The 55,033-nt window shown below is 68.1% G+C and carries 58 protein-coding genes and 2 pseudogenes (1 of these 60 cut by a window edge); 40 read left to right on the top strand and 20 right to left on the bottom strand.

Annotation, left to right across the window (positions count from 1 at the left end):
- The 6 genes from H2037_RS10970 to H2037_RS10945 form a co-directional block, all read left to right on the top strand.
- On the top strand, window positions 1–569 hold the 3' end of the coding sequence (locus tag H2037_RS10970; protein WP_292121565.1) for a UdgX family uracil-DNA binding protein. Its footprint begins 886 nt before the window's first position; the window shows 569 of its 1,455 coding nt (coding positions 887–1,455); its start codon lies beyond the left edge, outside the window; the stop codon is at window positions 567–569.
- A gap of 226 nt (window positions 570–795) precedes the next feature.
- Entirely contained in the window at window positions 796–1,914 is a 1,119-nt protein-coding gene (locus tag H2037_RS10965) for an ABC transporter permease (protein ID WP_292121563.1), read from the top strand.
- Entirely contained in the window at window positions 1,911–2,723 is an 813-nt protein-coding gene (locus tag H2037_RS10960; protein WP_292121561.1) for an ABC transporter ATP-binding protein, read from the top strand. The genes H2037_RS10965 and H2037_RS10960 overlap by 4 nt, the downstream gene beginning before the upstream one ends.
- Window positions 2,724–2,736: 13 nt before the next feature.
- A complete protein-coding gene (locus H2037_RS10955) occupies window positions 2,737–3,675 on the top strand; it encodes an MlaD family protein (protein ID WP_292121558.1) in 939 nt (312 codons plus the stop codon).
- Window positions 3,672–4,322 (top strand): ABC-type transport auxiliary lipoprotein family protein, encoded by a 651-nt coding sequence (locus H2037_RS10950; RefSeq protein WP_292121554.1) that lies wholly within the window; start codon window positions 3,672–3,674, stop codon window positions 4,320–4,322. The genes H2037_RS10955 and H2037_RS10950 overlap by 4 nt, the downstream gene beginning before the upstream one ends.
- 18 nt (window positions 4,323–4,340) lie before the next feature.
- A complete protein-coding gene (locus tag H2037_RS10945) occupies window positions 4,341–4,982 on the top strand; it encodes a glutathione S-transferase C-terminal domain-containing protein (protein WP_292121550.1) in 642 nt (213 codons plus the stop codon).
- Window positions 4,983–5,028: 46 nt separating this feature from the next.
- Here the strand turns inward: H2037_RS10945 and H2037_RS10940 are convergent, their stop codons facing one another.
- The 4 genes from H2037_RS10940 to H2037_RS10925 form a co-directional block, all read right to left on the bottom strand.
- On the bottom strand, window positions 5,029–5,544 hold the full coding sequence (locus H2037_RS10940) for a DUF4136 domain-containing protein (RefSeq protein ID WP_292121546.1): 516 nt from the start codon (window positions 5,542–5,544) through the stop codon (window positions 5,029–5,031).
- Between the two features lie 221 nt (window positions 5,545–5,765).
- Window positions 5,766–6,698, bottom strand: coding sequence for a hypothetical protein (locus tag H2037_RS10935; RefSeq protein WP_292121545.1), 933 nt, complete (start codon window positions 6,696–6,698; stop codon window positions 5,766–5,768).
- Between the two features lie 171 nt (window positions 6,699–6,869).
- Window positions 6,870–7,526, bottom strand: a complete 657-nt coding sequence (locus H2037_RS10930) for a 3-oxoacid CoA-transferase subunit B (RefSeq protein WP_292121542.1) — start codon at window positions 7,524–7,526, stop codon at window positions 6,870–6,872.
- Window positions 7,526–8,230, bottom strand: coding sequence for a CoA transferase subunit A (locus H2037_RS10925; RefSeq protein WP_292121539.1), 705 nt, complete (start codon window positions 8,228–8,230; stop codon window positions 7,526–7,528). Before H2037_RS10925 ends, H2037_RS10930 begins: the two co-directional genes overlap by 1 nt.
- A 149-nt stretch (window positions 8,231–8,379) precedes the next feature.
- Between H2037_RS10925 and H2037_RS10920 the strand changes: the two genes are divergently transcribed.
- The 10 genes from H2037_RS10920 to H2037_RS10875 all read left to right on the top strand — a co-directional run bounded on the left by H2037_RS10920 (window position 8,380) and on the right by H2037_RS10875 (window position 18,637).
- Complete coding sequence (locus H2037_RS10920) at window positions 8,380–9,405, top strand: cyclopropane-fatty-acyl-phospholipid synthase family protein (protein ID WP_292121536.1); 1,026 nt, start codon at window positions 8,380–8,382, stop codon at window positions 9,403–9,405.
- Window positions 9,406–9,415: 10 nt separating this feature from the next.
- The gene (locus tag H2037_RS10915; RefSeq protein ID WP_292121533.1) at window positions 9,416–9,829 is read left to right on the top strand and encodes a DUF2177 family protein; all 414 of its coding nucleotides are present in this window, start codon (window positions 9,416–9,418) and stop codon (window positions 9,827–9,829) included.
- A gap of 99 nt (window positions 9,830–9,928) precedes the next feature.
- A complete protein-coding gene (locus H2037_RS10910; RefSeq protein WP_292121530.1) occupies window positions 9,929–10,840 on the top strand; it encodes a DUF459 domain-containing protein in 912 nt (303 codons plus the stop codon).
- 2 nt (window positions 10,841–10,842) lie between these two features.
- Complete coding sequence (locus H2037_RS10905) at window positions 10,843–12,102, top strand: GDSL-type esterase/lipase family protein (RefSeq protein WP_292121526.1); 1,260 nt, start codon at window positions 10,843–10,845, stop codon at window positions 12,100–12,102.
- Window positions 12,102–13,505 carry an MBOAT family protein gene (locus H2037_RS10900; RefSeq protein ID WP_292121523.1) on the top strand — a complete coding sequence of 468 codons (1,404 nt, stop codon included), beginning with the start codon at window positions 12,102–12,104 and terminating at the stop codon, window positions 13,503–13,505. Before H2037_RS10905 ends, H2037_RS10900 begins: the two co-directional genes overlap by 1 nt.
- 12 nt (window positions 13,506–13,517) lie before the next feature.
- Window positions 13,518–14,021, top strand: a complete 504-nt coding sequence (locus H2037_RS10895; RefSeq protein ID WP_292121520.1) for a hypothetical protein — start codon at window positions 13,518–13,520, stop codon at window positions 14,019–14,021.
- A gap of 26 nt (window positions 14,022–14,047) precedes the next feature.
- Window positions 14,048–15,295 (top strand): UDP-galactopyranose mutase, encoded by a 1,248-nt coding sequence (gene glf, locus H2037_RS10890; protein ID WP_292121518.1) that lies wholly within the window; start codon window positions 14,048–14,050, stop codon window positions 15,293–15,295.
- The gene (locus H2037_RS10885; protein WP_292121514.1) at window positions 15,292–16,197 is read left to right on the top strand and encodes a glycosyltransferase family 2 protein; all 906 of its coding nucleotides are present in this window, start codon (window positions 15,292–15,294) and stop codon (window positions 16,195–16,197) included. The genes glf and H2037_RS10885 overlap by 4 nt, the downstream gene beginning before the upstream one ends.
- Complete coding sequence (locus H2037_RS10880; RefSeq protein WP_292121511.1) at window positions 16,185–17,426, top strand: O-antigen ligase family protein; 1,242 nt, start codon at window positions 16,185–16,187, stop codon at window positions 17,424–17,426. Before H2037_RS10885 ends, H2037_RS10880 begins: the two co-directional genes overlap by 13 nt.
- Window positions 17,423–18,637 (top strand): glycosyltransferase, encoded by a 1,215-nt coding sequence (locus tag H2037_RS10875; RefSeq protein WP_292121508.1) that lies wholly within the window; start codon window positions 17,423–17,425, stop codon window positions 18,635–18,637. The genes H2037_RS10880 and H2037_RS10875 overlap by 4 nt, the downstream gene beginning before the upstream one ends.
- On the opposite strand, the gene H2037_RS10870 is transcribed toward H2037_RS10875, so the two are convergent.
- The 3 genes from H2037_RS10870 to H2037_RS10860 all read right to left on the bottom strand — a co-directional run bounded on the left by H2037_RS10870 (window position 18,577) and on the right by H2037_RS10860 (window position 21,338).
- The gene (locus H2037_RS10870; protein ID WP_292121506.1) at window positions 18,577–19,665 is read right to left on the bottom strand and encodes a glycosyltransferase family 1 protein; all 1,089 of its coding nucleotides are present in this window, start codon (window positions 19,663–19,665) and stop codon (window positions 18,577–18,579) included. The genes H2037_RS10875 and H2037_RS10870 overlap by 61 nt on opposite strands.
- Window positions 19,658–20,770, bottom strand: coding sequence for a glycosyltransferase family 4 protein (locus H2037_RS10865; RefSeq protein WP_292121502.1), 1,113 nt, complete (start codon window positions 20,768–20,770; stop codon window positions 19,658–19,660). The genes H2037_RS10870 and H2037_RS10865 overlap by 8 nt, the downstream gene beginning before the upstream one ends.
- A 67-nt stretch (window positions 20,771–20,837) precedes the next feature.
- Window positions 20,838–21,338 (bottom strand): peptidylprolyl isomerase, encoded by a 501-nt coding sequence (locus H2037_RS10860; RefSeq protein ID WP_292121500.1) that lies wholly within the window; start codon window positions 21,336–21,338, stop codon window positions 20,838–20,840.
- 34 nt (window positions 21,339–21,372) lie between these two features.
- On the opposite strand from H2037_RS10860, the gene H2037_RS10855 reads away from it, so the two are divergent.
- Together H2037_RS10855 and H2037_RS10850 are read left to right on the top strand one after the other, a co-directional pair.
- Window positions 21,373–22,083: an RlmE family RNA methyltransferase gene (locus H2037_RS10855; protein WP_292121499.1), complete on the top strand. Its 711-nt coding sequence runs from the start codon at window positions 21,373–21,375 to the stop codon at window positions 22,081–22,083.
- Complete coding sequence (locus tag H2037_RS10850; protein ID WP_292121496.1) at window positions 22,080–23,135, top strand: DUF2332 family protein; 1,056 nt, start codon at window positions 22,080–22,082, stop codon at window positions 23,133–23,135. The genes H2037_RS10855 and H2037_RS10850 overlap by 4 nt, the downstream gene beginning before the upstream one ends.
- Here H2037_RS10850 and H2037_RS10845 read toward each other — a convergent pair.
- Window positions 23,132–23,674, bottom strand: a complete 543-nt coding sequence (locus H2037_RS10845) for a DUF2061 domain-containing protein (protein WP_292121493.1) — start codon at window positions 23,672–23,674, stop codon at window positions 23,132–23,134. The genes H2037_RS10850 and H2037_RS10845 overlap by 4 nt on opposite strands.
- Window positions 23,675–23,801: 127 nt before the next feature.
- On the opposite strand from H2037_RS10845, the gene guaB reads away from it, so the two are divergent.
- From guaB to H2037_RS10815, 6 genes are all read left to right on the top strand, one after another.
- Window positions 23,802–25,259 carry an IMP dehydrogenase gene (gene guaB / locus H2037_RS10840; protein WP_292121490.1) on the top strand — a complete coding sequence of 486 codons (1,458 nt, stop codon included), beginning with the start codon at window positions 23,802–23,804 and terminating at the stop codon, window positions 25,257–25,259.
- Between the two features lie 4 nt (window positions 25,260–25,263).
- The gene (locus H2037_RS10835) at window positions 25,264–25,656 is read left to right on the top strand and encodes an MAPEG family protein (RefSeq protein WP_292121487.1); all 393 of its coding nucleotides are present in this window, start codon (window positions 25,264–25,266) and stop codon (window positions 25,654–25,656) included.
- Between the two features lie 9 nt (window positions 25,657–25,665).
- Entirely contained in the window at window positions 25,666–26,967 is a 1,302-nt protein-coding gene (locus H2037_RS10830; protein WP_292121484.1) for an RsmB/NOP family class I SAM-dependent RNA methyltransferase, read from the top strand.
- Window positions 26,967–27,671, top strand: coding sequence for a 5'-methylthioadenosine/S-adenosylhomocysteine nucleosidase (locus H2037_RS10825; RefSeq protein WP_292121482.1), 705 nt, complete (start codon window positions 26,967–26,969; stop codon window positions 27,669–27,671). Before H2037_RS10830 ends, H2037_RS10825 begins: the two co-directional genes overlap by 1 nt.
- Window positions 27,668–29,230 carry a glutamine-hydrolyzing GMP synthase gene (gene guaA, locus H2037_RS10820; protein ID WP_292121479.1) on the top strand — a complete coding sequence of 521 codons (1,563 nt, stop codon included), beginning with the start codon at window positions 27,668–27,670 and terminating at the stop codon, window positions 29,228–29,230. The genes H2037_RS10825 and guaA overlap by 4 nt, the downstream gene beginning before the upstream one ends.
- 289 nt (window positions 29,231–29,519) lie before the next feature.
- Window positions 29,520–30,773 (top strand): site-specific integrase, encoded by a 1,254-nt coding sequence (locus tag H2037_RS10815; protein WP_292121477.1) that lies wholly within the window; start codon window positions 29,520–29,522, stop codon window positions 30,771–30,773.
- On the opposite strand, the gene H2037_RS10810 is transcribed toward H2037_RS10815, so the two are convergent.
- Both H2037_RS10810 and H2037_RS10805 read right to left on the bottom strand, forming a co-directional pair.
- Window positions 30,727–31,023, bottom strand: a complete 297-nt coding sequence (locus H2037_RS10810) for an AlpA family phage regulatory protein (protein ID WP_292121475.1) — start codon at window positions 31,021–31,023, stop codon at window positions 30,727–30,729. The two genes, H2037_RS10815 and H2037_RS10810, sit on opposite strands and share 47 nt — an antisense overlap.
- 108 nt (window positions 31,024–31,131) lie before the next feature.
- The gene (locus tag H2037_RS10805; RefSeq protein ID WP_183195817.1) at window positions 31,132–31,320 is read right to left on the bottom strand and encodes a hypothetical protein; all 189 of its coding nucleotides are present in this window, start codon (window positions 31,318–31,320) and stop codon (window positions 31,132–31,134) included.
- 198 nt (window positions 31,321–31,518) lie between these two features.
- Between H2037_RS10805 and H2037_RS10800 the strand changes: the two genes are divergently transcribed.
- From H2037_RS10800 to arsH, 8 genes and pseudogenes are all read left to right on the top strand, one after another.
- Window positions 31,519–32,097, top strand: coding sequence for a hypothetical protein (locus tag H2037_RS10800; protein WP_183195816.1), 579 nt, complete (start codon window positions 31,519–31,521; stop codon window positions 32,095–32,097).
- A gap of 4 nt (window positions 32,098–32,101) precedes the next feature.
- A complete protein-coding gene (locus H2037_RS10795; RefSeq protein ID WP_292121472.1) occupies window positions 32,102–33,049 on the top strand; it encodes a nucleotidyl transferase AbiEii/AbiGii toxin family protein in 948 nt (315 codons plus the stop codon).
- 517 nt (window positions 33,050–33,566) lie between these two features.
- Entirely contained in the window at window positions 33,567–34,421 is an 855-nt protein-coding gene (locus tag H2037_RS10790; RefSeq protein ID WP_292121470.1) for a hypothetical protein, read from the top strand.
- Window positions 34,397–34,762, top strand: a complete 366-nt coding sequence (locus H2037_RS10785) for a hypothetical protein (RefSeq protein WP_292121467.1) — start codon at window positions 34,397–34,399, stop codon at window positions 34,760–34,762. The genes H2037_RS10790 and H2037_RS10785 overlap by 25 nt, the downstream gene beginning before the upstream one ends.
- A pseudogene (locus H2037_RS10780) lies at window positions 34,704–34,943 on the top strand (EAL domain-containing protein); the annotation flags it as partial. The gene H2037_RS10785 and the pseudogene H2037_RS10780, both read left to right, overlap by 59 nt.
- Window positions 34,944–34,952: 9 nt before the next feature.
- Window positions 34,953–35,174 (top strand): annotated as a pseudogene (locus H2037_RS10775) (arsenical-resistance protein); the annotation flags it as partial.
- Window positions 35,174–35,551: a GNAT family N-acetyltransferase gene (locus H2037_RS10770; protein ID WP_292121464.1), complete on the top strand. Its 378-nt coding sequence runs from the start codon at window positions 35,174–35,176 to the stop codon at window positions 35,549–35,551. The pseudogene H2037_RS10775 and the gene H2037_RS10770, both read left to right, overlap by 1 nt.
- Before the next feature lie 35 nt (window positions 35,552–35,586).
- Window positions 35,587–36,342, top strand: coding sequence for an arsenical resistance protein ArsH (arsH, locus tag H2037_RS10765; protein ID WP_292121461.1), 756 nt, complete (start codon window positions 35,587–35,589; stop codon window positions 36,340–36,342).
- Window positions 36,343–36,530: 188 nt separating this feature from the next.
- On the opposite strand, the gene H2037_RS10760 is transcribed toward arsH, so the two are convergent.
- The 7 genes from H2037_RS10760 to lspA all read right to left on the bottom strand — a co-directional run bounded on the left by H2037_RS10760 (window position 36,531) and on the right by lspA (window position 44,375).
- Window positions 36,531–37,640, bottom strand: coding sequence for a Fic family protein (locus H2037_RS10760; protein WP_292121458.1), 1,110 nt, complete (start codon window positions 37,638–37,640; stop codon window positions 36,531–36,533).
- A gap of 230 nt (window positions 37,641–37,870) precedes the next feature.
- The gene (locus H2037_RS10755; protein ID WP_292121455.1) at window positions 37,871–39,802 is read right to left on the bottom strand and encodes an FTR1 family protein; all 1,932 of its coding nucleotides are present in this window, start codon (window positions 39,800–39,802) and stop codon (window positions 37,871–37,873) included.
- Window positions 39,803–39,965: 163 nt separating this feature from the next.
- Window positions 39,966–41,366, bottom strand: a complete 1,401-nt coding sequence (gene lpdA / locus H2037_RS10750) for a dihydrolipoyl dehydrogenase (protein ID WP_292121452.1) — start codon at window positions 41,364–41,366, stop codon at window positions 39,966–39,968.
- A 72-nt stretch (window positions 41,367–41,438) separates the two neighbouring features.
- The gene (locus tag H2037_RS10745) at window positions 41,439–42,698 is read right to left on the bottom strand and encodes a cytochrome P450 (protein ID WP_054765659.1); all 1,260 of its coding nucleotides are present in this window, start codon (window positions 42,696–42,698) and stop codon (window positions 41,439–41,441) included.
- 163 nt (window positions 42,699–42,861) lie between these two features.
- On the bottom strand, window positions 42,862–43,266 hold the full coding sequence (locus tag H2037_RS10740) for a helix-turn-helix domain-containing protein (RefSeq protein WP_082382792.1): 405 nt from the start codon (window positions 43,264–43,266) through the stop codon (window positions 42,862–42,864).
- An 84-nt stretch (window positions 43,267–43,350) separates the two neighbouring features.
- Complete coding sequence (locus H2037_RS10735; protein ID WP_054765661.1) at window positions 43,351–43,893, bottom strand: MAPEG family protein; 543 nt, start codon at window positions 43,891–43,893, stop codon at window positions 43,351–43,353.
- Entirely contained in the window at window positions 43,890–44,375 is a 486-nt protein-coding gene (lspA, locus tag H2037_RS10730) for a signal peptidase II (RefSeq protein WP_054766930.1), read from the bottom strand. The genes H2037_RS10735 and lspA overlap by 4 nt, the downstream gene beginning before the upstream one ends.
- Before the next feature lie 196 nt (window positions 44,376–44,571).
- Here lspA and H2037_RS10725 point away from each other — a divergent pair, with 196 nt between their 5' ends.
- The 8 genes from H2037_RS10725 (at window position 44,572) to H2037_RS10690 (ending at window position 53,881) form a co-directional block, all read left to right on the top strand.
- Window positions 44,572–45,222, top strand: coding sequence for a cation transporter (locus H2037_RS10725; protein WP_054765662.1), 651 nt, complete (start codon window positions 44,572–44,574; stop codon window positions 45,220–45,222).
- Window positions 45,219–45,869 carry a class I SAM-dependent methyltransferase gene (locus tag H2037_RS10720; protein WP_054765663.1) on the top strand — a complete coding sequence of 217 codons (651 nt, stop codon included), beginning with the start codon at window positions 45,219–45,221 and terminating at the stop codon, window positions 45,867–45,869. Before H2037_RS10725 ends, H2037_RS10720 begins: the two co-directional genes overlap by 4 nt.
- Window positions 45,870–45,937: 68 nt before the next feature.
- The gene (locus H2037_RS10715) at window positions 45,938–46,267 is read left to right on the top strand and encodes a hypothetical protein (RefSeq protein WP_066624846.1); all 330 of its coding nucleotides are present in this window, start codon (window positions 45,938–45,940) and stop codon (window positions 46,265–46,267) included.
- Window positions 46,268–46,320: 53 nt separating this feature from the next.
- Window positions 46,321–47,577, top strand: coding sequence for a TolC family protein (locus H2037_RS10710; protein WP_292121440.1), 1,257 nt, complete (start codon window positions 46,321–46,323; stop codon window positions 47,575–47,577).
- Entirely contained in the window at window positions 47,577–48,767 is a 1,191-nt protein-coding gene (locus H2037_RS10705) for an efflux RND transporter periplasmic adaptor subunit (protein ID WP_292121438.1), read from the top strand. The genes H2037_RS10710 and H2037_RS10705 overlap by 1 nt, the downstream gene beginning before the upstream one ends.
- A gap of 8 nt (window positions 48,768–48,775) precedes the next feature.
- Window positions 48,776–51,997, top strand: a complete 3,222-nt coding sequence (locus H2037_RS10700) for a CusA/CzcA family heavy metal efflux RND transporter (RefSeq protein ID WP_292121436.1) — start codon at window positions 48,776–48,778, stop codon at window positions 51,995–51,997.
- Window positions 51,997–52,596 (top strand): cation transporter, encoded by a 600-nt coding sequence (locus H2037_RS10695; RefSeq protein ID WP_054765668.1) that lies wholly within the window; start codon window positions 51,997–51,999, stop codon window positions 52,594–52,596. The genes H2037_RS10700 and H2037_RS10695 overlap by 1 nt, the downstream gene beginning before the upstream one ends.
- A gap of 118 nt (window positions 52,597–52,714) precedes the next feature.
- Complete coding sequence (locus H2037_RS10690; protein WP_292121433.1) at window positions 52,715–53,881, top strand: acyltransferase; 1,167 nt, start codon at window positions 52,715–52,717, stop codon at window positions 53,879–53,881.
- Here H2037_RS10690 and H2037_RS10685 read toward each other — a convergent pair.
- The 3 genes from H2037_RS10685 to H2037_RS10675 form a co-directional block, all read right to left on the bottom strand.
- Window positions 53,846–54,313: a DUF411 domain-containing protein gene (locus H2037_RS10685; protein ID WP_066550992.1), complete on the bottom strand. Its 468-nt coding sequence runs from the start codon at window positions 54,311–54,313 to the stop codon at window positions 53,846–53,848. The two genes, H2037_RS10690 and H2037_RS10685, sit on opposite strands and share 36 nt — an antisense overlap.
- Before the next feature lie 30 nt (window positions 54,314–54,343).
- Complete coding sequence (locus H2037_RS10680; protein WP_054765671.1) at window positions 54,344–54,574, bottom strand: hypothetical protein; 231 nt, start codon at window positions 54,572–54,574, stop codon at window positions 54,344–54,346.
- A gap of 72 nt (window positions 54,575–54,646) precedes the next feature.
- Window positions 54,647–54,847, bottom strand: a complete 201-nt coding sequence (locus tag H2037_RS10675) for a hypothetical protein (RefSeq protein WP_066550996.1) — start codon at window positions 54,845–54,847, stop codon at window positions 54,647–54,649.
- Between the last annotated feature and the right edge of the window lie 186 nt (window positions 54,848–55,033).

The following is a 55,033-nucleotide window of genomic DNA, read 5'->3' as shown; positions in this document are numbered from 1 at the left end:
TCGAGCGTGGCGTTCAGGCCTGTCGCCGCTGCCCCCTGTATCGCGACGCGACCCAGGGCGTGTGCGGCGAGGGGCCCTCGTCGGCGCGGCTGATGATCGTCGGCGAACAACCTGGCGATCAGGAGGACCTCTCGGGCAAGCCGTTCGTCGGCCCCGCGGGACAGGTGCTCGACGCCGCGCTGGAGGAGGCGGGGATCGACCGGTCCGACGTCTATGTCACCAACGCCGTCAAACATTTCAAACACGAGCCGCGCGGCAAGCGCCGGCTGCACAAGACGCCCACCAGCGGCGAGGTACAGGCCTGCCGCTGGTGGCTGGACGCCGAGCGACGCTTGATCAAGCCGAAGGCGGTGCTGGCGCTGGGCGCTACCGCCGGCCTGGCCATACTGGGCCGCAAGCCCGCGGTGATGACGGAAAGAGGACGCGCCCTGGCGCTGGACGACGGATCTGTCGGCCTGCTGACGGTCCATCCCTCCTATCTGTTGAGGCTGCCGGACAAGGCGGCGCGCGCCGAGGCGCGGCGCGGGTTTGTCGAGGACCTGATTGCAGCGCGACGACATCTCGGCTGACCGGCGAACGAAACGGGAGCGGCCGCGTTTGGATCGGACCGCCAGCGTGGCGGTTGGGGAGCCCGATGGGGGACGCAGGTTCGACACACTCGATACGGAAAAGGGACGGCGAATGTCATCGCGCGTTGACGTCGAGCCGAGGCTTGACCATTAGGCGGAGTGGAAATCCGGCCGCTGCTCGCATGGATCGGTGCAGTGTGACGTTCGATCCGACTTCCGGGGCGCAATGAGCCAGACCGACTACGAGATTTCCGACGCGGGGCAGGGGGCGGCGAAGCTGCGCCTGATCGGCGACTGGACGACGACAGCCCTGGGGCGTCTGCCGCAACGGCTGGACAGGGACCTGGGCGGGCGCAAGGTCGAGAGCGTGGACACCCGGGACCTGGGCCGGTTCGACACCGCCGGCGCCCTGGCGCTGGTGCAGGCGTCGCGTTGCGGGGTGCCCCCGTCGGCCTGGGCCCATCGTCCGGAGGCGGGCCGAATCTATACGATGATCGAGGCGCTGGAGCGCCAGAGCGCCCCGCCCCCCAGACGACCCGACGCCTTCACCCGCACCTTCGCCAAGATCGGCATGGGGGTTCATGACTTTGGCGGCGAGGCCATGCTGTCGCTGGCCTTCCTGGGGCGTCTGATGGCCGCCGTGATCGAGGCCGCGAAACACCCCGGCGGCATCCGCTGGCCCGCCTGGGTCAGCCAGGCCGAGCGCGCCGGGCTGGACGCCATCCCGATCGTCATGGTGACGAACTTCTTCATCGGCGCCGTCGTCGCCTTCATCGGCGTGGACCTGCTGACCGACTTCGGCGCCCAGGTGTTCGCGGTGCAGCTGATCGGCGTGGCCATGTTCCGCGAGTTCGCAGTGGTGATCGCCTCGGTCCTGCTGGCGGGGCGGTCGGCGTCGGCCTTCGCCGCCGAGATCGGGTCGATGCGGATGAACCAGGAGGTCGACGCCATGCAGGTGATGGGCGTCAACCCGTTCCAGGCCCTGGTGGTGCCGCGTCTGGCCGCCCTGGTGCTGATGCTGCCGCTGCTGACCTTCATGGGGATGATCGGCGGTCTGTTGGGCGGATTGATCGTTTGCTGGAGCTCGCTGAATCTGGGACCGGCCTTCTTCTTCCAGCGACTGCTCGAGGACGGAATGATGGCCCAGCACATGATGGTCGGTCTGGTGAAGGCGCCCGTCTTCGCTCTGGTGATCGCCGCCATCGGCTGCCGCCAGGGCATGTCGGTGGCGGGCGATGTGGAAAGCCTGGGGCGGCGGGTGACGGCGGCGGTGGTGCAGGCGATCTTCGCCATCATCCTGCTGGACGCCGTCTTCGCCCTGATTTTCCTGGAGCTGGACATATGACCGAGGCGACGACGACCTCGGCGCCGGGCGCGGCGGCCGATGACCGTACCCCGAATCTGATCGAGGTGCGCGGCCTGCTGAGCCAGTTCGGCGACCGCACCATCCACGAGAACCTGGACCTGGACCTCAGGCGGGGCGAAGTCATGGGGGTGGTCGGCGGGTCCGGCGCGGGCAAGACCGTGCTGCTGAACACCATTATCGGCCTGAAGGAGCCCGAGGGCGGGTCGGTGAAGGTGCTGGGCTATGACCGCGCCACCCTGACCGACGGCGAGGCGGCGGACATCGAGAAGCGCACCGGCATCCTGTTCCAGCAGGGCGCCCTGTTCTCGTCGCTGAGCGTGCTGGAGAATGTCGCCTCGCCGCTGGTGGAGCACACCAAACTGCCCAAGGCGGTTATGTATGAGCTGGCCGAGCTGAAGATCGCCATGGTCGGGCTGAAGCCGGAACATCATCACCTGAAGCCCGCCGAACTGTCGGGCGGGATGAAGAAACGGGCCGGACTGGCGCGGGCCCTGGCGCTGGACCCCGAGCTGGTGTTCCTGGACGAACCGACGGCGGGACTGGATCCCATCGGGGCGGCCGCCTTCGACGAACTGATCCGCCAGCTGTCGGACGACCTGGGCCTGTCCGTCTTCATGATCACACACGACCTCGATAGCCTGTACGCCATCTGCGACAAGGTGGCAGTGCTGGCCGACAAGCGGGTCGTGGAAAAGGCCACGGTGCAGGAGCTGGAGCGCTCCGACCATCCGTGGATCAAGGAATACTTCCTGGGACCGCGCGGTCGCGCGGCCACCAAGGCGGCCTGAGGAGAGCCGAAGTATGGAAAGAGACGCACATTACGCCGCGGTCGGGATCGCCACAGTCTGCCTGCTGGCGGCGCTGGCGGTGTTCACCATCTGGCTGGCCCGGTTGCAGTTCAACAGCGACTACGACCTGTACGACATCGTCTTCTACGGGCCGGTCAACGGCTTGTCTGAAGGCGGCGAGGTGCATTTCAACGGCATCCGCGTCGGCGAGGTCACCGATCTGAACATCGACACCAAGCGCGGCGACCAGGTCATCGCCCGGGTGCGGGTGGACGGCACGACGCCGGTCCGCGTGACGTCGCGCGCCCAGCTGGAGCCGCAGGGCATCACCGGCCTGAACTATATCCAGATCACCGCCGGATCGCCGAACAGCGCCCTGTTGAAGGAGCAGTATCCCGACAATGTGGTGCCGGTGCTGCAGAGCCAGCCGTCGCCCATCGCCGAACTGCTCAGCGGGTCGGGCACGGTGCTGGCCCAGACGGTGGATGCGCTGAATCGGATCAACCGGGTCATGTCCGACGACAACATCCGCAGCTTCTCGACCAGCGTGAAGAACGTCGAGGCCCTGACCACCGAACTGGAGGCGCGCAAGGCCATCTTCGCCGAGCTGGAAGAGGCGGTGAAGAACGCCAACGCCGCCATTCTGGAATACCAGGGTCTGGCCGCCGACACGCGTCAGGTGATCAACACCGACGGCCGCCAGGCCATCGCCAACATCAATCAGGCCACGGCGGAGGCCCGCACGGCTATCGCCTCGGCCAACCGCTCGATCACAGGGCTGGAACAGCCGCTGGGCGACTTCGCCGCCTCGAGCCTGCCGCAGCTGAGCGGCACCATAGAAGAACTGCAGGAGGCGACCCGGTCGCTGCAGGCCCTGATCGACGAGGTGCGGTCCAGTCCGCGCGACTTCATCGGTCGTCCCCAATCCAAAGAGCTGGAGGTGCAGCCGTGATCCTTCGTCCTGTCCTTCAAATGGCCGCCGTCGCGGGCCTGGCTGCGGCGCTGAGCGGCTGTTCGCTTCTGTCCACGCCGGACCCCGTGCAGATGTACCGGTTCGGCCTGCCCCTCGACGCGCCATCGGCCGAGGGCGCCGCGCCCGCGCCGCTTTCGGTTTCGGTCCGCCGCATCGAATTCCCGGAGGCGACCCGCGACGACCGCATCCTGGGCGTCACGGGCACGGAAACCGCCTATATCGGCGGGGCCCGCTGGGTTTCGCCGGCCGCCACCCTGTTCGACGACAGCCTGAAGGCGGCCTTCGCCAATCGGGCCGACCGGATTCGGGTTCTAGGCCGCCGCGAGCCGGGCACGCCGCCCCTGGTGCTGCAGGTGTCGGTGACGACCTTCGAGGCGCGCTATTCCTCGCCCGGCGCGGTCCCGGACGTCATAGTCACGGCGCGCGCCCAGCTGCGCTCGACCCCGGAACGTCAGGCCGCCGGCGGCGCGATCCGGCCCGAGCAGGGACGATCGGTGGAGCGGGTCTTCACCGTGACCCAGCCGGCGACCGAGAACCGTGTCGCGGCCATCGTCGACGCTTTCGACAGGGCGACGCGCGACATCAACACCCAGATCGCCGACTGGACGATCCAGTCGGCGAACTGACCGGGGTTCAGGGGCAGGATGATGATTCTCATCGGCCAGTATGACTCGCCGTTCGTGCGGCGGGTCGGGATCGCCGCGACCCTGTACGGCATGGCGTTCGAGAACCGGCCGTGGTCGACCTTCGGCGACGGCGAGAAGATCGCCGCCTACAACCCCGCGCGCCGCGTGCCGGCCCTGGTGCTGGGCGATGGGGCGGTGGTGATCGACAGCGCCTGCGCGCTGGACTGGCTGGATGACCGGCGGCGCGTCACGGGGGCCGAGGCGCTGATCCCCGCCTCGGGCGTGGCGCGGCGCGAAATCCTCTATCGCACCGCGCTGGCGACCGGCCTATCGGACAAGATCGTGGCCCTGTTCTACGAAAAGGCGCTGCACGAGGTGCGGTCGGAGGTCTGGCTGCAGCGCTGCCGCGCCCAGATCACGGCTAGCCTGGAAACGCTGGAGGCCCTGCGCGCCGCCGCGACGACCGAATGGCTGACAGGCGACGCCCTGACCCACGCCGACATCGCCCTGGGTTGCGCCCTTCAACACGCCCGCGAGTCCAGCCCCGACGAGATCGACCTGGCCGCCTGGCCTGCCCTGGCCGCGCACAATGAACGTTGCGAGACGCTGGCCGCGTTCCGGGCGATCTACAAGCCGTTTACCGGCCCTGCGGAGAGTTAAGCGGGGCAAGAAAGTCAGGGTAGGCAGGGAGAGCCAGCGGATCCATTCAGGTCCCGGTGAAGGGCCCGTCCGCCGCCTGGTCTCGTGAAGGCAACCGGGCCATGACGCCAGTAATCGCGGCTTCGATCAGTTCAGGATCAAGCTTGCGGGGATCAACCCTTTGGACTGCCTGGCCGTGCCAGATGGGCTGGCGGGTTCGCGTGTCAAAGGCGTCCACCGCCAGCGTGCCATCGGTGTAGTTGCGGACGCTGAGGTCATGGGCGAAGGGGCCCCGTTGGCTGATATCCAGTTGCTCCTTGCCAGCCACGGTGACGATCAGCGTGATATCGCCTGGGCGAGCCCTGGAATAACCCTTTGCCGCCATCTCTCGCTCGATGCCCTGCCGGATGCGCGCCAGCGCCACTGGATTCATTCCCGGCGGCGGGGGAAGATTGACCCAGTCATAGGTGCGGTAGTGAGCGAACTCCGCCCCAGGCGTGGTGTCCGACGATATGCTGGGTCCGGTCGCACAGGCGCCCAGCGCCATGGTCAGCATTGTCAGTCCGAAGGTGCGGCGGTTCATCAGCTTATCTCATCCAGAAAACCCCCTGGCGGCCAGTTGGCCAGGCGGCAGGTCTTTACAACAGCTTCACCGTGACAATGGGGTGTGACCAAAAAAGGTTTGAGGCGGCCTCCGATCCGTCACCTTGACGGCTCAGGCCTCATGCGCCTGAATCAAGCCCGGACGAGATCAACGGAGCGGACTGACCCGATCTGACGCGTTTCGACCGTGGAAGCGAAGCCTCAAGTGACCCACTGGAGGGTCTCCGCCTCGACGGGATTCCTGTAGGGCGCGCCGTCGCGCTGGGCGCGGGCGAGGGCGGCCTTGGAGGCGAAGTAGAAAGCGGATGGACGATCGGGGTCGCCCGCGAAGACCAGAGGCAGGTGGGGGCTGCGCCCCTCCAGCCGTTCCAGTATGGCCACGTCCTGGCGCAGAAAGGTCCGTCCCCAGGCCGATAGCATGGGTTTGGCGAACCGCAGCGCGCCGATGGAGCAGAGGATCAGGTTCCGGATCACGACCTCATTCTCGGCCAGAGGCGTGACGGTCGTGAGATTGACCAGTTCGAAGTTGCGAGCTGTAACCCGTTCGAGCCGGATGGACGGCAGGCGGAATTCGATGCTGACCTTGCGGTCGTTCGAAACCAGATCATAGGCGGGGGTGGAGGCGAAGGCGTCCGCCGCGATCGCCGTGAACCCGTAAGGCGACGGCGCATAATTCTTCGTCTTGGTGCGACGAGGCTGGCTGCGCCACCACCACGCATCATGAATCATCGGCACATGGGCTGGATCCAGCAGACCCAGCACCGCCTGGTCGTAATCGGCGCGCGCAGGCGCTTCGGAATAGCCGATCAACATCAGGGGGGCGTTCGACGGCGAGGGCAGATCCGGCGGCGTGATCGAACCGGCGGGACAGGCCCAGATGAGACCCAGCCGATTCACCAGACGCCATTGACCGCATTCGGTGATCTGGACGTCGTCGCCCAAGACCCGGGCCGGAAGATCGATCCATTCGCCGTGCAATCGTGTGCGGGCAGGCGTCCTGGCGCGGGAGGCCCTGTCGACAGGATACCAGGCGTGAATAGGCGCGCCGAATCGGCGGTCGCCGGTCTGATGCGAAATCAGCCGTGCGCCGAGATCGGGAGGATCGGCCGGCAGCGTCTCGTGCAAGGTCGGCATATGACCGGCGTCGCCTATTCCCGCCCTCAGGCGCAAGGAAAACCGGGATATGATCAGCGCCCCCGCCGCGCCCCTCCGATCAAGGAGGATTGAAGGAGGCGACCCTAGCTGCCGCTTTGTGGTCCAACAAGGTTCAATAGACGGGCGGGCGGCACTCGGTCGCCCCCGCCGTCAGACGTGAGCCAGCGCCGCCGCGACGGTGTAAGCGGCCTCGGTCTTGGCGGCGACCTCGTCCAGGGTGACGCCTTCGGCCAGTTCGATCAGTTCCAGACCCGCGCCGTCCGGCTTGACGTCGAAGACGGCCAGGTCGGTGATGATGCGGCTGACGACGCCCGTGCCGGTCAAGGGCAGGGTGCATTCCTTCAAGACCTTGGACTGGCCGTGCTTGTTGGCGTGCTCCATGACCACGACCACGCGTTTGACCCCCGCGACCAGGTCCATGGCGCCGCCCATGCCCTTCACCAGCTTGCCGGGGATCATCCAGTTGGCGATGTCGCCGTTCTGGGCCACCTCCATGGCCCCCAGGATCGACAGATTGATGTGGCCGCCCCGGATCATGGCGAAGCTGTCGGCGGAGCTGAAATAGCTGCTCTCGGGGATCTCGGTGATCGTCTGTTTGCCGGCGTTGATCAGGTCGGGATCGACCTCGTCCTCATAGGGGAATGGACCCATGCCCAGCATGCCGTTCTCGGACTGGAGGGTCACCGTCATGCCGGCGGGGATGTAGTTGGCCACCAGGGTCGGGATGCCGATGCCCAGATTGACGTAGAAGCCGTCCTGAAGCTCCTGCGCGGCGCGTTCGGCCAGTTGTTCGCGAGTACGGGGCATTATGCTTGCTCCTTCTGACGAACAGTGCGCTGTTCGATGCGCTTCTCGGACACGGTCTGGACCAGGCGGTCGACATAGACGCCGGGCGTGTGGATGTGGTCGGGGTCCAGCGAACCGACGGGGACGATCTCCTCGACCTCGACGACCGTGACCTTGCCGGCCGTCGCCATCATCGGGTTGAAGTTGCGGGCGGTCTTGCGGAAAACCAGGTTGCCGCGTTCGTCGGCCTTCCAGGCCTTGATGATGGACAGGTCGGCGATCAGGCCGGTCTCCATCACGTAGTCGCGGCCGTTGAAGTTGCGGACCTCCTTGCCCTCGGCGACCAGGGTGCCGACGCCGGTGGCGGTGAAGAAGGCGGGGATGCCGGCGCCGCCCGCGCGGATACGCTCGGCCAAAGTGCCCTGTGGGTTGAACTCCAGCTCCAGCTCGCCGGCCAGATACTGGCGCTCGAACTCCTTGTTCTCGCCGACATAGGACGAGATCATCTTGGCGATCTGGCGCGTGCCCAGCAGCTGGCCCAGGCCGAAGCCGTCGACCCCGGCGTTGTTGGAGATGACCGTCAGGCCCTTTACGCCGGAGTCGCGCAGGGCGGCGATCAGGTTCTCGGGAATGCCGCACAGGCCGAAGCCGCCGGACATGACCGTCATGCCGTCGAAGGTGATCCCCTCCAGCGCGGACGTGACGTCAGCGTAGATCTTTCCCATCGCTCTCCCTTTTCACCGTCTGATGAATATTGCGGCGTCTTCCGCTCTTAGTCCGGAAGCGATCTTGCGGGCAAGCCGTCGCGACGACAATCGCGTCGCATCCGAAGATGGGCTTCGACCGTATTCAAACTATCTGAGGGGAGCGATCGATGAACCTGACCAATGTCGCCATTCGCCAGTTGCAGGACGCGCCCTTTCCGGATTTCGTCGCGCGTCCGGCGATCGACAGCCTGGTCACCGAGGCGCGCAAACGGCTGGATCGCGAGGGGCCGCACGATCAGGCCGCCTTCGCCCGCGAAATGGCCGAGCGGGCGATCGCAGAGCATACGGATGCGGCGAACCAGCAGCATTATGAGCTGCCGCCCGAGTTCTTTCGCCTGTGCCTGGGCGAGCGGCTGAAATATTCCTGCTGCCTGTATCCGACCGGAGCCGAGACGCTCGATCAGGCGGAGGTGGCGGCTCTGCTGGAGACCTGCGCCCACGCTGATCTCCAGGACGGGCAGGCGATCCTGGAAATGGGCTGCGGCTGGGGCTCGCTGTCGCTGTGGATGGCCGAGACCTATCCCCGCGCCCGGATCACCGCGGTGTCGAACAGCCACGGACAGCGGGCCTATATCGAGGCCCAGGCCCGCGCACGACGCCTGACCAATCTGACGGTCGTCACCGCCGACATGAACCAGTTCGACACTGATCAGAGGTTCGACCGGATCGTTTCCGTCGAAATGTTCGAACACATGGCCAACTGGCGCGCCCTGCTGACCAAGGCCAGGCGCTGGTTGAAGGCCGACGGGCGGATGTTCATTCACGTCTTCACCCATCGCGACGCCCCTTATCGGTTCGATCACACCGACAGCGGCGACTTCATCGCCCAGCATTTCTTCACCGGCGGCGTGATGCCCAGCCATGGGCTGATCCGGCAGTTTCCCGACCTGTTCGAGGTCGAGAACGAATGGACCTGGAACGGCGGGCATTACGCCCGGACCGCCAATGACTGGCTGGCCAATATGGACCGCAACGCCGCACGGATTTCGATCCTGATGGGCGAGACCTATGGCGCGGACGCCAGGCTGTGGACCCGGCGCTGGCGGCGGTTCTACCTGGCCACCGCCGGCCTGTTCGGCAATGACGAAGGCCGCACCTGGGCGGTCAGCCACTATCGCCTGAAGCCCGCCTGAGGAGGCCGTCGTGATCAAATATGTCTTCGCCTATCTGGGCGCCGGGGTCACTTTCGCGGTGATCGACGCCGTCTGGCTGACCACCATGACCAATCGCCTCTACAAGCCGGTGCTGGGGCCGATACTGGCGGACAAGCCCGACATGAAGGCGGCGGTGCTGTTCTACCTGATCTCCATCGCGGGGACGGTCTTTCTGGCCGTGGCGCCGGCGCTGAAGGACGAAAGCTGGACCCGGGCGGCGATCAACGGAGCGGTGCTGGGCTTCGTCGCCTACGCCACCTATGACCTGACCAATCAGGCGACCCTGGCGGTGTGGCAGACGAAGTTGACGGTGGTGGACCTGATCTGGGGCACGGTGCTGACGATGGTGTCCGCGACCGGCGGCTATTTCGCCGCGCGCTGGGCCGAGGGGCGGTTCGGCTGAACCGTCGTCAACCTGTCGCTCGCCTGACACGAGACCGGCATGGCGTTAAAGCGGGCCGTTAAGCTATAGGTAACCGTCTTTACGGAAGGGCGGGCGGCTTTGCGCACAGGCATCAACGGATTGACGGCGGCCTTGGTCGTCGGGGTCGTGATCGGCCTGATGCTGACGCCCGACGGGCGCGGCTGGCTGCGGCATCCGACGTTGATGCTGGGCGGGACGGCGAACGCCTCGGCCAGCCCGTCAGAGGTTCGAAGCGAACCGGCTCGGCCGGAACAGGTCGCGCAAGAGCAGGGCGTGGCCTTCAAGCCCGTCGCCGCTCCTCCCGCCACGCCGCTGAAGACACGGGCGGCGCAGGGACGGCTGCGGATCGGGGTGTTCGGGGATTCGATGGCCGACGGCCTGTGGACCGCCCTCTATCGCGACCTGAACGGCAAGGACGGGTTCCAGGTGACCAAGTTCAGCGAGGTCTCGACCGGCCTGTCGCGCTACGATTACGTCGACATCCAGGCCAAGACGGCGCGGCAACTGCGCGAGACGCCGGTCGATGCGGCCGTGGTCCTGTTCGGCACCAATGACGCCCAGGGCATCAGTCTGGACGGCGAGGTCCACGCCTTCGGCACGCCGGGATGGAAGGTCGCCTACGCCCGCCGGATCGATGATCTGGTCGCCCTGCTGCGGTCCCAGGGCGCCACCGTCTACTGGGTCGGCCTGCCGAAGATGAAGCGTGCCGGGTTCGACGCCAAGATGACGATCGTCAACGCGGTGGTGCGCGAGCGGATGGCGGCGCTGAACGTGCCCCTGATCGAGACGACCGGCGTCACCGCCAATGCGGCGGGCGAATACGAGGCCTATCTGCCCGGCGCCAGCGGGCGACCGCAGCTGATGCGGGCCAATGACGGGATCCACATGACCATGGCCGGTTATCGGCGCATAGGCGCGCCGGTGGCCGAGCGGCTGAAGCAGGACGCGGGTCTGGATGCGGCGGCGGCCCAGCCGCAGACGACCGGCTGACCATGAGCCTGGGGGCCGTGGGGGCGGCGTTGCTTATGCTGGAGATGCAGAGCGGGACCGAGGTCGCCTATGCGCCGACGCCCGCTCCGGCGCCGGGCGCGTCGGTCTGTCGGGACGGTCTGTGCGGCACGGAGGCCCTGAACGGATGGTTCGAGGCGCTGCGGGCCACCGAGGCCGGCGCCGCCGAGGCGCCGGTCCACGTCCTTCAGATCGGCGACAGCCATACCGCCGGCGACCGGATCACCGGGGCATTGCGCGCCCGGCTTCAGGCGCGGTTCGGCGCCGGCGGGCGCGGCGTCCTGCCTCCGGGCGTCCCCTATGCCGCCTATGCGCCGCTGCAGGTCGAGGTGGCGGCCGACGCCTGGCCGGTCTCGGTCGCACCCCTGACCGGCCCTCTCGGCGCGACGACCGCGCGAACCGGACTGACGGGGGCGGTCGCCGTCGTCGGCCCCGCCGGGCGCCTGACGCTGACGACCGAGGCGGTCGCCGCCTTCGACCGGATCGGCCTCTGCGCCGACGGGGGACCCGAGGCGGGCGGCGTGACAGTGTCGACTGCGGACCTGGACATGACGGCGGACTTCCGGTCGTCGACCTCGGGGCCGCAGTGCCGCACCCTCGACCTGCCCGCGCCGGTGCAGACGGCTGTCCTTCAGCCGACCGGCGCGATGGTCGTGCACGACGTCTGGACCGCGAGGCGGGGCGGCGGCGTGGTCGTCTCCAGCCTAGGCGTAGTGGGCGCGGCCCTGCGTGATCTGGCGACGCGGGACGAGGCCGTGGCGGCCGCAGAACTGGCCGCCTGGAAGCCGTCGCTGATCGTCCTGGCCTTTGGAGTCAATGATGGATTCGAAGAAGGCGTAGACCCCGTCGCCTATGCCGATCTCTTGCGGGGGCAGGTCGCGCGGTTTCGAGGGCTGGCGCCGGATGCGGCCCTGCTGATCCTCGGCGCGCCCGATGGCTTGAAGAGCGGCGGGACGGGCGGTTGCGGCGCGGACGGGTCGCGTCGGGCCCCGACGTCGCTGGCCGTGGTGCGGGACGTGCAACGGCGGGTGGCCGACGAGGCGGGCGTCGCCTACTGGGACTGGCAGGGACGCATGGGCGGCGACTGTTCCGCCGAACGGCTGGCGACGATGGCCGAACCCTACATGCGGCCCGACCGGGTGCATTTCACCTCCGTCGGCGCGGACTGGATCGGCGGGGTGCTGAGCGACGACCTGACGGGCGCCTATGAGCGGTGGAAGACGTCGGCGGGGGAGGCGGACTGATGCTGTTTCCGACCCTGGCCTTCGCCGTCTTCTTCCTGATCGTCTATCTGGTCAGCTGGAGCCTGGATCGCGAGAACGGCCGTCGCAAACTGTTCCTGCTGCTGGCCAGCTGGTTCTTCTACGCTCAGTGGGACTGGCGGTTCGTCGGCCTGCTGATCGCCTCGGCCGTTCTGAACTGGGGCGTGGCGGCCCTGATCGTACGCAGCGATCGGGCGGGACGGCGAAAACTGCTGGTCGGACTGGGCGTGGCCGCCAATCTGATCATCCTGGGCTTCTTCAAGTACTACGGCTTCTTCGTCGAGCAGGCTATTGATCTGTTGGTTAATTTCGGATGGGAGCGCGACCTGCCTCTGCTGCAGGTGGTCCTGCCCGTGGGGATCAGCTTCTTCACCTTCCAGGGCATCAGCTATCTGGTGGACGTCCATCGTGGGACGACCCGGCCGGCCGACAGCCTGCTGGACGTCATGCTGCTGATGAGTTTTTTCCCGCACCTGGTGGCGGGTCCTATCGTGCGGGCCTCGGACCTGCTGCCCCAGTTCGCGCGGGTGCCGCGGCTGACGCGCGAGATGGCGAGCCTGGGTCTGCTGCTGATCGTCTGGGGCCTGTTCAAGAAGACGGTGATCGCGTCGGAACTGGCCACGCGGCTGGTCGATCCGGTCTTCTTCGATCCGTCGGCCTATGGGACCATCGATATTGTGGCGGCGGTCTATGGCTATGCGGTCCAGATCTATTGCGACTTCTCGGCCTATTCGGACATGGCCATCGGTCTGGCGGCCCTGCTGGGCTATTCCTTCCCGCGCAATTTCGACCAGCCGTATCGGGCGTCGTCGATCCAGGCCTTCTGGCGGCGGTGGCACATCAGCCTGTCCAGCTGGCTGCGCGACTATCTGTATGTGCCGCTGGGCGGGGGGCGTAAGGGGCTCTGGTCGTCCTGCGTCAACGTCATGATCACCATGCTGCTGGGCGGGCTGTGGCACGGCGCCGCCTGGACCTTCGTGGCCTGGGGCGCGCTGCACGGCGGGGCCCAGGTGGTCGAGCGGCTGGGGCGGGCGGTGGTGAAGGGCCGCAGCGTCGTGCCGACCTGGCTGGGGGTGCTGATAACCTTCCACATCGTCTGCCTGGGCTGGATACTGTTCCGGGCAGAGACCTTCGACCTGGCGATGCAGATGCTGGCGGGCATCGGTCGGTTGGCGCCGCTGAGCCTGCTGACGCCCTTCCTGCTGGTGCTGATCGTCGGCGGCCTGGCCATGCACTGGCTGCCGCCGCGCGCGATCGAGGGTATGGCCGAGCGACTGAAGACGGCGCCTTCGCCGACAATGGGCGTTCTGGTTGGACTGGCGATCCTGCTGGTCGAGGCGATGCGGCCCGAGGGCGTGGCGCCCTTCATCTATTTCCAGTTCTAAGGGAGCGACGTCATGAGCGACCCCGAAGACCCGATCGATCCCTTCCCGACCCGGACCACGCCGCCGGTGTCGCCCTTTCCGCCGCTGGGCGCGCCGCTGTCGCCGCCTGCGCTCAGCGCCGACAGCGCGGGCGATCCATCCAGCGACTGGATCGGCGGCGCCGACGCCCACGACCTGCCGACGCGCGAGAACGCCCTGGTCGCCCTGGGCCGGTTCGCCTTCCCCCCGGCGCCGGCTCTGGACGAGGAGGGCGAGGCGGCGCGGGCGCGGCGATGGACCAGCCAGGCCCTGTTCGTCGCCTGTGTCTTCCTGCTGATCTTCAACGCCGGATCGGTGCAGAATTGGGCACGCCAACAGCCCCCGGGATGGGGTTCGTCAACGATTGATCAGCTGGCGACCGTCTGGGTCGAGCGCCTGTCCCTGCTGGGCGCGGACCAGCCGGTCGAAGGCCTGCGTGAAACCTGGCGCGATGCGAAGAACGCCCGGTTTGACGGGAAGACCGACGACCAATCCTAAGTTTTCTCGTCTTGTGACATGGTCTGTTGCGTGTATTAACTCCCGCCCAAGTTGATGGCTGGGGCGGGGTCAACGTGGACGGGGGCGAGCACGGGCGGTCGTTGAAACGCCGGACGGCAGGCGGGACGTCCGCTCGATACGACTGGCTGGTCGTCGGCGCCGGCTTCACCGGGGCGACGGTGGCGGAACGGCTGGCGCGCGAACTGGATCAGACGGTGCTGGTCATCGACCGGCGCGACCATCCGGGCGGCAACGCTCATGATCGGCGCGACGAGGGAGGGCGGCTGATCCATCCCTATGGGCCGCACATCTTCCACACCAACAGCCGGCGCATCTTCGACCATCTGGGCCGCTTCACCGACTGGCGGCCCTATTTCCATCGGGTGCGCGGCCATGTGGACGGCCGCCTGGTGCCCGTGCCGTTCAATCTCGACTCTCTGGGCCTGTTGTTCCCGGCCGGAATGGCCGAGCGGTTGTCGGAGCGGCTGATCCAGACCTTCGGCTTCGGCGCCCGGCCCAGTATCGCGACCCTGATGCAGGACGCCGCCGACGGCGACCTGCGCTTCCTCGGCGACTATGTGTTCGACAAGGTCTTCGCCCACTACACCCGCAAACAATGGGGGCTGGAGCCGGAGGCGCTGGATCCGTCGGTTACAGGCCGGGTGCCGGTCGCGATCAGCCGCGACGACCGCTATTTCACCGACCGTTATCAGGCCATGCCCGCCGACGGTTATGCGGCCCTGTTCCAGCGGATGCTGGATCACCCGAACATCCATCTGTCCCTGAACACCGAGATGGCGGATGTGGCGCCGGGGCGGTTCGGGCGGATGGTCTATTGCGGGGCGCTGGACGACTATTTCGGCCGGTCGGAGGGCGATCTGCCGTACCGGAGCCTGAGGTTCGAACATCGCGCCGTGGCGGTCGAGGACGGCCTGCCGGTGGGGACGGTCAACTATCCCAACGAGTTCGACTTCACCCGCATCACCGATTTCCGCCACCTGACGGGCGAGCGGGCCGGGACGACCGCCCTGCTGACCGAATATCCGATCGCCCACGCGCCGGGCGTGAACGAGCCCTTCTATCCGATCCCGACAGAGGCCTCGCGTGTTCTGGCCGATCGTTATCGGGCGATGGCGCGGGCGTTGGAGGGCCAGGTCTGGTTCGCCGGACGGCTGGCCGACTACCGGTACTATAATATGGATCAGGCTGTGGGGCGGGGGTTGAGCCTGGTCGAGAAGGTGCTGGCGCCGGCCATCCTGAAGGCTGCGACATGACGGTCTGGGCCGTGGTCGTGACCTGGAACCGGCGCGGCCTGCTGGAGCGATGCCTGGCCTGTCTGGCGGCTCAGACCCGGCCGTGCGCGCGGATACTGGTGGTGGACAACGCCAGCGACGACGGCACGGCGATGATGCTGGACCGGGACTGGGCCGGCCGGGTCACGGTGTTGAGCCTGCCGGTCAATATCGGCGGGGCCGGCGGGTTCAACGTCGGAATGCGGGCGGCGGTCGAGGGCGGCGCGGAGCGTCTGTGGCTGATGGACGACGACGTTCTGCCCGCGCCCGACGCGCTGGCGCAACTGCTCCAGGCCGAGGCGGAACTGACGGCCGAGGGGCGGTCGGCCGCCTTTCTGTGCTCCAGCGTCCGCACCCCGGATGGACAACTGACCAATACGCCCGAGATCGACACACGAAAGAACGCGCTGGGCTACGCTGCCTGGAGTGAAAGGCTTGACCGGGGCCTGGTCCCGGTGCGTCAGGCCACCTTCGTGTCCGTCCTGATTTCCCGGGCCGAGGTCCTGCGACACGGCCTGCCGTTGGCGCCGATGTTCATCTGGGGCGACGACACCGAATATACGCTGCGGCTGTCGGCGGACCGGCCCGGCTTTCTGGCGGCGTTCAGCAGGGTCGAGCATGTCCGCGCCGCGCCCGGCTGGCTCAGCCTGGAGACCGAGACCGACCCGCGACGCGAGCGGCTGCACCGGCTGCTGACCCGCAATATCATCCTGGCCAAGCGACGGCACGAGGGGACGGCCTCGGCGCTGCGTTACGCGGGCTCGCGGGCGCGGATCGCCTTCAGGCTGGCGAGGCGGGGGCGATGGCGCAAGGCCGGGCTGCTGGTCGCGGGCCTGGTGGACGGCGCCCGGTTCGATCCGAAGGTCGAGTTTTGCGCGCCCTGATCCTGCGGCCGACGCCGTTTTCCGGGGTGCGGCTGGACGATCTCCGCGCGGCCTATGAGGCCTGGGTGCTGGTGCTGCTGGGCGTCGGCGTCACCCTGCCGGTCTTCCTGGCGCCGGGCCGGATCAGCGCGCCGCGTCTCGGCGATCTGGCCCTGGCGGCGGCCCTGCCCCTGGTCGTGCTGCAATGGCGGCGGATGGGAACGGCGTCGCGGGCGGCCGGTCCCACGGCGGCCTTCGTCCTGCTGGTCACGGTGATGATCCAGGCGTCCGGCATCGGCCAGACCCTGAACCTGTCGGATTTCGCCTTCTGGTTCCGCTGGCTGGCGGCCGCCCTGGTCGCGCCCGCCGTCGGCGCCTTGATCGTGGCGGAGGCGGATCGGCGGCGACTGTTCTTCACCGCCCTGCTGGCCGGGGCCGCCTGCCATCTGGCGACCTATGGCCTGTTGTCCCTGTTCGGCCGAGACGCGCTTCAGGCCGTGGGCCTGGCCTCGCCGCGCGCGGCCTATACGTCGATCGTCGCCCATGTGCGGATCACGACGGTGGCCGAGCATCCGAACGCCGCCATGGGCATGATCGGACTGGCGGCCCCCGCGGCCTTCGCCGTCGTCGGCGGGGCCTGGTCGCGCCGCAGTCTGGACCTGTCGGCGGCGGGCGTGACGGTCGTCGGCTTTCTGTGCACCCTGTCGCGGGGCGGCATGATCGCGGCCGGCGCGGCCTGGCTGGCGCGCGCGGTCGTCGGACGGCGCTGGCGTGAACCCGGCAGTCCCCTGGGCCTGACCCTGGCCGTCTGCCTGTTGGCCGGAGGTCTGGCCGCCCTGCAGGTGACGCGGGTCGATATCGATGTCAGCCGCTTCGCGGCCCGGTTCGATCTGGAACAGATGGACGCCAATCTTCAAGGGCGGGTCGCCACCTGGACCCGCACGATCGATTTCGTGGCCGATCAGCCGCTGGGCGTGGGCTGGTCGACGGCGGACGAACTGGGGACCTTCCGCGCCCTGACCGTCAGTCATAACGGCTATCTGTTCATGGGCCGGACGGTCGGCCTGCTGGCGGCGGTTTTGGCCCTGGGTCTGCACCTGTGGTCGGCGGCCCGGCTTGACGCCCTGACGCCCCTATCCGTCTATCTGCTGACGATGATGTTCAGCGAGGACCTGGCGCAGGGCGCGGGGTTCGTCTTTCTGATCTGTCTGGTCGCGGCCCTGGCCGGGCGAAAACCCGTGGCGCCGTGAGGGTTCTGCTGGTCAACAGCCTGTATCCGCCGGCCGATGTCGGCGGGGCCGAACGCAGCGTGGAGCAACTGGCGCGAAGCCTGGTCGCGGCGGGCGTCTCCACGGCGGTGGCGACCCTGGTTCCGCTCGGTAAGGAATGCGTCGAGACGCGCGACGGGGTTCGCATCCATAGACTGCCGCTGCGCCATCTGTACTGGCCCTATGACGGACGACGACGCCCGGCAACGCGACGCGCCCTGTGGCACGGGCTGGAGGCGGTCAGTTCCCTGATGGACGGCCCCCTGGGCCGGGTAGTGAAGGCCGAACGGCCGGACCTGATCCACGCCCATGTGACGACCGGTTTCGGCGGGGCTGTAGTGCGGACGGTAAGGCGCGCGGGCCTGCCCCTGGTCCAGACCCTGCGTGACTATTCGACCCTCTGCTGCCGGGCGGCCCTGTTTCGTCACGGCCGGTCGTGCGCGGGCTCCTGTCTCGACTGCGTCCTGCTGACCCAGGGACGACGCGGGGCGACGGAGCGGGTCGATCATGTGGTGGGGATCAGCCGGGCGGTGCTGGAGCGGCACCAGGAGGCGGGCTGTTTCCGCGAGACGCCCGCGACGGTGATCGGCAATGCGGCCGGGGGCGGAGGTCCGGCGGCGGACGGGATTGGATCAAGAAACGGCCCCCTGACCTTCGGCTTCATCGGTCGGGTCGAGCCCGAAAAAGGGATCGAGGTGCTGCTACGGGCCACGGCGCGGCTGACCGGAGACTGGCGGCTGAGGATCGCCGGACGGGGCGAGGCGGCCTATGTCGAGCGGCTGCGTCGGACTTTCGTCGACGACCGCATCGCCTGGTTGGGTCAGACGGAGGCGAGCGGCTTTTATCAGGACGTCGACGTGGTCGTCGCCCCCGCCGTCTGGGCCGAACCGTTCGGCCGGAACGTGGTCGAGGCGGCCATGCAGGGCAGGGGCGTGATCGCCTCACGGATCGGGGGACTGCCGGAGGCGACGGCGGGGGCTGGGCGGGTCGCCCTGGTTCCACCCGGCGATGTCGAGGCTCTGGCGGCGGTGCTGGCGCGGGTTCTGGATCAACCGGCGTCGTGGCGGAACCTCGTGGCCCCGTCCAAGCCGGTCTGGACCGAGGCTTCGATCGCCAAGGCCCACGTCGTTCTCTATCGGGCTGTCCTGGCCAACAGAGCCTCCAGGATTTCCGCCGATCTATCCCAGGCATAGAGGGCCACACGGTCGCGCCCCAGTTGGACACGCGCCGGGTCTCCTCCCGGTCCGCCTTGCAGGACAGCCGCCATTCGCGAGGCCAGGGCGGCGTCGTCGCGTGGGTTGAAATAGAGGGCGGCTTCGGCGCAGACCTCGCGCACGGCCGGGATGTCGGAGGCGATGACCGGGCAGTCGTGGGCGAAGGCCTCCAGCGGAGGAATGCCGAACCCTTCGTACAGGCTGGCGAAAATCAGGGCGCGGGCGCCGGCCAGCAGGGCGGCGACCTCGGCGTCGGTGCGGCGGCCGGCGAAGACCAGGCGCGGGTCGCGGGTCTGAAGCGCGGTGTCGAACACGGCGGGCGCGGCGGCGCCGATCAGGACCAGCCGCAGGTCCGGGTCGGGCAGACGGCCCAGCGCCTGGATCATCACGCCGATGTTCTTGTTCGGCGCCAGATTGCCCAGGGCGACGAAATAGGGGCGGCCGACCAGATCCAGACGGGCGAGGGCCGCGTCGTCGGTCTGGTTCCGCCCCAGATGGTCCGCGCCGTTCGGCACGACCGTAACGGCGTCGCGGGGCAGATGCAGAACCTCGGCCAGTTCCCGCTGCGAGAAGCGAGAGACCGTCGCCAGGGTCGCCCGGCGCGCCAGCATCCGGCCCAGCAGGCGATGAAAGGCGGCGTAACCGCGTCTGAAATGCTCAGGATGGCGAAAAACCGCCGCGTCGTGGATCACCACCAGGTGTCGCGGGTGCAGGATCGGGCCTGCGCCGCCGAGCGACAGCAATACCCCCCGTCGAGCCGCCCAGACCAGGGCGGTCTGTTCCCACAGATGGCCGGGACCGCCCGCAATCGGGCGAACCGGGATGGCGCGCAGATCCAGGTCCGAGGCGTCGGCGCCCTGGGGAACCAGCAGGACATAACGGGCGGCGGCGTTGGGTCGGCGGTCGAGGGCGCGGACCATCTCACGCGCATAGCGCTGGACCCCGCTCAGGGGTTGGACGAGGAAACGGCCGTTGACGAAGATCGTGGGCTTGGCGGGGTCAGCCACGAACCCGCCTTCGTCGAGCATAGGCCTGGCGATAGATAGCCACCGTTTCGGCCGCCATTCGCGAGACGGAGAAGCGGTTGATCAGGGTGGGGGCCGGCGTCGGCGCCGCGGACCGTCCGCGGATTGCGATCATGGCCTGCGCCAGCTGTTGGGGCGTCGCGTCGACCGGCAGCCGGTCAATGCTGGCGCCGGCCTCGACCAGGGCCGATACGCCGCCGACCTCGGTGGTGAGAATGGGCAGGCCCGCCACAGCCGCCTCCACCATGGCGTAGGAGAAGCCTTCATAGAGGCTGGTCATCGCGAACAGGTCGAAGCCGGGCGCCAGCATCCGTGCGTTCCTGGCGCCGACCATGCGTATGGCGTCGCTTCCGGCCGCGCGGACGTCATCGCCAAGCGCCCCGTCGCCGACGACCACGCCGAGAATAGTCGGGTCCTGAAGGCGGGCCAGGCGCAGCGCCTGTGCGAAGCGGACGGGATCCTTCTGGGCGCAGAGCCGGCCGACGAAACCGACCACCCAGACATCGTCGGACACGCCCAGTGCGGCGCGGGCGGCGAGACGGTCGGTCGCCGCAGGGGGCGGGGCCAGACCGTTCAGAACGACGTGCAGCTTTTCCGTCGGGAAACGCCAGCCGCGCGCATGTCGGGCCTCGTCGTCCGACACGGCGATGACCGCCTCGCTGCTGGAATGCGCCAACAGGGTCTCGATCAGGCCATAGAAGGCCGAGGCCGGACTGAAGCCTTGCTGAGTGGCCAGGGCGTGGGGCGTGTAGATCCGAGCCGCTTTGGCAGGCGCCGCCAGCCGAACCAGAGCGCCGGCCTTGGCGCTGTGACCATGAACAATGTCGAACGGACCGAGCCGCGCCATCAAGCGGCGCAGGGCGAAAAGGACCCCGACATCTGAAGGCCCGACGGCGCGCCGCATCGGCAGGCGTTCGAGATGTTCAAGGGGCAGGGCGGCCGCCTCGGCTTCGAAAAGAGGCTCGGCGCGGGTGGGCGAATAGATCAGGGAGACGGCGTGGCCGCCGTCGATCAGCATCTGGGCCAGATCGACGACATGACGTCCCGAGCCGCCGCCCGACGGCTCGATCACCAGCAGTATGCGCACGTCACGTCCCCCGAGGATCGTACCGGATACAACCGATACGATCCTAAGGAAACGCCAATATCGCGTTCTAGTTGACGGTCGCCTTGACGATCTTGCCCGGCGCGCGTGGGGGCTCGCCCTTCGGCAGGGCGTCGACGTGTTCCATGCCGGACTCGACCTGGCCCCAGACGGTGTACTGGCGATCCAGGAAGGTGGCGTCGTCGAAGACGATGAAGAACTGCGAGTTGGCGCTGTTCGGATCCGAGGTGCGGGCCATCGAGCAGACGCCGCGCACGTGCGGCTCCGCCGAGAACTCGGCCTTCAGGTTCGGCTTGGTGGAGCCGGAGGTGCCGGTGCCGGTCGGGTCGCCGCCCTGGGCCATGAAGCCGGGGATCACGCGGTGGAAGACGACGCCGTCGTAGAAGCCTTCCGAAGCCAGTTCGGTGATACGTGCGACGTGGCCCGGCGCCAGATCCGAGCGCAGCTTGATGACCACGTCGCGGGCTTCGCCGTCGCCGGTGTCCAGGGTGAAGGTCAGGGTGTCGGCCATTTCGGTCGTCCTCTTGGGGGTTGATTTGAGGCGGGACATAGCCCGCAACGCCGGTCGGGGCTATGTGGGAACGATGAGTGAAGACGAAAAGCCTCAAGAACGTCGCCGAATGGTGAAACCGCCCACGGGCGGGACCGCCGCCGGGCGCGGCATGGGCACCAAGATGAAGACGGCCGACACCAAGTCGATGTCGAGCCAGCAGTGGATCAAGCGCCAGCTGTCCGACAAATGGTCCGAGAAGGCGCGGGCCGAGGGCTGGCGCAGCCGCGCGGCCTTCAAGCTGATCGAGATCGACGACAGGTTCCGCTTGATCAAGCGGGGCAGCAAGGTCATCGACCTGGGCGCCGCGCCGGGCGGCTGGATTCAGGTGGCGGTCAATCGTGGGGCGGGCGCCGTGGCGGGCGTGGACCTGCTGATGATCGAGCCGGTCCCCGGCGCGACCCTGTTGCAGGCCGACTTCACCCACCCGGGCGTGGACCAGCAACTGATCGACGCCATCGGCGGCGCGCCGGACCTGGTGCTGTCGGACATGGCGCACAACACGGTCGGCCACCGCCAGACCGACCACCTGAAGATCATCGCCCTGATCGAGATCGCCGCCGACTTCGCCATCCGCACCCTGAAGCCGGGCGGGAACTTCGTCTCCAAGAATTTCCAGGGCGGCGACGCCGGGGGGGTGCTGGCGCGGCTGCGCGAGGAGTTCGAGACGGTTAAATACGTCAAGCCGGCCTCGAGCCGTAAGGACAGCGCCGAGGTGTTTCTGGTGGCGCTGAACAAGCGATGACCCAGGCCTTGGTCCGGCAGGCGTTCCTGGACCAGGCGGTCATCTGCACGACCGCGGGCGCTCCCTTCACCGGGCGACTGTGTCGACTGATGGGCGAACGGCTGACGGAGCAGGGCGAAATCGGCCGGCGCGTGCTCGGCTGGGCCGGGGCGCCGTCCCATCAGGGAGACGCCCTGCCGCTGCGTCTGATGGGCGGGCTGCATGCATTGGCGCGATCCGGACGGGATGCGGCGCTGTCGGCCCTCTATCCGCCCGCGACGGCGCCGACCGACGATGGGCTTTGGGCGACGATAGGCCGGGCGCTGGTCGAACAGGCGGACTACCTGTCGCCGTGGCTGGACGGGCCGCCCCAGACCAATGAAGTCGGGCGTTCGGCGGCTCTGATGGCTGGACTGCTGGTCCTGGCGGATCGGTTCCGTCTGCCGTTCGGCCTCTATGAACTGGGCGCCAGCGCCGGGCTGAATACGATCCTGGATCGCTACTCTTATCGATTGGGGGAGACGACAGCGGGTGCGGCGGGTTCGCCGGTGAGGCTGGAGCCTGTGTGGAACGGGGCGTCTCCACCGTCGGCGACGGTCGATGTGGCCCGGCGCTCGGGCGTCGATCGCAATCCGCTGGATGTCCGCGATTCGGCGACCAGGGAGCGGTTGAGCGCCTATGTCTGGGCGGATCAGCGGGCGCGGTTGCAAAGGCTGGAAGCGGCGCTGGACCTGGCCGCGACCGATCCGGCCGTGATCACGAAAGACGATGCGGCGTCCTGGCTTGAGACCAATCTGTCTGTGGCGGCTGAGCCAGGCCTATGCCGGGTCGTCATGCACACCATCGCCTATCAGTATTTCAGCCCCGACAGCCAGGCGCGCGTGCGCCGTCACCTGCAAACGGTCGGCGACCAGGCGACCCCGGACGCCCCGCTGGCCTGGCTGAGCTTCGAGGCGGTGTCGGACAGCGTCGATCGCCGCCCGGCGCTGGACCTGACCGTATGGCCTGGCGGCGACACACGGCGACTGGCGATCTGTCAGCCGCACGGCGCGGAGATCGACTGGAAAGCCTAGGCCGTCGCGGGCCGCGTTCGCGCGCGCCGTTCCTCGATCCGCGACCAGATGCGGTCGTGAAGCGTGAAGAAGACCGTCTGTACCAGAGGCTCGATCATTCCGATGGCCAGGGCGGTGCGGATGTCCTGGGTCAAGGCGAAGGCTACGGCTACGGCCACGGTGAAGTGCATCACGCCGTAGGTGACGGTCTTGACGGCCACTTGTTTGAACGAGCGGGGCAGGGCGTGGCTGTGGCCGTGGTGATCGTGGACACGGGTCTGTTCATCGGGCGACATGATGTCGAGGCGGGCGGTGAAGGCTTCGGCCGCCTCTTCGATGTTCGAGGCCATGCGGCGGCGTTCGATCCGGTGCCAGACGCGGTCATGGATCGAATAGGCGATGGTCTGGAAGAAGGGCTCGACCATGCCGACCGCCAGGGCGATGCGCCAATCACGCGTGATCGCGAAGGCGACCAAGATGGCCACCACAAGGTGCATGACCCCATAGCTGGCGATCTTCAGAGCCAGTTTGCGCGCGGTGCTGAGGATGACGCCGACCATGCTGTCAAAATGGTCTTTGGCCCCGCGGGTTGCAAACCAATAAATTCTATTGGGTCCATAAGCCGCAAGACCCTTGCCGTAGGCCCCTCCGCACCGTTATACGCGGCCCGCAAAACGGAGACTCCCTATGGAGATACGCGAAGGACTGACCTTCGACGATGTTTTGCTCGAACCCGGCCCGTCCGAGTTCATGCCGGCGATGGTCGATGTCTCGACCCAGCTGACACGCGACATCAAGCTGAACATACCCCTGCTGTCGTCCGCCATGGACACGGTGACTGAACATCGCCTGGCCATCGCCATGGCCCAGTCCGGCGGCCTTGGCGTGCTGCACCGCAACATGACCATCGAGGAGCAGGCCGACGAGGTTCGCGCCGTCAAACGCTATGAGAGCGGGATGGTGGTCAATCCGGTCACGGTCGGCCCGCAGACGACCCTGGGCGAAGTGCGCGAGATCGTGGCGCGCAAGAAGATCACCGGCTTCCCTGTCGTCGATCCGGCGACTGGCAAGCTGGTCGGGATGCTGACCCACCGGGACATGCGGTTCGAGAACGATCTGAACCTGACCGCCGCCTCGCTGATGACGACCGGCGACCTGATCACGGTCCGCGAGGGCGCCGGTCGGGAAGAGGCGCGCCAGCTGCTGAAGACCCGCAAGATCGAGCGGGTCATCGTGGTGGACGAGGATTATCGGGCCGTCGGCCTGATCACCATGAAGGACATCGAGAAGGCCCAGGCCTTCCCCCACGCCGCCAAGGACGACCAGGGTCGTCTGCTGGTTGGCGCCGCCTCGACGGTCGGCGACGCGGGCTACGAGCGGGCCATGGCCCTGGCCGACGCGGGTTGCGATGTGGTGGTGATCGACACCGCCCACGGCCACTCTGCCTCGGTGGCGGCCGTGGTTGAGCGGATCAAGCGCGAGAACAACCGGCTGCAGATCATCGCCGGCAATGTCGCCACCTATGATGCGACGCGCGCCCTGATCGACGCGGGCGCCGATGCGGTCAAGGTCGGCATTGGTCCGGGCTCTATCTGCACCACCCGGATCGTCGCGGGCGTGGGCGTGCCGCAGCTGACGGCCGTCATGGACTCCGCCCGCGCCGCCAAAGGCACGGGCGCCTCGGTCATCGCCGACGGCGGCATCAAATATTCGGGCGACCTCGCCAAGGCCATCGCGGCCGGCGCCAATGTCGCCATGATGGGTTCGATGTTCGCCGGCACCGATGAAAGCCCCGGCGAGGTCTTCCTGTATCAGGGTCGGTCCTACAAGTCGTACCGCGGCATGGGTTCGGTCGGCGCCATGGCGCGCGGCTCGGCGGATCGGTATTTCCAGAAGGAGGTCTCGTCCGAGAAACTGGTGCCCGAGGGCATCGAGGGCCAGACGCCGTACAAGGGTCCGATCACGCCCGTCCTGCACCAGCTTGTCGGTGGCCTGCGCGCCTCCATGGGCTATGTGGGCGCCGGCACGATCGCGGACTTCCAGGAACGCGCCCGCTTCGTGCGCATCACCGGCGCCGGCCTGCGGGAAAGCCATGTCCACGACGTGATGATCACGCGCGAGGCGCCGAACTACAGACAGGGATAAGGCCATGACGACCGAACTGACCTATCTGGCTCTGACGCTGATCCTGGCGCTGGTGCAGGTCTTCCTGCCGGCCGGGGCGCGGACGGTCGAGTTCGGCTTGAAATGGAATGCGGGTCCGCGCGACGAGACGCCGACGGCGACAAAGCCGCTGACCGGTCGTCTCGAGCGGGCCCAGGCCAATCTGTTCGAAACCCTGCCGCTGTTCATCGGCGCCGTGCTGATCGCCCATGTGTCGGGCGAGGACGGCGTGCTGACCCTGTGGGGGACCGCGCTCTATTTCTGGGCGCGCGTCGCCTATCTGCCTCTCTACGCCCTCGGCGTTCCCTATATCCGGTCCCTGGTCTGGCTGGTCTCGCTCGCGGGACTGATCCTGATCCTGACCGCCCTCTTCATCTGAAAGATCTGAGTGACCCCAGCCGCCCGTCTCGCCGCCGCCGCCTCCGTCCTGGACTCCATCGCCCAGGGCCGCCAACCGGCGGAAACCGTCCTGAAGGCCTGGGGGACCGCCAACCGCTACGCCGGGTCCAAGGACCGGCGCGCCATCGCCGACCGGGTCTACAAGGTGTTGAGGGCGCGCGGCCGCCTGTCGTGGATCATGGGCGGGCGCGAGGACGGCCGGGCGCTGGTGATCGGGTCGCTGCACGCCATCGACGGCCTGTCGCTGGAAGAGATCGAAGCCCTGCACGCCGGCGACGGCTATGGCCCGCGGCCGCTGTCGAAACAGGAACGCAGCCGCATCACGGCGGGGCAGGGCGAACTGCCCGGCTGGGTCGCCGCAGGCCTGCCCGAGTTCGTGGTCGAGGATTTCAAGGCGACCTTCGGCGACCGCTGGGCCGAGGAGGCCCACGCCCTGATGGCGCCCCGCGCCCCGATCGACCTGCGTGTCAACGGCGCCCTGGCCACGGTGGAAGAGGTCGAGGCCGAACTGCGCGCCGCCGACCTGGAGGTTTCGCGCACCCCCTGGTCCGAATGGGGCCTGCGCCTGCCGTCGGAGCCGCCGCCCAATATCCAGGCGCTGGACGGCTTCAAGGCCGGCAAGTTCGAAATCCAGGACGAGGGCAGCCAGATCGTCTGCTGGCTGGCCGGAGCTGAACCGGGCGCCACTGTCGTCGATTATTGCGCCGGCGGCGGCGGCAAGACCCTGGGTCTGGCCCAGGCGATGACCGGCCAAGGCAAATTGATCGCTTCCGACGTCGTCAACAAGCGGCTGGAGAACATCCGGCCCCGCCTGCAACGCGCGGGCGTCGAGGCGGACCTGATCCTGATCGGCCAGAATGGCGGCGGTCTGGAAGAGGTCAACGGACAGGCCGACCTGGTCTTCGTCGACGCCCCCTGTTCGGGCGCGGGCACCTGGCGTCGTCGTCCCGAGGACGCCTGGCGTCTGACGACCGACGAGGTCGAGAAGCTGCACGCGCTTCAGGTCCGCATCCTGGGCCAGGCCTCCAAACTGGTAAAGCCCGGCGGCCGACTGGTCTATGTCACCTGTTCGATGCTGGCGCGCGAGAACGAGGCCAGCGCCGACGCCTTCGAGGCCGCCCATCCCGACTTCCGCCCTGTCCCCGTCGCTGACCTGGTGTCGGCGCCCCAGCTGACCGGGGCGGCGCGGACGCGGTTGCCCGAACTGGCGTCCGGCGCCCGCCTGCGCCTGTCGCCGGCCTCGGCCGACACCGACGGGTTCTTCGCCGCCGTCTATGAGCGCGTCGCCTGATGGGGATGCGGCTGGAGCGATACGGCGACGTCTCGGTCCTGTGCGTCATGGCGGCCCCGGCTGAATATGGCGAAGACCTGCGCGCCCGGATCCAGCCCTTGATGACGGGCATCGGCCCGGTCGAGGCGGCCGTCGTCCTGACCGCCGCCCTGGCGCGGCTGGAGACGGCGGGGGACCTGCCCGACCTGATCGTTTCGCTGGGGTCGTGCGGATCGCGGGTGCTGGAGCACGCCGCCGTCTATCAGGCGTCTTCGGTCGCCTATCGCGACATGGACGCCAGCGCCCTGGGCTTTCCCAAGGGTGTGACCCCGCTGCTGGACCAGCCCGCGATCCTTGCCCTGCCGTGTCCCATCCCCGGCGTGCCGGTCGCCCGCCTGTCGACCGGGGGGAATGTCGTCTCCGGCGCCGCTTATGACGCCGTCGACGCCGAGATGGTCGATATGGAGACCTGGGCTCTGGTCCGGTCGGCTCAGACCTTCGGCCTGCCCCTCGTCGCGCTTCGCGGCGTCTCGGATGGTCGCGCCGAGCTGAAGGCGCTGGAGGACTGGACGTCGACCCTGCATCACGTCGATCAGAACCTGGCCCTGGCGCTGGACCGCCTGATCGTCGTGCTGGAGGCTCAGGGCCTCGCATCCCTTGAAATCCCGGCCCCACAAGGCCAAGACCCCGCGCAACTCCTCGCCCCGGATTCGATCACGCCATGACCACGCCGCACGACCACCGATCCGTCCTCATCGTCGATTTCGGCAGCCAGGTGACGCAGCTGATCGCGCGCCGCCTGCGCGAGGCCAGCGTCTATTGCGAGATCCATCCGTTCCAGAAGGCGCAAGAGGCCCTGGCCGCGATGAACCCTGCGGCCATCATCCTGTCGGGCGGCCCCGAGAGCGTGCACGAAGAGGGCAGCCCCCGCGCGCCCCAGGCCGTGTTCGAGGCCGGGGTGCCGGTGCTGGGCATCTGCTACGGCGAGATGACCCTGTGCGAACAGCTGGGCGGCAAGGTCGAGGGCGGCCTGACGCGCGAGTTCGGCCGCGCCGAGATCACCGTCGAAAAGGCCTCGCCCCTGCTGGCCGGCCTGGCCCCCGTCGGCGAAGAGGAAACCGTCTGGATGAGCCACGGCGACAAGATCGTCGCCATCCCCGAAGGCTTCGACGTCGTCGCGAGCTCTCCGGGCTCGCCCTATGCCGTCATCGCCGACGAGACCCGTCGCTTCTACGGCGTCCAGTTCCATCCCGAGGTCATGCACACGCCGCGCGGCCACCAGATGCTGAAGAACTTCACCCACGGCATCGCGGGGTTGAAGGGCGACTGGACCATGGCCGCCTATCGCGACGAGAAGATCGCCCAGATCCGCGAACAGGTCGGCGACGCCAAGGTCATCTGCGGCCTGTCCGGCGGCGTCGACAGCTCCGTCGCGGCGGTCCTGATCCACGAGGCCATCGGCGACCAACTGACCTGTGTGTTTGTCGATACCGGCCTGCTGCGCAAGGACGAGGCGAAACAGGTCACCACCCTGTTCCGCGATCACTATAACATCCCGCTGATCCACGTTGATGCGTCTAAGGAATTTCTCGGTGAACTGGCGGGCCAGTCGGACCCCGAGACCAAGCGCAAGATCATCGGCCGCGTCTTCATCGAGATCTTCGACCGCGAGGCCAACAAGATCGACGGCGCCGAATTCCTGGCCCAGGGCACCCTTTATCCGGACGTGATCGAGAGCGTCTCCTCGTCCAGCGGCAAGGCCCATGTGATCAAGAGCCACCATAATGTCGGCGGCCTGCCCGACTATATGAAGCTGAAACTGGTCGAGCCCTTGCGCGAACTGTTCAAGGACGAGGTCCGCGCCCTGGGCCGCGAACTGGGCCTGACCGACGCCTTCGTCGGCCGCCATCCCTTCCCTGGACCGGGCCTGGCCATCCGCATTCCCGGCGAGATCACGCCGGACGCCGTCGCCACCCTTCAGGACGCCGACGCCATCTATCTGGACGAAATCCGCAAGGCCGGCCTCTACGACGACATCTGGCAGGCCTTCGCCGTCCTGCTGCCGGTCAAGACCGTCGGCGTCATGGGCGACGCCCGCACCTACGAAAAGGTCCTGGCCCTGCGCGCCGTCACCTCGACCGACGGCATGACCGCCGACTTCTACCAATTCCCCTGGGACGTCCTGGCCAAGACCGCCACCCGCATCATCAACGAAGTCCGCGGTGTCAACCGCGTGGTCTATGACGTGACGTCCAAACCGCCGGGCACGATCGAGTGGGAATAATTCGGGGCTCTCGCTACCTTTCGGTATCGCTTCCGAAAACCTCGACACGCGCCTGACAACATTGTGAATTCTGACGAGACCCTTCGATATCTTTCGGAGGGTCTTTTTTCGTTTTACCGTCACCGGCGACGGTATCGCCTCCTGTTGCGATGCCGGAATCTCCCTCGTACCGTCAGCCTCATCGCAAGGCGGTGACGGTATTATTTTGGATCAACGTATTGATCTTAAAGACAAATATCGGTCGTGCATCGGGCAAATCCGCGCTTGCATGGATCGAGGTGTTTTTACCGTGCTTACCGACGTTGCACTGAAGAATTTGCGTCCACAATCAAAGCCTTACAAGAGTACCGACAGGGATGGCTTGTATGTCTATGTCTCGCCCGGCGGAGCGATCTCGTTTCGCTACGACTATCGCTTCAATGGACGGCGCGAGACGCTGACCCTGGGGCGGTACGGGCGCGGCGGATTGAGCCTCGCCCAGGCGCGCGAGCGTCTGTTCGAGATCAAGCGCACCATCGCCGCAGGCGCGTCTCCGGCGATCGAAAAGCAAAGGGCGAAACGGCGTCTGAAGGAGGCCTCCAGCTTCGAGCATGTCGCGAACCGCTGGATGGACACCGCGCCGATGGCGGACAGCACGCGAAACATGCGGCGATCGATCTTCAACCGCGAAGTGCTGCCGCACTGGCGCAATCGTCTTCTGTCGGAGATCACGCCAGACGATCTGAGGGCCCACTGCAAGTCGATCGTCGAGCGAGGCGCCCCGGCGACCGCCATTCACGTCCGCGACATCGTCAAACAGATCTACGCTTGGGCGATCCTGCATGGTGAGAAGATCGACAATCCCGCCGACGGGGTGGGGCCAGCGTCCATCGCGACCTTCCGGCCGCGCGATCGCAACCTGTCACCTGCGGAGGTCAGGATCATGCTGGGTTTGCTGGGAGAGGTCGCGACGCTTCCGACCATACGGCTTGGCCTCAAGTTCATCCTCCTGAGCATGGTCAGGAAGAGCGAGTTGCAGGACGCGACGTGGGATGAGGTGGACTTCGCCAATGCGGTCTGGTCGATCCCCAAGGCGCGGATGAAGCGGTCGCGCCCTCACAACGTCTATCTCTCCACCCAGATGCTGGACATTCTGATCGCGCTGAAGACCTGCGCGGGGAACTCTCGCTACCTCCTGCCGTCGCGCTATGACGCCGACGCGCCGATGTCTCGCGCGACCTTCAACAGGGTGACCAGCGCCATAGCGGAGCGGGCTTCAAGCCAGGGCTTGCCGCTCGAGCCATTCACGGTCCACGACCTGCGGCGGACGGCCTCGACCCTGCTCCACGAGATGGGGTTCAACTCAGACTGGATCGAGAAGGGGCTGGCTCACGAGGAGCGATCTTCACGCGGCGTCTACAACAAGGCGGAGTTCGAAGCGCAGCGCCGGCATATGGCCCAGCAATGGTCAGATGCGGTCGACGCCTGGGAAGTTGGCAAGCCCTTCACACCCGTGGTCACGGTGCAGGAGACCTCGGCTCCGCGCTTTGATCCGCGCGTCTGACAGGGCGCGAGCGCCGCAAGCGGACGTCCGGAGCGGCTGCCCTCGGGATCGGCCGATCCCGTCGAAGTTTCAACCAGGCCTCGACCTCAGCGAGGTCCCACACCACGCAGCGCGGCGTGAGCAGGAAACGCTTGGGAAACTGGCCCTTCTGCTCCATCTCCCAGATGGTGCTGTCGGCCAGCGGCACCATCTGACGAAGCTCAGGCTTCTTGATGGTTCGCTTGAGCGGCGGTGCGGCGGCTTGTGCCATGGGGCTCTCCTTTGAATACGACTCAAGGGAATCCGAAAGGCGACGACGGGGATATCCGCACGTCTCCCTGGGTGAAATCGCCACCGTGTCGTTGCGGATTGCCGACCTTCAGCGGGGCTGGAAAGCTCGGCCCCGGTTGCCGATCATCACCCAGCCGGCGTTGGTCGGGCGGTAACCGCCTTTTGCGACGGCCTCGGCAAGTCCGAGCACCGTCAGTTCACGTCCGCGGTTCTCGTTGCCGGCGCGCGCCGGATCCACGAGGTCCAGCAAGGCTTCGATGCGTTCAGCGTCAGTCATGGGTTCTCTATGGACGGATCGGCAGCGAGTTCAAGGAAAGAGGTATGTTCGTCGAAGTCGGCCGGTCGGCGTGTCGGCGCGGCACGAAGGATCGCGAGCTCCAACGGACGTGGGCGCGCAAAATATGCATGGAATTTAAATCAAAATCTTTGCATAAGCGTCGGACGCTTCCTACGTAGGTGGCTAAGGATTTTCCCAATGTCGGCGCTCAACGATGTGAAGAAACGACTGCGGCCTGGTCAGGTCTATCGTCGTCAGGATTTCGAGAAGTGGTCCAATGCCGTGGATCGGCATCTGCGCCAACTCGTGGAGGAAGGGCGACTGGAGAAGGTCTCCGGCGGCCTCTATCTGGCGCCGCGCCAGACGCGCTACGGCAAGGCTCCCGCCCGGCCGGAGAAACTGGTGGAGAGCTTCCTCAAGGACGACCGCTTCCTGCTGGTCTCGCCGAACGCCTACAACGGCCTGGGGGTAGGGACGACCCAGCTGTACAACGAGCCAGTGGTCTACAATCTCAAACGCCATGGCCGGTTCGACCTCGGCGGCCGCGTCTATGACTTCCGCAAAAAGCCCTCGGTCCCGGCCAAGCTGACCGAGGAGGTCCTTCTCGTCGATCTGTTGCAGAACCTGGACCGGCTCGCCGAGACCCGCGCCGAGGTCCTGCCGCGCGCCCTTGATCGCGCCCGGCGCATGAACCCCGCGCGCCTGTTCAAGGCGGCGCGGGACTTCGGGTCCGTGCGCGCCGAACGGCTTCTCAGCCAGGCGCTGGAGGCCGCGTGAGGTCGTGACCGTCTTCCTGCATGATACCCCGGACTTCCGGGACCTGATCGAGGTCCTCGCCGGCCAGATGGGCATCGACCCGGGCCTGGTGGAGAAGGACTACTGGATCATGCAGGCTCTCTGGGGGCTGCAGGCTGGCGGCTTCGCCTTCGAGCTCAAGGGCGGCACCTCCCTGTCGAAGGGATATCAACTGATCCATCGGTTCTCTGAGGACATCGACATCCTCATCCATCCGGACGGCGATCTGCCCGTCGGGCGGAACCATACCAAGGCGGCGCATGTCGCGGCGCGTCAGGCCTTTTTCGACGGTCTGGCCGAACGGATCGTCATCCCCGGCTTCCAGGCCGTCGAACGCGACGCCGCCTTCGACGACCCCACCGGCCAGATGCGCGGCGCCGGTGTCCGCCTGCGCTATCCAGAGCTCAATCCGCTTCCGGATGGCGTGAAGACCGGAGTGCTTCTGGAGGCCGGCTTTGACCAGGTGTCGCCCAACCGGCCCATCACCATCTCCTCCTGGGCCTATGAGTTCGCCATTCAGCAGGGTGGTGAGGAGCTTACGGACAACCGCGCCATCGATGTGGCCTGCTACGAACCGGGCTACACCTTCGTGGAGAAGCTGCAGACCATCTCGACCAAGTTCCGCCAACAGCAGGCAAGTGGCGAGATGCCGACCCACTTCATGCGTCACTACTACGACGTCTACAGTCTCCTCGGGGACGACGACGTCCAGGCCTTCATCGGCTCGGACGCCTATGTCGCGCACAAGACGGCCCGCTTTCGCGGCACCGACGAGCCGGACATCCGGCGCAACGAGGCCTTCTGGCTGAACGATCCCGACACCCGCAGACTCTATGACCGCGCCTACGGCGCCACCCGCGCGCTCTACTATCGGGACCAGCCCTCGCTCGACGCCATTCTGGCGCGGATCGCTGCGGTCGCGGACCGACTCTAGCGCGCATCGGGGAGGAGGGGGCGGGCCAGGAACTTCTGTGTGGAAGCCCGGCGTTTCACCGCCAACCGCTGCCGACGCACTGGGCGTCCCCCGGCTCTGGATTGGCGCCTATCGTCCCGGAGCCCGCCGAGGCGGATTTTAGCGTGGCGATCGCCCGGCGCAACATCCTGTCCCCCTTCGCGGCCGACCATCTGTTCCAGCGACGGCCGCCCATTCCGCGATGCGGGTTGGCCGGCAGAGCCGTCGAAGACGGCGTGCGGAGATTAGGACGGCTATTCTCCGCAAAATCTGCGGGGAATAGCCGTCGTGAAGTGCCAGACCACGATAGGCGGACCTTTTGCCCTGACCCTTTCGGAACGGTCCCCAGGTTTGAGGGGACCCGATTGAGGGGCCTCATGATTTCGGAGCGTCTCTTCATCCGCCGCCACTCCGGGCGGTCGTCGATGGAGTCCCTATGTCCGCCTGCGCGTCGCCTGACTTGCCCAACCCGTCCGCCCGTAAACGGGGACGTCCGCCCTTGCCGGTGGTTCTCCATCCCGACCCGCAGTGGCCGGATGACGACGATCCCGAGGACTTTCATGAGGCCCTGGCTGGTCAGATGAAACGCCACGGCGACACGGCCCATAGTCTGCATCGCGCGGTCAAATCTCAGGGCGGACTGACGGATCGCAAGACCCTTTCGGAGTGGCGGCGCGGGATGAAGTCGCCGCAGACCCCGGCGAGCCTCAAGGTGATCGATCTGATCGAGCTTCGCTATCGGCTGGCGCCGGGTCGGTTACGTGGGAAGCTTCGATCCCACCGGGCGACAAAGGGCCAGGCGCCGACCGGTGTGGGCCCGGCCGAGGCGCGGCGACTGGCCTGGCATCTGCCGGATGACTTTCGGCGGCGATCAGCCAAGGAGCGCGCTGAAATCCTCGACTGGGTCCGCACGCGGATTCTGACGGGCGGCACGGCCTATAGTCTCTACCACTCCAAGGCCGCGCGCCACCGGTTCGCCTTCCGTTTTGACGACGCCAGCGTGCCGACAAGAGAAGGACGGCAGACGGGATCGGCGAACCTGGCCGCGCCACCACAGTTGCAGGCCGAGATGCGGTCGCTCATCCAGTTCAAATCCGCGACCCTGACAGACCTGGGCTTTCAGCGATCGGGGGTCTGGGGGCCGGAGACGGCCGCCCAGCGCGGCGAGCATCTCGCCTTGCTGTTCGGAGCCCTGGCCGCCCGTACGGACGGCGAGGTGAAAGGGGCAGGGGCCGTGCCTGAAGATCTCTCGCTTGCCCTGTTGGTCTGCCCGCCAGTCTGGGACTGGTACATCAGAGGCGAGGCTTCTTCACCGGTTGGGAGTCGGAGATGCTCCTGCTGGCGGCGGCCCTGACCCGGGTGGAGTTCGGTTGGCTGCGCCAATGTCCGTGGCTGGCCGAACGGCTCCGGCCGATCCCCGGCGTCCTGACGCAGGCGGACATCGAGACCGTCCAGGCTGACTGGGACATGGCCTGCGAGCGGATGAACCGGCACGCCCTGTCGCGGGCGCGAGAGGTGCAGCGGGTCGCGCGCGTCCACCGCGATCCATTCGAGCCGCTGCTTCCCATTCTCGAGGCCGCGAGCCCAGTGGGCGAATATCTCAAGATCGCCGAGGAGGTGCTGCGGTACATGCCGGATGCCCGTCGCCATCCGCGCGCGGCGGCCGAGACGGCGGGTTTCTCATGCTGCGGTTGACATCGGCACCCGGCTGAAAATCGACCAGTCTTTCGTCAGGAACGTCACAACGAACCGGGAAGACGCGGCGATCGTCCGCGCCGTGATCTATCTCGGCCGGAACTTTAGCCTGGATGTGATCGCCGAAGGTGTGGAGAGCGAAGAACAGCTGGCCTTCCTCGCCGAGAACGGGTGTCCGGAAGCGCAGGGCTATCCGCGCACGACCGCCCTGGCCTTCACCGCGGCCTCGAACAATTTCGAGCTGGCCATCGCGGTGGCCATCGCGGCCTTCGGGCTGACCTCGCCGGTCGCCTTCGCTGCGGTCATCGGTCCGCTGGTCGAGGTGCCGGTGCTGATCCTTCTGGTCTCGGTCGCGCTGTGGATTGGCCGACGCTGGTTTCCGGACACGGCCCCGCCGGCGGACGCCGCCTGATGGTCGTGCTGCATCTCGTGGACGCGGATGACGCCGGCCTGATCGCGGCCCTGCAGGGCGAGGGCCTGCCGGAGCCCTGGGCCGGTCGCTACTTCCGCGCCGACGACGACAGCGCCCTGGCCGGCTACGTCGGCCAAGGGGAGGGGCGGGACCTGCTGCTGCGCTCGCTGGTTGTACTCGCTGGCCTGAAGGCGCGGGGGCTCGGGAGCCGGATCCTGAGCGCCGCCGAGGCCGTGGCGAGCGAGCTGGGCGGGGAACGGCTCCACCTGCTCACCACGACGGCCGAGCCCTTCTTCGCCCGGCGCGGCTTCGCCGCCGCAGATCGGGCGGCCGCGCCCGCCGCCATCCGACGAACCCGCGAGTTCGCGGACATCTGACCGGCCTCGGCCGCCTATCTGACCAAGGATCTCGGATGATCTTCGCCCGCCTGCGGCCGCTGCCGGATCCCGATCATCTGCCGGCCCTGGACGCGGCCTATCTGTCGAACGATCCGGCCGCCGGCCTGGGTCCGCACGACCACCCGCCACGCATCCTTCTCCTGTACGGCTCGCTGCGCGAGCGCTCCTATTCGCGGCTCTGCGTCGAGGAAGCGGCCCGCCTGCTGCAGCGCATGGGATGCGAGACCCGGATCTTCGACCCCTCCGACCTGCCTCTGCCGGGCTCGCCCGGCGACGACGACCACCTGGCGGTACGCGAGTTGCGCGAGCACGCCTTCTGGTCGGAAGGCATGGTCTGGTGCAGTCCGGAACGCCACGGCCAGGTCTCCGGCCTGATGAAGCTGCAGATCGATCATTTGCCGTTGAGCCTCGGCGGCATGCGCCCGACCCAGGGCCGCACGCTCGCGGTGATGCAGGTGTCGGGCGGTTCCCAGAGCTTCAACGCCGTCAACACCCTGCGCCTGCTGGGCCGCTGGATGCGGATGATCACCATCCCCAACCAGTCGAGCGTGGCCAAGGCCTTCCAGGAGTTCGACGAGGCCGGACGGATGAAGCCCTCGGCCTACTATGAGCGCATCGTCGATGTGATGGAGGAACTGTTGCGCTTCACCATCCTCACCCGGCCTCACGCGGCCCAGCTCGTGGACCGCTATTCCGAGCGCAAGGCGGCCGGAATTGCGGTCGACGCCGCCTCCGACCTCTCGGCCATCGCCATCGCGCGTCAGGCGTGAGGCCGCGTCGGCGGCGCCTTGCGGCGTCGCGCGCCTGGCAAAGGTGGGAATTCGCCACTTCTGGCGAAGTAAGCCGGTTTTTGGCGGTAACTCGCCAGAAGTGGCGAATTGCGATCCTCCCTGTTGAGGCTCGGGTCTTGAGCGGACCCGCCCGGCATAGAGCCTGCCGGCGTCGTGCGGGGACGCCTCTATCCTCGGTCGACCAGCGAATAGCTTGTGCTGCGACCGCCGCCTTCATCCTTCACGAGGATGCCCCGCTCCACCAGATCGTTGATGTCGCGCAAGGCGGTGTCGGGCGAAGACTTCGTCAGCGCCGCCCATTTGGTCGAGGTGAGCTTGCCTTCGAAGCCATCGAGCAGCCGGTTGATGACCGTGCTCTGGCGCTCGCTCAACGTCTGACCTGCGAGCGCCTCCCAGAAGCGCGCCTTGCGCATCACATGGGTCAGGGTAGTTTCCGCGCCGTCGAACGCGCGATCTAGGCAGCCGAGGAACCAGTCCAGCCAGAGGGTCACGTCCAGCGCGCCTTTCTGGGTCGCCTCCAGGGTGGCGTAGTAGTCCTTGCGCTCCAGCCGGATCTGGGCGGACATGCTGTAGAAGCGTTGGGCGCTTTTCTCGGAGCGGGCGAGCGCCATGTCGGCGATCGCCCGCGCGATCCGGCCGTTCCCGTCGTCGAACGGGTGGATGGTCACGAACCACAGGTGGGCGATCGCGGCCTTGAGGACCGGATCCGTCCGCGGCTCGTCATTGAACCAGTCGAGGAACGCGCGCATCTCGTCCTGCAGACGGTCGGCAAGGGGCGCTTCATAGTGCACGCGCTCTCGTCCGAAGGGGCCCGAGACGACCTGCATCGGGCCGGAGCTCTCGTTGCGCCAGGCGCCGACGACGATCTTCGTCATGCCGCTGCGCCCGGTCGGAAACAGGGCGGCGTGCCAGCCGAACAGCCGTTCCTCGGTGAGCGGAGACGCGAAGTTCTGGGTCGCGTCGAGCATCATTTCGACGACGCCTTCGACGTTGCGATCCGCGGGGGCGAGAGCCCCGATATCCATGCCGAGGCGGCGGGCGATGGAGGATCGCACCTGATCCTTGTCGAGCAGCTCGCCTTCAATTTCGCTGGATTTCAGGACATCTTCGGTAAGGGTCTCGAGGACGGCTTCAGCGCGGAGGTCGAAGCCGAGCGTGTGCATCCGGCCAAGCAGAAGGCCCTGGCGATGACGGACGGCGGCGAGGCGATCGGCAAGCGCGTCAGCGCGCCAGTCCAGACGCGGCCAGCCTTCGATCTCATGGATGTATTGCGCCATTCCCCGCACTCCCTGCGGAGAATATGGGCGTTATTCGCCGCAAGAGCAAGGCTATTCTCCGCGCGGAGTGCGGAGAATAGGGCGCCTAATCTCCGCAACAGGGGTGGTTTCACACGCTATCGGCTGCGGCCCCCGCACCTTGGGTATCCGCGGACTGCGCGGCTATCGGCGCCCGAGCGGCTCCGAAACCCCGCCCGGCCGAAGTTGGGGCCTCAGACGGAGACGCCCGCTCAAGAGGCTGGGCGCGCGCCCCTCGGCGCCGCATGCCGGGAGAAGCCGACCACGAGGATGACGATCGTCAGAAGCTGAACGGCGACGCCCTCGATCGTCGGATAAAGACCGAGGCTCTCGATGCGGGGGACCCACGCCAGCGGATGGACATCGAGCCAGCCCGCCTCCTGCAGCGCCGCCACCCCCTTGCCGACGAGGACGACCGACAGGATGGCCATGAGGATCGAGCTCAGGGAGAAGAACCGGCCGATCGGGAGGCGCTTGCTGTAGGCCAGCAAGGCCCAGGCCACCACGGCCAGGATGGCCACCGCCGTAAGGGCGCCGGCCAGCATGCCGAGATGGCCGCCCTGGCTCCAGATCGCCGCATAGAACAGGATGGTCTCGAACACCTCGCGGTAGACGACGACGAAGGCCAGCAGGAACAGGAACCAGGCCGACCGCTTCGACAGGGCATGGGAGAGCTTGTCGCGGATATAGGTCTGCCACGCGTCCGCGTGCGACTTGCCGTGCATCCAGATGCCGACCGAGACGAGCACGATGGCCGCCAGAAGCGAGCCGAACCCTTCGGTCAGCTCCCGGCTGGCGCCGCTGATGGAGATGAAGAAGGTCGCGGCCGCCCAGGTGGCGCCGCCGGCGACCAGCGCGGCCACCCAGCCGCCGTGAACGTAACGAAGCACCTCGGGACGTTCGGCCTTCCTGAGGAAGGCGATCATCGCCACCACGATGAGGATGGCTTCCAGACCTTCGCGCAGCAGGATGGTGAAGGCGCCGAGGAAGCTGGCGAGATTGTCCGCCTCCTGGGGCGCGAGTGCGCGTTCGGCCGTGTCCAGCAGGGCGTTCGCGCGGGCGACCCGGTCCGCGACCTCCTGGACCGGCGCGCCCCTGCTGATCGAGACGCGCAGGTCGGTCATGGCCGTCTCGACCCGCCGCAGCAAGGCGCCGTCGCGGGCGCCCAGCGCCGGCTCCATCGGTTCGACGCCGTCGAGATAGGCCGACAGGGCCAGGTCGGTCGCGGCCCTGCGATCGCCCCGGCGATAGGCGGCCTCGCTTTCGGCCAGTCGCGTCCGGGCCAGGGACAGGGTCGATCCCTCGGCGCGGACCGTCGCCTCCGGGTGGCGGCGCAGGTAGGCCGTGACCGCCCGTGCCTTCGTCTCGCCGATCCTTGTCGCCAGCTCGGCCGGCGTCGCCTGGGTGAGGGCGGCCAGGTCCGGGAAGACGGCGCGGATCGCCGGGTCGCTCTCCCAGAGGCGTCGACCTTCGGCGGCTTCGGCGTCGGTGAAGGCGAACCGGCCCACGTAGAAGGCCAGGGCCCAGCGGTCCTCGGCCGGCAGATGGGCGAAGCTGGCCATCGCCGTGCCCTCCAGCCCCTGATCGATGACCTGGTAGAGGCCGAACACGCTGCGCTGACGGGTGCGCTCCACATCCGCGAAGGCGATCGCGGGCGGATCAAGCCCCTCGGCGCCCGGGCCGTCGGCGCGTCCGGTCACGCCATGGCAGACCGAGCATTGCTCGGCATAGAGCGTCGCGCCGCGGGCCAGATCAGGCGGGAACGAAGGCGCCAGCGGGCTCGGATAGGCCGTCAGCACCGCGCCGGCGAGCGCCTTGGCCCGGTCGCCAACGACGCGCCGATCCGCCTTGTCCCTGATGGCCGCCTGCAGGGCCTCGGCGTCGCGGACCAGACCGGCCTTGGCCGGATTCGGCGGCAGGGCGTCCAGGCGGGTCCGGATCTGGCCGCCGAACTCAATCATCTCCCCGTATTCGGCCGGATTGGTCACCTGACCGTCGGCCACCGCGCCGGCGTAGTCGACCGCTACATAGTCGAGCAGCCGCCAGGCGACCTGGGCCTCGGAGGCGGACGGCGTCTGGGTCAGGGCGGGCGCGGCCAGCCCCAGGGCGAACAGCAGGGCAAGCAGACGGAGCAGAGGACGCATGGTCAATCCAGATGTGAACGGCTCGCATTAGCATTCAGGCGGCGACGCTGTCGCGCTTTACTCGCGACGCGGCCGGGCTCGTAGGCGGCTACGGGTCCCCTACGCCCGCCGGGACGCCTCGGCGCCGCGCGGCCAGCCCGGGCAGCCACGCAACGGGCGGTCGTTAAAGGTGGATCGTGCGGTCGGCCACAGCCAGGCATGCCTCGCGCAAGGCTTCCGGAAGCGTCGGATGCGCATGGCTCGTCCGCGCCACGTCTTCGGCCGCCGCGCCGAATTGCATGACGGCGACCGCTTCATGGATCAGGCTGCCCGCGTCCGGCCCTAGGATGTGCACGCCGAGAATTCTGTCCGTGCTGGCGTCCGCCAACACCTTGACCAGCCCGTTCTTCTCCAACCGCGCCTTGGCCATGGCGTTTGCCGAGAACGGAAAGAGCCCGACGCGATAGGCCACGCCGGCCGCCTTGAGGTCGTCCTCGGTGCGCCCGACTGAGGCCAGTTCCGGCCAGGTGTAGACGACGGCCGGGATCGTTCCGTAGTCGACATGGCCCGCGGCGCCGGCAAGGCGCTCGGCAAGGGCGATCCCTTCTTCCTCCGCCTTGTGGGCCAGCATGGCGCCGCCGATGACATCGCCGATGGCGTAGACCCCTTCGGCGCTGGTTCGAAAGCCGTCGTCGACCGGAATATAGCCCCTTGGGTCCGGCTTGATGCCGACCGTCTCCAGATCGAGTCCGTCGGTGGCGGGACGTCGGCCAATGGACACGAGCACGACATCGGCCTTGATGGTTCCTCGCGCGCCGTCTCCCATGGGCTCGACCTCAAGGACGACGTCGTCCGCCTCCATTCGCGATCCGACCACCTTGTGCGCCAGGCAGAACTGGAAGCCCTGGGCCTCGAGCACCTTGTGCAGCGCCGTCGACATCTCTGAATCAACGCCGGACGCGATCCGGTCGAGCACCTCGACGACCGTGACCTCGCTGCCGAGACGGCGCCAGACGGAGCCCAGCTCCAGTCCGACATAGCCGCCGCCGATCACCGCCAGATGGCGCGGCGCCGCCGTCAGGCTGAGGGCGCCCGCCGAGGTGACGATCCGCTGCTCGTCGATGGGCAGGTCCGGCAACGTCGCCGCTTTCGATCCGCTGGCGAGCACGATCGCCTTGCGGGCCTGCACCTCGAAGCTGCCGTCCGGGGCGCTCACTTCCACACGGTCGCGCGACAGCAGCCGGCCGCGGCCCTGCAGGCGGGTGACCTTGTTCTTGCGCAGGAGGTAGGCGACCCCTTCACCAAGCTCCGTCACGACCCTGGCCTTGTGCCGCATGACGCCGGCAAGGTCGGCCCGCACATTGTCGACCAAGACGCCGAAAGCCTCGAGATTGCGGGCCATCTCCAGCCGCTCTGTGGCCTGCAGCAGCGCCTTTGACGGAATGCACCCGATGTTCAGGCAGGTTCCACCGAGGAGTTCCCGGTCGTCGATAACCGCCACCGACATGCCGAGCTGGCTCGCCCGGATGGCGCAGGGGTACCCGCCCGGCCCGCCGCCGATTATCACCAGGTCATAGGATGTCATCGAAGCCATCGCGTCAGCCTTCGCTGTAAGTGAAAGAGGGACGAAGGCGCCGGCCACCCGCATGAGCAAACATCAGGCGCCGCCCTCACGCGGGGAAGTCCGACGCGTCATCATTCGGAACCCGCTCCTGGGGAGGGCCGGAAGGCGGCGGAAGTCGATCTCCAGATCCTGAGCCGGCAGCCGGTAGTTCAGGCCGGCGAGCAAGCCGAGGGCCCGCTCCATCAATTCGACGACGATGCTTTCGCCGGGACAACGGTGACCGGTCAGGGCGTTCCCGCCGCCTTGGGGAATCAGGCCGAACGCGTCCCCGGAGCCGTCGATGAAACGCTCTGGCCGGAATTCGTCGGGATCGGTCCAGACGGCAGGATCGTGATTGGAGCCATAGAGATCGAGGATCACCTGCCGACCCACCGGGAAGTCAAGGTTGCGCCAGCGAAACGGCGCGCGCACACGCCCGATCACCGCCGGGAAAAACGGATAAAGGCGTCGCACCTCCTGAACGAAGGCGCGGCGGCGGCCGGCGTCCGCGGTGGCCAGACGGGCCGCCGCGGGGTGCGCCTGCATCGCGTGCGCCACAAACACGATATAGACCGAGGTCGCCACGGTCGGCCTCAGCACATTGGCCAGTTCGACCGCCGCCGTCCGGGCCGCCAACGGTTCGCCATCATCCGCGCTCGCCCAGGCCCAGGCGTAGGCGGCGGTGTCTGGATCCGGCGCCAGTCGTCCGGCGCGAATGCCCTCGATGATCGAGGCCAGCCAGGCGTCGACGCGTCGCCGCGCGTACCTCGACCACAGGTGGCGAGGCCCCCGCGATCCTGCCGCGTCAAACAGCGCCCTGAGGTGACTGACCCGTTTCGCTTCGTCGTCGGGATTCAGCGGCACCCCCGCCCAGCGGCAGACGGCGCGGGTGAGCACCGGCTGCAGGGCGTCGTACAGCACGATCTCTTCCTGGCCAGCCCATTCAACGGCCGCGCGTCGCCATTCCGCCTCGAACAGGTCGCCCAGCCGCGCGATCCGTTCCGGCGACATAAGAGCCATGAACACGCGTTTGCGGGCGCGGTGCGCTTCGCCATCCAGGCCCTGGACGCCGCCTTCGCCGAGCAGTGTGCGTCGGACAGGCGCCGGCATGGCGCCCGCGCGCGAGATGCGGGTCTCGTCGTAGAAGACCTGGGCCGCTTCGCGCCCTCTCAGACAGGCCGTCTCCTTCAGCGCCAGACGGGTCTCGATTGCGTCCGCGCCGGCCTGCTCGAACAGGCGGGAGATGCGCCTGTACGGGTCCGTCAAAAGGGCGAACGTCTGATCGGCGTGTCGCTGTGTCGATCGATGCGCCATCGAAGTCCTCCATGGACGAAGGGAGCGCGACGAGGGCCGCGGGATTACTCAAAACGTCGCGGTGACCCAATGGCTCCTGCATCATCCCGGGCCCGTTCTGACCTTCAGCGCCGACCTGCACGGCGAGGCCGAGGAGCGGTGCAAACCCGGGTCGGGTTCGTCTTCAAACCGGCGCCGAGGGATCGTGCAGGGCTTCGATCACCTTGCAGGCGGACACGCGGCCGCCGGCACATTCCGCCGTCATCCGCGAAAGCTCGCGTTGCAGGGCCCGGAGTCGGGCGATCTTATGCGTCACCTCCGCCAGATGACGTTCGGCGAGGATGCTGGCTTCGGCGCAGGGCCGATCAGGGTGATCGGACAGATCCAGCAGGGAGCGGATCGAGTCCAGATCGAAGCCCAATTGCCGTGCATGCCGAATGAACGACAGGCGGCGTTCCGCCGCGTCGTCATACATCCGCCGGTCGCTGGCGGTGCGCGGGGCGGCGGGAAGCAGGCCGATCTCCTCGTAGAAGCGGATGGTCGGGACCTTGACGCCGGTGGCCGCGGCGAGCTTGCCGATAGGGCGCAGGCCGGACGAGGCCGGGGAGGGCAGGGTCATCGCATCATCTCGCAGCAGCGGGCTGAAGGGCGGCAGGCGCAGGACGGAAAAGGATCATCGGCCCAGCCCCATGAGGACGATGGCGGCGCCGAAGGCGGCGATCGTGGAAGCGCCGGTAAGGGCCATGCCGAAGGCCCTGGCCGCCGCGCCCCGGGCATAACCGTGGGCGAACAACACGCGGCCGATCAGATAGAGGGCGACCAGCACCGGCAGCACGACCATCTCCTCGCCGCGCAGCACGGTGGCGAGCACCAGGTGGGCGCCCACCGCCAGGACCGTCTGCTCCAGGGTGTTCTGAAGCACGGCGGCAGGCACGGCGAGCCTCGAGCTGGGCGCCGCATAGGCGGAACCCGGCCGGTCGGCGTCGGACCGGAACCGGATGCTCGCCACGGCCCTCAAACAACCGGCGAGCCACAGGAAAACGAGGAGGTCCGCCTTCAGGGCGTAGGCCAGCCGATCAGCTGTCGCCATGTCCGGCGCGGCGCCCAGGAGACGTGGCGAAAGCCATAGCCAAGCTGACGCCACCGCCGCAGCGGTGATGAGAATCGCCAACCCCGAACGGACGGCGATCGCCTTCTGTTCGGCGGAAAAGGTCATCGCGCCGCCCGTCCCAGGGTCGACGTCGCCGGGCGGCCGTCCGAGCCCCGGACGGTCAGGAGGAGCAGCGCCACGCCGCAAACAATGGCCGCATCGGCGAGGTTGAAGGTCGGCCAGTGCGCGTCGCCCCAATGAAGATCGATGAAATCCGTCACCGCGCCGGAGCGCAGACGATCGAGCAGGTTCCCGAGCGCTCCACCGGCGATGAGGCTCGCCGCGACCGCCGTGACGGCGCTTCGCGTACGCCAGATCCAGGTCAGCAGGACGCCGATGATCAGGAATGCCACGGCGCTCAGGGCCCATCGTCCCACCGCGCCCGAGTCTGCGAACAGGCCAAAGGTGACGCCGGGATTGAATCCCAAACGCAGCGCGAGGAACGGCGTGAGGTCCACCGGGCTCTCGAGTCGGGCGCGAGCCGCGGCCTTGGCGGCCTGATCCAGAGCGGCGATCAGCATGAAGAACGAGAAGGCGATCGCCCGCATGCGGCTGGGACCGCGTCGCGACGGGTGCATCGTGATCATGAGGCCTCCTGTGGATTTCGTCCGATTGTGCGTCCTCTAGCTACTAGAGGATCAAGTCGGTTCCGCCAAACCGCGTCTTTTTGGGCGAGGCATCCATTTTTGTTCTTGATCCTCGAGCGACTGGAGGATGCATTCTCGTGGTGAAAGGCGGACTTCGATGACTGACTCCCTCTCGTCCCCCGAACCGGCGGCCGCCGGCTGCGGCTGCGGCGCGGCCGTCAAGTTCGACGGCGCCACGCCGGCCTATCGCCGCATCCTGATGGCGGTGATCGCTATCAACGGCGCCGCCTTCCTGGCCATCGCCGGCGGCGCGGCCCTGCAGGGCTCGGCCTCGCTGGGTGCCAACGCCCTCGACTTCCTGGCCGACGCCGCCACCTACGGCATCAGCCTGGCCGTGATCGGGCGCTCGGTCGCCGTGAGATCCGGGGCCGCCATCATCAAGGGCGCCAGCCTCGCGGCGCTGGCGCTGTTCATCCTTGGCTACGCGATCTGGCGGGCGACCTCGGGGGCGCCCCCGGAAGGCGTCGTCATCACCGGCCTGGGCGCCCTGGGCTTTTTCGCCAACGCCCTGGCCGCGCTGCTGCTGGTCCGCCATCGCGAAGGCGACGCCAATGTCCGTTCGGTCTGGCTGTGCACGCGCAACGACCTGATCCAGAGCCTGGTGGTCGCGGCCACGGGCGTGGCCGTCTGGTTGACCGCCTCTCGCTGGCCCGACCTGATCGCCGGCGCGATCCTGGCGGTGGTCTTCCTGCAATCCGGCTGGTCGATCATTCGTCAGTCCCGCGAAGAACTGAAGGCCGCCGCGTGACCGCGAACTTCACCCCCGCGCTCGGCCATACAGCCCTGAGCGGGCTGTATGATCCGGCCATCGCGCTTTTGACCCGGGAACCGCTGTGGCGGAGCCGCCTTCTCGAACAGGTGGCTCCGTCCCCTGGCGAGACGATCATCGATCTTGGATGTGGAACCGGCTCATTCGCGATCGCCATGGCGAACCGGGCGCCGGACGCGCGCATCTTCGGCCTCGATCCCGACGGCGACATCCTCAGGCGGGCCGAGACGAAGACGGCCGCTGCAGGTCAGGCCGTCCGTTTCATCCAGGGGTTTTCGCGCGATGTGGCGGCGCTCCTGGGCGAGGACGCCGCCGACAAGGTGGTCTCCAGCTTGGTCTTCCATCAGCTGCCCATGGCCGAGAAGCGAGCGGGCCTCGCCGCGAGCCTGCGGGCGCTCAAGCCGGGCGGAACGCTGCATGTCGCGGACTACGGCCGCCAGTCGGGTGCGATGCGCGTGCTCTTCCGCCTGGTGCAGTCTCTGGACGGCTACGAAAACACCCAACCGAACGCCGACGGCGTTCTGCCTACGCTGATGGCCGAGGCCGGCTTCACACAGGTTCAAGTGCTCGATGTCATCCCGACCGCCACCGGATCCATCTCTCTGTATCGGGCGGTGCGACGATGAGGCGATTGATGTCGCGGCGCACCGTGTTATGGGACGGCATGGGGTTTCCCTCGACTAGGCATGGGTGGATGGCGGCGCTGCTCGCGTCGTTCCTGGCCCTGTTCGTCCTGGTTTCCGCAGCCGACGCCTTCGCCTGCGCACCCGAGACCGGAAGCTTGCAAGGCCTGGCCGCGTCGGACGTCGTCGCTGTGTCCGATACAGGTCACGGCGAACGCAAGGACGCAGCAGGTCAGGTCGCCTGCGCCCACGGCCATTGCCACCATTGCGGCATTACCGCGCCGCCGGCCATTGACGACATGAGGTCGATGGCCCTCGATCGCGCGCCCTTGGCGCCATCGCTCGATCAGGCGCCGGCCTCCCGGATGCCCGCCGGTCCCATGCGCCCGCCCAGAACCTGACGTGACCTCGCGTTCGCGCGCGCCCTTCACGTCAACCTTCCGGGACATGAGACATGCCATCCCCTATTCGCCGCTTGCCGCCTTTCGCGGTCGGCTGCGCTGTGGTCGCCCTGACGACCGCCTTGACCGGCCCGGCCTGGGCCGATCCCGCGCCATCCTTCCGGACCCTGCTTGAGCGCATCGGGGCCAGCCCCGCCGCGGCCGAGGCCGACGCCTTGCTCGAAGCGGCCGAGGCCCGGGTGCGCCAGGCGCGCGTGCGGCCCAACCCGACCGCCGCCCTCGAGGCGGAGAACGCCTTCGGCAGCGGTCCCTTTTCCGGCTACGACAACGCCGAGACCACGCTCTCGCTCACCCAGGACCTCGAACTGTGGGGCCGGCGCGGCGCCCGGGTCGAGGTGGCGCGGGCGGAGGCCGGAACGGCTTCGCTGCGTCGCGATCAGGCGGTCGTCGACGCCGCCGGACGGCTCGCACTCGCCTACGCCGAAGCGGAAGCCGCCGAGCGGCGCTTCGCCCTGGCCGAGGAGGCGCTCAGCCTGACCATCGCGGACGCCCGCGCCGCCCTGGTGCTCGTGGAGGAGGGACGCGAGCCCATGCTGCGCGGCATCCAGGCCGAGAGCGAGGCGGCGGCGGCCCGCGCGACCCGTGACGAGGCGCAGGCCGAGCGGGACGCGGCGTTCGCCCGCCTGACGGCTGTCGCGATGCTGCCCGCGCCGGTCACCTCGATCGTCGACAGCCTGCTGGACGACGCGCCGACCCGGACGGCCATCGAAGCCGCTCCCGGGGCGCCGGCCGTTCGCGTCGCCGAGGCTGAACGCGAAGCGGCCGAACGGCGGATCGCCGTCGAGCGGGTGCGCGCGCGGCCCGACGTTAGCGCCAGCGTCGGCGTTCGGCGTTACGAAGCCGAGGATGCGACAGCGCTGACCTTCGGCATCAGCATGCCGCTGCCCCTGTTCGACCGGAACCGCGGCAATATCGACGCGGCCCAGGCCGAGTTCCGCGCCGCGGACGCCCGCCTGGCCGGCGCGCGCCAGGAGGCCGAGGCCGACGGTCAGGCCGCGGTCGCCCGGCTGAACGCCTCGGTGAGCCGCGTCGCGGCCGCCGACGCCGGCGTGACCTCATCCGAGGAAGCCTATCGCCTGTCCCGGATCGGCTTCGAGGCCGGCCGCATCTCGCAACTGGAGCTGCGCGGAACCCGCGCCGCCCTCATCACCGCCCGCAACGCCGCCGTCGACGCCCGCCTGGCGCGCGTCCGCGCCGAAATCGATCTCGCGCGCCTGCAAGCGCGCGCACCCTTCGGAGGGGTCCAATAATGCGCAAGCCGCAATCCAACAGAACGCTGCTCATTGGCGGCGTCGCCGCCGTCGTCCTGCTCGGAGGCGGCGGGCTGTTCCTGGCTCTCAATCGCTCCGACGCGCGGCCGGCCGCCGAGGGCGAGGCCGGTCACGCGGAAGAGGAGGGGCACGCGGAAGGCGAGGGCGCCGAGGCCCCCGAAGGCGTCGTGGCGCTCACGGCCGAACAGATCCGCGCCGCCGGCATCGCCGTGGTCGCCGTCGGCGCCGGCGGCGGGTCAGAGACCCGGCTGGCGGGACGCGTCGAGCCCATGGTCGATGCGCGCGCCGCCGTGGCCGCCTCGGTCGGCGGCCGGGTCGAGCGCGTGCTCGTCGCGCCGGGGCAGTCCGTGCGCGCCGGTCAGGCCCTCGCCACACTGGTCAGCGGCGACGCCGCGACCTTCCGCGCCGACGCCGACGCGGCGGTGGCGCAGGCCGAAGCCGCGCGCCAGGCCTATCAGCGCGATCGCAACCTGGCCGACCAGGGCGTGGTGGCCCGGCAGGAGGTGGAGACCTCCCGAGCCCAGTCACTCAGCGCCGAGGCGTCGGCGCGCGCCGCCCGCGCCAGGGCTTCGGCGGCCGGATCGCCAAACGCTTCGGGACGGCTGAGCGTGACCAGCCCGATTTCGGGCGTCGTCACCTCGGTGCAGGTCGGCCCCGGAGGCTTTGTCCCCCAGGGCGGCGTCGTCGCCGAGGTCACCAACCCCGCGCGGATTGAACTGGTCTTCAACGCGCCGCCGGCTCTGGCCGCCCAGGTCCGCGCCGGATCGCGCCTGAGGGCGACCGGGCCCAACGGGGAATTCGAAGCCGTCGTCACCGGCGTGGCGCCCGGCGCCGGCGCCGAGAGCGGCGCGACGATCATTCGGGCCCGGCCGTCGGGCGTGTCGCTGCCGCCGACGGGATCCGCCGTCACCGGCGCCATCGTTACGGGCGATGCCGTCCCCGGCGGCCTGACGGTCCCCAGCGAAGCCGTGCAGACCATCGAAGGCGCGACGGTCGTGTTCGTTCAGGTCCAGGGCGGCTTCCGGGCCGTCCCGGTGCTGGCCGGTCGTCAGGCGGGAGGGCGCACGGAGATCCTGCGCGGCCTCGACGAGGGTGAACGCATCGCCGCCGCCAACGCCTTTCTCTTGAAAGCCGAACTCGCCAAGGGCGAGGCCGGCGATGACGACTGAGGCGCGGCATGTTCAAATCCATCATTGAAGCCTCGGTGCGCTTCCGCTGGTTCGTTGTGTTGGCGACCGCGCTGGTCGCCGCGCTCGGTCTGTTCGAACTGACCAAGCTGCCGATCGACGCCGTTCCGGACATCACCAACCGGCAGGTCCAGATCACCACCGTCGCCCCGGCGCTCGCGCCGGAACAGATCGAGCGGCAGGTCACCTATCCGCTCGAGACGGCCATGGCCGGCATTCCCGGACTGACCAGCACTCGCTCGTTGAGCCGCAACGGCTTCAGCCAGATCACGGTCATCTTCACCGACCAGACGGACATCTATTTCGCGCGCCAGCAGGTGGCCGAACGCCTCGCCCAGGCGCGCGAAAGCATGCCCGAGGGCGTGGAGCCGGCATTGGCGCCGATCACCACCGGCCTCGGCGAGGTCCTGATGTGGACCGTGGACTATCTGCCGTTCAACAGCCGCAACCTCGCCCGGCCGGGACAACCCGGCTGGCAGCCAGGCGGCGTCTACCTGACCCCCGAGGGGGAGCGGTTGACCACGCCCGAGGCGCGCGCCACCTACCTGCGCACTGTTCAGGACTGGATTGTCGCGCCGCAGATGCGGACGACGCCCGGGCTCGCCGGCGTCGACACCATCGGCGGCTATGTGAAGGAATACGCCGTCCGCCCCGACGCCGCCCGCCTGTCAGCGTATGGGCTGGGGCTGGGCGACCTCGTCACGGCCCTGGAGCGGGCCAACACCCAGGCCGGAGCCGGCTACGTCCAGCGCGGCGGCGAGGCGCTGACCGTCCGGACCGACGCCCTGGCCTCCACCGTCGAGGATCTTGCCCAGGCCCCGGTCGTCAACCGGGGCGGCCTGGTGGTGCGCGTCGCCGATGTGGCGACGGTCGAGGTCGGGCAAGCTCCGCGGCTGGGCGGCGCGAGCCGCGATGGCCACGAGTCGGTGCTCGGCACGGCCTTGATGATCGCCGGCGGCAACAGCCGCACCGTGGCCCAGGCCGCCGGAGAGCGCCTCGAGGAGGTGCGCGAGACCCTGCCCCCCGGGATCGAGGCGGTGACCGTGCTCGACCGAAGCGCCCTGGTGAACTCCACCATCGGCACGGTGGCGCGCAATCTGACCGAAGGCGCCCTGCTCGTCATCGTCGTGCTGTTCCTGCTGCTGGGGAACCTGCGGGCGGCGAGCATCACCGCCCTGATGATCCCGATCAGCTTCCTGTTCGCCGTCATCGGCATGAACCGCTTCGGCATCAGCGGAAACCTGATGAGCCTCGGCGCCCTGGATTTCGGCCTGTTGGTCGACGGGGCGGTGGTGGTGGTGGAGAATACCCTGCTGATGATGACCCGGCGGCGCGCGGAATTGGGCCGCATGCTCAGCCGTCACGAACGACTGGACGTCGCCATGGCCGCGGCCCGGCAGATGGTGAAGCCGGCCGCCTTCGGCCAGCTGATTATTCTGCTGGTCTTCACCCCCCTGCTGATGCTCGAGGGCGTGGAGGGTAAGACCTTCATTCCCATGGGGGCGACCGTCATGCTCGCCCTGGTCGGCGCCTTCATCTTCTCCTTCACCTTCGTCCCGGCCATGACTGCGCTGCTGGTACGCGACCCGAAAAGCGCCCACCTCGACGCCAACGACCGCGTGCAGGAGCACGAAACCCGCGTCCTGCGCTTCGCCCGCCGCTGGATCCAACCCGCGATCAGCGCCGCCGTAGACAAGCCCCGTGTCGTGCTCGCCTCGGCCCTGGGCGCCTTGGTCGTCGGCAGTCTGGCCTTCGCCACCCTCGGCCGGGAGTTCATTCCCACCCTCGATGAGGGCGATATCGCCATGCAGGCCCTGCGGGTGCCGTCCGCTTCGCTGGACCAGTCCCTGGCTATGCAGATGGCCCTCGAGCGGGTCGTCAAAGCCCAGCCCGAGGTGGAGACGGTGTTCTCGCGCACCGGCACGGCGGAGGCCGCCGTCGATCCCATGCCGCGTAACATCTCCGACAGCGTGATCATCCTCAAGGACCGAGGCGACTGGCCAGACCCGGGCCTCGAAAAGGAGGCGCTCATCGAGCGCATAGAGGAGGCGGTTAGTCAGCAGATCGGCAATAATTTCGAGTTCAGCCAGCCAATCGAACTGCGCTTCAACGAACTGATCTCCGGCGTCCGGACCGATTTGGCGGTGCTGGTCTACGGCGACGACTTCGACACCCTGCAGAGGGTCGGCGAGCAGGTGGCTCGCGCATTGGAGGAAACACCGGGTTCCGCCGACGTTCGAGTGGAACAGGCGTCGGGGTTGCCGACGCTGACGGTCAGCGTCGACCGCTTCGCGGCGGCCAACTACGGCCTGTCGGCGGCGGACGTCTCGGAGGCGGTCTCCACCGCCATCGGCGGAACAGAGGCTGGACGCATCTTCGAAGGGGATCGGCGCTTCGACGTTGTCGTCCGTCTGCCCGAGGCGACCCGCAACGATCCAACCAGCCTGGCCGCCCTGCCGATCGTCTCCTCCACCGGCGTGGTGGTGCCCCTGTCCTCGGTGGCGCGCATCCAGACCGCCGAGGGGCCCAACCAGATCAGCCGCGACAACGGCAGTCGGCGCATGGTGGTGCAGGCCAACGTCCGCGGCCGGGATCTCGGCGGTTTCGTCACGGATGCGCAGACGCGGGTGGAGCGGATCGATCTTCCGCCGGGCGTCCGGCTCGATTGGGGCGGTCAGTTCGAGAATCTCAAGCGCGCCGAACAGCGTCTGGGCCTCGTGGTTCCGATCGTATTCATCCTCATCGGGGTCCTGCTTTTCATGGCCCTCGGCTCATTCGCTGAAGCCGGTCTGGTGTTCGCCTGCGTCCCGCTCGCCTTGGTCGGCGGGGCCCTGGCGCTGCTCTTGCGCGGCATGCCCTTCTCCGTCTCGGCGGCGGTCGGCTTCATCGCCGTCTCGGGGGTGGCGACCCTGAATGGCCTGGTGCTGATGCAGGCCATCCGCGAGCGGCTGACGGCGGGCCTGGCGCCGCGTGAGGCCGCGATCGAAGGGGCGTCCAGCCGCCTGCGGGCGGTTCTGACCACCGCCCTGGTGGCCATCGTGGGCTTTATTCCCATGGCCATCGCCCACGGGGCCGGGGCCGAGGTCCAGAAACCATTGGCCACAGTGGTCATCGGGGGCCTTTTGACGGCGACTGCGTTGACACTGCTGGTGTTGCCCACCTTCGCCGCCAAGGCGGTGAAGCATCGCAAGGCGGAAGGGATCGAGGATTGATGAGCGAACGAGACGAGACGGAAGGCGTCCAGCGCCGCACCCTGCTGGTGGTGTTGATCCTCAACGCCGCCCTGTTTGTAGGGCTCGGGATCGGCGGCTTGCTCGCCGATTCCAGCGCTCTGCTGGCCAATGCCCTGGACAATGCGTCTGACTCCGCCGTCTACCTCATCAGCTTTCTGGCGGTGGGCCGCGCCCTGATCTGGAAGACCCGCGCCGCCCGGGCCTCCGGAATCCTGCTGCTGATCTTCGCTGCGGGCGTCCTGCTGGACGTGCTGAGACGAACGCTGATGGGGACGGAGCCCATAGGCTGGACGATGATGGGCATGGCGGTGGTCGCCGCCATCGTGAACCTGGTGTGCCTGGAACTGATCCGGCGCCAACGCAGCGAGGATGTGAACATGAAGGCCGCCGAGACCTTCAGCTTCAACGATTTCGCCTCCAACGGCGGCATCCTGATCGCGGGTGGCCTGGTCCTGTGGCTGGATCAGTCCTGGCCGGATCTGGTCGTGGGCCTAATCGTGGCCGGCATCGCCGTGAAGGGCGGCGTCGACATCCTCCGCGACTCCCGGGCCGAAACGAGAGCGGGGGAAGAAGCCTGAGTGACGACGGCGGCTACGCCCATGATCACACGGCCGGGGCCAAAGCCCGGGTCGGTGGCGAAGTGAGCGGCCCGCGCTGATAACCATTCCTTGCCCCGTTGCGGACTAGGCTGCGCCCATGGTCCGCAGCGACGCCGCGCCGATGAAGTCCCGCCCACCGCGCATCGCCCGCGGCGGCTGGCTCGACGCGCTCCGCTTCATCGTCGGGGCGCTGATCATCCTCTACCATTTCCGCGAGGCCTCGCCGGTCCCGCTGCCCCAGCTGCATCCGGTGTTCGACCGCGGCTATCTGCTCACCGACTTCTTCATCATCGACTCCGGTTACGTCCTGGCGCGCATCTACGGCGACCGGCTCGCCGCCGGTCAGGCGTCGCTGCGCGCCTATGCGCGCCAGCGGCTGCTGCGGGTCATTCCGGCCCACCTCGTCGTCAGCCTTATCCTCGTCGTCCTCGTCGGCGGCGCGGCTCTGGCGGGGATCGCGCCCAGCAACCCGCGCTGGTTCGACTGGTCGCAGCTGCCGGCCCAGGTGCTGCTGCTCCAGGCCTGGGGCGTGCCGGGCGGGCAGGGGTGGAACGCCCCGACCTGGACGCTCTCGGCCCTGATTGCCTGCTACCTCCTGCTGCCCTGGATCTGCCGGGCCCTGTGGCGCTGGGCGCCGATCGCCGTGGTGATCGGCGCGACGCTGCTGGTCGTCGGCGCCGACCTCGCGGCCTCGCTGTGGCTCGGCGATCCGATCTACCGCCTGCCGATGCGCTACGGCGTCCTGCGCGCCTTGCCGCTGTTCCTGCTCGGGGTCGCGGCGGCCTTCTACGGTTCACGCGTCTATGTCGCATCCCGTCTGGCCGGCGCGATCGGGGTCGGCGCCGCCATCGCGCTTGTCATCCTTCAGGCCTTCGGCGCCTTCAGCCTGTTGTCGCTGGGCCTGATGACCGTGATCATCTGGGCCGCCGGGGCCGTATCGGTGCGCAGGCCGTCACGCCTGATCGAACATCTGGCCCTGATGTCGTTCTCGATGTTCCTGACCAATGAGGTCACCCGTATCGTTTGGTTCGGCCTGCTCGACGCCCTGGGCCAGGACGCCCTGTCGTCGGGGGTTCGCTGGGCGCTGTGGTCGATCGGTTTCATCGGCGCCTTCGCGGCCGCGGCGGTGTTCCGCTATGGCTTCGACCGGCCGGTGCAGAGCTGGCTCAACCCGTCGCGCGTCAGGCTGGCGGCTGCGGACAGGAACGCACCCGCGACGCCTCGGGCGTCAGGCGCCGTTGTGGCGGCCGAACACGCGGGTTGAACCATCGTTGAGGATCAGGACGGTCGTATAGGGTTCGCGCCCGGCGGCTTCCATGCCCGGCGAGCCAGCCGGCATGCCGGGGGCGCTCAGCGCCCGGGCGGCGGGGCGTTCGCTGAGCAGCCGGTCGACGTCGCCGGCCGGAACATGGCCCTCGATCGCATAGGGGCCGACGACCGCCGTGTGGCAGGAGGCCAGCCGGTCCGGAACGCCATGTTGCGCCCGGGTCGGCGCGAGATCTTCGCGCTCGACGACCTCGACGGTCCAGCCGGCCTGGCGCATGTGGGCGATCCAGCCGCCGCAGCAGCCGCACCAGGGCGTCTTGTAGGCGGTCATCCGCTTCGGCGGCGCGGCGAGGGCCGGGGCGGCGAAGGCGGCGAGGGACAGGCCGCTCAGGATGGACCGGCGGTCAAGGATGGTCGGAGAACGGTTCATGGCGGTCCTGGGTGACGATGACGCCGCGGCTTAGCCGGGCGTGTGACCTGCGTGCCCGCCGCTCTGCGGCGTTTCGGGAGCGGGCGCCGGAGCCGGGGCGGGTGCGTCCGGAGCCGGGGCCGGAGCGTTCATCTCGTCGCAGCACTCCATGGCGGCGCCGGGGGCCATGTCCTTGCAGCAGGCGCAGGCCTCCGCCGCGAGCACCGCGCCGGCGCTGAGGGCGAGGAAGGCGGCCGCCGCGGCGGCGATCTTGAGGGTCATCGCGGGTCTCCTTGAAATCGAGCCGCCTTGATCGGCCCGCGGGCGTCCGCCGTCAATGGGCGACCCCTGCGGTCAGGTGTCCACCCGTTCGACCGCGACCCAGCGTCCGCCGCGCTTCTCGACCACGAAGCGGGCGGACGTTTCCTCGAAGGCCGGCACGTCGCCGTCCCGGAACCAGATCCACGGGCGCGACCGGCTGCCCGGGCGCACGAAATAGGCGCGGCTGGAGCCGGCGTCCTGCCATTCGATGGTGACGGTCTTGCGGAGGGGCATGGCAAGAACAAAAGCAGAACACGAAGCGGGGTCAAGCCGGCTTCGCGCGCCCGCCGTCGTCATCCACAGGCGCACGCCGGGACGCCGCCCAGAAGGCTAAGTCCGTATGTCCTTTCCCTCGTCCGGCGTGATGCCGGATGCTGCAGCCTTCAGCAGCGTCGAGGAGGAAGGAATGGACAGGCTCTT

Origin of the sequence: Brevundimonas sp. (assembly GCF_013912065.1) — a bacterium.
In the GTDB taxonomy this organism is placed as follows: domain Bacteria; phylum Pseudomonadota; class Alphaproteobacteria; order Caulobacterales; family Caulobacteraceae; genus Brevundimonas.
Note: the sequence above shows the minus strand (reverse complement) of the source record. Positions and strands in the feature narration are given on the sequence as shown.

Excerpts from the sequence above, each read along its gene's own strand:
- H2037_RS10905 (WP_292121526.1), top strand. The coding sequence starts at position 10,843 with ATGAGCCTGGGGGCCGTGGGGGCGGCGTTGCTTATGCTGGAGATGCAG.
- H2037_RS10860 (WP_292121500.1), bottom strand. The coding sequence starts at position 21,338 with ATGTCCCGCCTCAAATCAACCCCCAAGAGGACGACCGAAATGGCCGAC.
- H2037_RS10745 (WP_054765659.1), bottom strand. The coding sequence starts at position 42,698 with ATGGCGCATCGATCGACACAGCGACACGCCGATCAGACGTTCGCCCTT.
- H2037_RS10920 (WP_292121536.1), top strand. The coding sequence starts at position 8,380 with ATGAACCTGACCAATGTCGCCATTCGCCAGTTGCAGGACGCGCCCTTT.
- H2037_RS10955 (WP_292121558.1), top strand. The coding sequence starts at position 2,737 with ATGGAAAGAGACGCACATTACGCCGCGGTCGGGATCGCCACAGTCTGC.
- H2037_RS10680 (WP_054765671.1), bottom strand. The coding sequence starts at position 54,574 with ATGACCCTCAAGATCGCCGCCGCGGCGGCCGCCTTCCTCGCCCTCAGC.
- H2037_RS10700 (WP_292121436.1), top strand. The coding sequence starts at position 48,776 with ATGTTCAAATCCATCATTGAAGCCTCGGTGCGCTTCCGCTGGTTCGTT.
- H2037_RS10885 (WP_292121514.1), top strand. The coding sequence starts at position 15,292 with ATGACGGTCTGGGCCGTGGTCGTGACCTGGAACCGGCGCGGCCTGCTG.
- H2037_RS10845 (WP_292121493.1), bottom strand. The coding sequence starts at position 23,674 with ATGGTCGGCGTCATCCTCAGCACCGCGCGCAAACTGGCTCTGAAGATC.
- H2037_RS10755 (WP_292121455.1), bottom strand. The coding sequence starts at position 39,802 with ATGCGTCCTCTGCTCCGTCTGCTTGCCCTGCTGTTCGCCCTGGGGCTG.
- lpdA (WP_292121452.1), bottom strand. The coding sequence starts at position 41,366 with ATGACATCCTATGACCTGGTGATAATCGGCGGCGGGCCGGGCGGGTAC.
- H2037_RS10770 (WP_292121464.1), top strand. The coding sequence starts at position 35,174 with ATGGTCGTGCTGCATCTCGTGGACGCGGATGACGCCGGCCTGATCGCG.
- guaA (WP_292121479.1), top strand. The coding sequence starts at position 27,668 with ATGACCACGCCGCACGACCACCGATCCGTCCTCATCGTCGATTTCGGC.
- H2037_RS10945 (WP_292121550.1), top strand. The coding sequence starts at position 4,341 with ATGATGATTCTCATCGGCCAGTATGACTCGCCGTTCGTGCGGCGGGTC.
- H2037_RS10805 (WP_183195817.1), bottom strand. The coding sequence starts at position 31,320 with ATGACTGACGCTGAACGCATCGAAGCCTTGCTGGACCTCGTGGATCCG.
- H2037_RS10900 (WP_292121523.1), top strand. The coding sequence starts at position 12,102 with ATGCTGTTTCCGACCCTGGCCTTCGCCGTCTTCTTCCTGATCGTCTAT.
- lspA (WP_054766930.1), bottom strand. The coding sequence starts at position 44,375 with ATGCGGGCGATCGCCTTCTCGTTCTTCATGCTGATCGCCGCTCTGGAT.
- H2037_RS10695 (WP_054765668.1), top strand. The coding sequence starts at position 51,997 with ATGAGCGAACGAGACGAGACGGAAGGCGTCCAGCGCCGCACCCTGCTG.
- H2037_RS10850 (WP_292121496.1), top strand. The coding sequence starts at position 22,080 with ATGACCCAGGCCTTGGTCCGGCAGGCGTTCCTGGACCAGGCGGTCATC.
- H2037_RS10855 (WP_292121499.1), top strand. The coding sequence starts at position 21,373 with ATGAGTGAAGACGAAAAGCCTCAAGAACGTCGCCGAATGGTGAAACCG.
- H2037_RS10965 (WP_292121563.1), top strand. The coding sequence starts at position 796 with ATGAGCCAGACCGACTACGAGATTTCCGACGCGGGGCAGGGGGCGGCG.
- H2037_RS10825 (WP_292121482.1), top strand. The coding sequence starts at position 26,967 with ATGGGGATGCGGCTGGAGCGATACGGCGACGTCTCGGTCCTGTGCGTC.
- H2037_RS10785 (WP_292121467.1), top strand. The coding sequence starts at position 34,397 with ATGCTCCTGCTGGCGGCGGCCCTGACCCGGGTGGAGTTCGGTTGGCTG.
- H2037_RS10760 (WP_292121458.1), bottom strand. The coding sequence starts at position 37,640 with ATGGCGCAATACATCCATGAGATCGAAGGCTGGCCGCGTCTGGACTGG.
- H2037_RS10800 (WP_183195816.1), top strand. The coding sequence starts at position 31,519 with ATGTCGGCGCTCAACGATGTGAAGAAACGACTGCGGCCTGGTCAGGTC.
- H2037_RS10685 (WP_066550992.1), bottom strand. The coding sequence starts at position 54,313 with ATGAACCGTTCTCCGACCATCCTTGACCGCCGGTCCATCCTGAGCGGC.
- H2037_RS10710 (WP_292121440.1), top strand. The coding sequence starts at position 46,321 with ATGCCATCCCCTATTCGCCGCTTGCCGCCTTTCGCGGTCGGCTGCGCT.
- H2037_RS10810 (WP_292121475.1), bottom strand. The coding sequence starts at position 31,023 with ATGGCACAAGCCGCCGCACCGCCGCTCAAGCGAACCATCAAGAAGCCT.
- H2037_RS10735 (WP_054765661.1), bottom strand. The coding sequence starts at position 43,893 with ATGACCTTTTCCGCCGAACAGAAGGCGATCGCCGTCCGTTCGGGGTTG.
- H2037_RS10690 (WP_292121433.1), top strand. The coding sequence starts at position 52,715 with ATGGTCCGCAGCGACGCCGCGCCGATGAAGTCCCGCCCACCGCGCATC.
- H2037_RS10675 (WP_066550996.1), bottom strand. The coding sequence starts at position 54,847 with ATGCCCCTCCGCAAGACCGTCACCATCGAATGGCAGGACGCCGGCTCC.
- H2037_RS10705 (WP_292121438.1), top strand. The coding sequence starts at position 47,577 with ATGCGCAAGCCGCAATCCAACAGAACGCTGCTCATTGGCGGCGTCGCC.
- H2037_RS10930 (WP_292121542.1), bottom strand. The coding sequence starts at position 7,526 with ATGCCCCGTACTCGCGAACAACTGGCCGAACGCGCCGCGCAGGAGCTT.
- H2037_RS10895 (WP_292121520.1), top strand. The coding sequence starts at position 13,518 with ATGAGCGACCCCGAAGACCCGATCGATCCCTTCCCGACCCGGACCACG.
- arsH (WP_292121461.1), top strand. The coding sequence starts at position 35,587 with ATGATCTTCGCCCGCCTGCGGCCGCTGCCGGATCCCGATCATCTGCCG.
- H2037_RS10935 (WP_292121545.1), bottom strand. The coding sequence starts at position 6,698 with ATGCCGACCTTGCACGAGACGCTGCCGGCCGATCCTCCCGATCTCGGC.
- H2037_RS10715 (WP_066624846.1), top strand. The coding sequence starts at position 45,938 with ATGGCGGCGCTGCTCGCGTCGTTCCTGGCCCTGTTCGTCCTGGTTTCC.
- H2037_RS10940 (WP_292121546.1), bottom strand. The coding sequence starts at position 5,544 with ATGAACCGCCGCACCTTCGGACTGACAATGCTGACCATGGCGCTGGGC.
- H2037_RS10725 (WP_054765662.1), top strand. The coding sequence starts at position 44,572 with ATGACTGACTCCCTCTCGTCCCCCGAACCGGCGGCCGCCGGCTGCGGC.
- H2037_RS10925 (WP_292121539.1), bottom strand. The coding sequence starts at position 8,230 with ATGGGAAAGATCTACGCTGACGTCACGTCCGCGCTGGAGGGGATCACC.
- H2037_RS10835 (WP_292121487.1), top strand. The coding sequence starts at position 25,264 with ATGACGACCGAACTGACCTATCTGGCTCTGACGCTGATCCTGGCGCTG.
- guaB (WP_292121490.1), top strand. The coding sequence starts at position 23,802 with ATGGAGATACGCGAAGGACTGACCTTCGACGATGTTTTGCTCGAACCC.
- H2037_RS10960 (WP_292121561.1), top strand. The coding sequence starts at position 1,911 with ATGACCGAGGCGACGACGACCTCGGCGCCGGGCGCGGCGGCCGATGAC.